The following is a 57,671-nucleotide window of genomic DNA, read 5'->3' as shown; positions in this document are numbered from 1 at the left end:
CCAGGCCGTTTTCGTCCAGCAGTTGCTCGATGCGCCGGACCAGATTGGGCTGGCGCAGCTGGGCGCCGGCGAGGTTGACCGACAATGGTCCGAATGGCTGGTGGCTCTTGCGCCACTCGCACATCTGGCGGCAGGCGCTTTCCAGGACCCAGTCGCCGATTTGCAGGATCATGCCGTTCTCTTCGGCCAGCGAGATGAAATGCTCCGGCGGCACTTCGCCGAAGATCGGATGGCTCCAACGGATCAAGGCTTCTGCGCCCACCATCTGGTGGTTGAGCAGGCTGATCTTGGGTTGGTACGACAGACTCAGCTCGTCGCGCTCCAGCGCCCGTCTGAGCTCCTGTTCAAGCGCAATTCGCTCGCTGGCCTGAGAGGTGAGGTCGCGGGTGTAGCTTTCTATGCGGTTACGGCCCTTGGCCTTGGAGCGATACATCGCGGCGTCGGCGTTCTTGACCAGCGTGGCAACATCGGTGCCGTCTGTGGGGAACAGGCTGCTGCCGATGCTGGCGCTCATGAAGAACTCGTGCTCGCCCGCCTGGAAAGGCGCGGTGAAGCTGGCCAACAGTTTGTTGGCGATGGTTTCTGCGTCGCTGGGTTGCAGCAGCCCAGGCAGCAGCACGATGAACTCGTCGCCGCCCAGGCGCGCCACCGTGTCGATGTCGCGCAGGTTTTCCTTGAGGCGCTGAGCGATCCCCTTGAGAAGCAGATCGCCGACCGGATGGCCCAGGCTGTCATTGATGTGCTTGAAGCGGTCCAGATCGAGAAACAGCACCGCGCCCAGGCTGCCGGATTCCTCGCTGTGGAGCAGGGCGGTTTGCAGGCGGCTCTCGAACAGCGTGCGGTTGGGCAGCCCGGTGAGGGGATCGTGATGGGCCTGATAGTCCAGGCGTGCCTGGGCGTGCTTGAGGCTGGATATGTCGGCGAACACCGCAACAAAGTGGGTGATGGACTGGTCCTTGCTGCGTACCGCGCTGATTGTCAGCCAGCTGGGGTACAGGTCACCGTTCTTTCGACGGTTGCAGATTTCACCTTGCCAGTGGCCTTCGGCCGTCAGCTGATACCACATGGCTGCGTAGAACGCGCTGTCGTGCTGGCCGGAAGCGAGCAGGCGTGGCGTATGACCGATGGCTTCCTGTTCGCTATAGCCGGTGATCTCGGTAAATGCCCGGTTCACGGCGTTGATGCGCTGGGAGGTGTCGGTGATCAATACGCCTTCGGCGGTGCTCTCGAAGACGGTTGCCGCCAGATGCAGCTTCTCCTGCATCTGCTGGCGTTCGGTGATGTCGCGGGTGATGGTGAGCAGGCAGTCTTCGCCTGCAATCACGACCGGATGCGCGGAGAGTTCACAGACCCGCAGGTTGGCATTCGCCCCCCTGATCTGCACACGGAAGTCGCGTACCGAGCCATCCCGTTTCAGCTGGTCAAGCAGCACCTGACGTTCGGTCTGATCGGCCCATAGCTTGAGTTCGAATGCCGAGTGATCCAGGCATTGCTGTTCGGTATAGCCGGTCAGCCGGGTGAAACCTTCGTTAACCTCCACGACCATGCCGTCATGTTCGCGGGTGATCGCCATGCCATCGGGCGAGGCGTGAAACGCCTTGGCGAATTTCTCTTCCGAAAGTTGCAGTTGTTGCTGCGCCTGCTTGAGCGGCGTGATGTCTCTGACGACCAGCAAAATCGCAGGCGTCGAGCTGAGGTCAAGTGGCTCGGCAGAGAGAAGGCCGGAGAATGTGCGGCCGTCCTTGCGCCTCATGGGCATTTCCAGGTTGCGGATGTTGCCTTTCTGCAAGCGCTCGATCAGGGTCTGCCCAATGCCGGGAACGCCCCACAGGTTGATCTGGCTGGTCGTCTTGCCTACCGCTTCTTCGGCGCTCAGGCCGATCTGTTCAGTGAAGGCACGGTTGGCGTCAAGGATGCACCCGTCTGACAAGCGCGCAATCATCATGATGTCCGGGCATCGGGCGAAGACAGATGCAAATTTGCCTTCGGAGAGCCGCAATGCTTCTTCTGCCTGCTTGCTGTCGCTGATGTCGATCATTAATCCGCGCATAAAGTGGCTCATGTCCGTGCTGTATCAGGCTGCCCGTCTCGCGGAGCGGCAACGTTGACTCAAGGCCCGACAGGGCCACGTCGACGAGGCGCTTGCGCGATGACTGTGTGGTTGTCGGAGACATCTTCACTTCTTCTGAATGCACGATGGTGTGCCAAGGCTCAGGCAGAGGTTTCCATTCAGGAACGACACATAGTTTTAGGTCAAGTTGCGAAGCTTTGCCTTCCTGGCGACGATTGACAGGATTTGAAATTGTCGGCAGCAATGCGCTCGATTTTTGTGCCCTGTGCGTGCCATTCACCGGCCGCGAAGGCCCCGCATCTGACATTAGTGTCACTTGGCCCGCATTCAATATAGACCGGGTACAGCAATTCACTGCCGATTTGGCTTTGGCGTAGGAAATATTTTTGTGTGCGTGGCCGGAGCCGCGTCTGGTCTGCGTCGCCCAGAAACGCAAAACCCCCGGAAGGCCGGGGGTTTTGGGGATCGCGTGCTCTGTTACTCGTCAAGGAACGAGCGCAGATGCTCGCTTCTTGTCGGGTGACGCAGCTTGCGCAACGCCTTGGCTTCGATCTGGCGAATACGCTCGCGGGTGACGTCGAATTGCTTGCCGACCTCTTCCAGCGTGTGGTCGGTATTCATGTCGATGCCGAAGCGCATGCGCAGAACCTTGGCTTCACGGGCGGTAAGGCCCGAGAGCACTTCGCGCGTCGCTTCCTTGAGGCTTTCAACCGTGGCGACATCGATAGGCGACTGCATGGTCGAGTCTTCGATGAAGTCACCCAGATGCGAATCTTCGTCGTCACCGATCGGGGTTTCCATGGAGATCGGCTCTTTGGCGATCTTCAGTACCTTGCGGATCTTGTCCTCAGGCATTTCCATGCGCTCGCCCAACTCCTCGGGAGTAGGCTCACGACCCATTTCCTGCAGCATCTGCCGGGAAATACGGTTCAGCTTGTTGATCGTCTCGATCATGTGCACCGGAATACGGATGGTGCGTGCCTGGTCGGCGATCGAGCGAGTGATCGCCTGACGAATCCACCAGGTGGCATAGGTCGAGAACTTGTAGCCGCGACGGTATTCGAACTTGTCCACCGCCTTCATCAGACCGATGTTGCCTTCCTGGATCAGATCGAGGAATTGCAAGCCACGGTTGGTGTACTTCTTGGCGATGGAGATCACCAGACGCAAGTTCGCTTCAACCATCTCTTTCTTCGCGCGGCGGGCCTTGGCCTCACCGATCGACATACGACGGTTGATGTCCTTGATTTCGGCGATTTTCAAGCCGGTTTCTTCTTCCAGCGCGGTCAGCTTCTGCTGGCAACGCTGGATATCAGGCTGCAGGCGGCCAATCGCTTCGGCGTACTTGGACTTGCCCTTGGCGAGTGCTTCGGTCCAGCTCTGGTCAACTTCGTGGCCAGGGAACTGGCGAAGGAAATCGGCACGTGGCATGCGGGCATCACGCACGCACAGCTGCATGATGGCGCGTTCCTGAGCACGGAGGCGATCCAGAGCACTGCGGACACGCTCGACCAGGCCTTCGAACTGCTTGGGCACCAGCTTGATCGGCATGAACAGCTCGGCCAGCGCGAGCAACTCGGCAATGGCGTGCTTGTCATCGCGACCAAACTTCTTGAGCGCCTTGCGAGTGATCTCCATCTGGTCGGAGACAGCACCGAAACGCTGCTGGGCAATGACCGGATCCGGACCGCTTTCAGTCTCTTCCTCGTCGTCCGAGTCGGATTCTTCTTCGTCGTCATCGCCGGCTTCAGCCTTGACTGCTTTCGGGTCGACGGGAGGAGGCACTTCCGCAGGCGGCGCGATGCCGTCATCAGGATCGATGTAGCCGCTCAGGACGTCGGACAGACGACCGCCTTCGCTGGTGACGCGCGTGTATTCGGAAAGAATATGGTCAACCGTGCCAGGGAAGTGCGCGATTGCGCTCATCACTTCACGGATGCCTTCTTCGATACGCTTGGCGATTTCGATTTCGCCTTCACGGGTCAGGAGCTCGACGGTACCCATTTCCCGCATGTACATGCGAACGGGATCGGTCGTGCGTCCGATGTCGGTTTCAACCGCTGCCAATGCTGCGGCCGCTTCTTCTGCGGCTGCCTCATCGGTATCGGCATCGGCCAGCATCAGGGCGTCTGCATCCGGAGCACTCTCGTGTACCGGGATCCCCATGTCATTAATCATGCGGATAATGTCTTCCACCTGCTCCGGATCTGAAATATCCTCAGGCAGGTGGTCGTTGACCTCTGCGTAAGTCAGATATTTCTGCTCACGGCCCAGAGTGATCAACTCTTTGATACGAGACTGCTGTTGCGCTTTTCCGGACATAACACCCTATCCACTGAAGGTCTTGGCGGGCAAAAAACAAGCCGAGGATTATACCCGAGCTAGGACCTCACGCGCCAGTTGAGGTCGGGTTTTGTGCAGAAACATCGCGATTGAGCAGTTTGAGCAGCAGAGCTTTCTCTTCTGCCGTCAAGCCCGTTTGACGTTCCTTGCTGATCAATTGATCGAGGCTCCGCTCGCGTTGGCTCGCCGATAACCTAGTTATAGTGTCGAAAAACTGTTGTTCAAGGTTGTCGGCCTCGATCAACCATTCCTTCTCTGCCAGTGCGCGCAGTAATCGGCCTTGTTCAGTGCCATGCCACCGCGCTATCAACTGTAACGACCGAAGGTTCGGATTCTTTTGCCGCGCTTCGATCAAGGCCACCAGCAATTGCGCCTGGGCATGGTCTTCTGCGGCGAAGTGGCTGGCATTCTCGACCTTTTCGGCCAATTCGGGGTGGTGCAGCAACGTTCTCAATGCCGCCTGCATGGGCGGTTCCACCGCTGTCGGGACGCGTGGCGCGCGCGGTTCGAAGTCTGCGCGCTTGCCTTTTTTGTCCCAGGGCTTCTTGTCCCATTTTTTCTGATTCGGACCACCGGCTTTCTTTGGCGTCCATTCCTGCTGGGCGTCGTACCCGCCTTGCGGCTGGTAATCGGCGAAGTCCGGCATGGCATCGTAATCGACATAGGGATCGTAGCTGGGCGGCGCCTCGCTGGGCGCGCTCTGTACCAGCTGGTTGACCGCCTCGCCGTTGAGGCCGGTAATCTCGGTCAGCCGTTGCCGCATCAGGATTCGCAGGTTGGCACCCGGCACCTTGTCGATCAGCGGCGCGGCCAGCGTCGCCAGGTGAGCCTTGCCTTCCAGGGAGCGCGGGTCGGCCTCTTTGGTCAGCTGTTCGAAGAAATAATCGGCCAGCGGCTGCGCATGCTGGTTGATGCGCGCCTTGAACGCATCGGTGCCTTCGGAGCGCACCAGCGTGTCCGGGTCCTCGCCTTCCGGCAAAAACAGGAATCGCGCGCGGCGCCCGTCCTGCAGGCTCGATAGCGTGGCTTCCAGTGCGCGCCATGCGGCATTGCGGCCCGCCTGGTCGCCGTCGAAGCAGAACAGGACGTTGGGCACGACCCGGAACAGGCGCTTTAAGTGTTCTTCACTGGTTGCGGTACCCAGCGTCGCGACAGCATTGCGCAGGCCTTGCTGAGCCAGCGCGATGACGTCCATGTAGCCTTCGACGACGATGATCTCGTCGAGGTTGCGGTTGTGCTTGCGCGCCTCGAACAGCCCGTACAGCTCCTGGCCCTTATGGAACACCGGCGTTTCCGGGGAGTTCAGGTACTTGGGCTTGTCGTCGCCCAGGACGCGGCCACCGAAGGCGATCACCCGCCCGCGTGAATCGCGGATAGGGAACATCACGCGATCACGGAAGCGATCGTAGCGCTTGCCGGTCTCGGCGTTCTCGATCAACAGCCCGGCGTCGATCATCACCTTCTGCTGCAACGTATCGCTGCTCAGGTGCTTGTACAGGTTGTCCCAGCCGGGCGGCGCAAACCCCAGGCCGAAGTCCCGGGCGATTTCTCCCGACAGTCCGCGACCCTTGAGGTAATCCACGGCGGCCTTGCGCGCAGGATGGTGTTTCAACGCCTGGCGGTAGAATTCCGCTGCCGCCGTCAGGAGCGGGTAGAGCGGCGAGTCGGTCGGTTGTCTGGGCTTTTGGCCCTTGACGCCTTGCTCGCGCGGCACTTCCATGCCGGCGGCCTTGGCCAGGTCCTCGACGGCCTGGGGAAAGTCAAGGTTGTCGTGGTCCATGATGAAGCCAAGGGCGTTACCGCCTGCGCCACAACCGAAGCAGTAGTAGAACTGCTTGTCGGGGCTGACGCTGAAGGACGGCGTTTTTTCCTTGTGGAACGGGCAGCAGGCAGTGTAGTTCTTGCCTGCTTTTTTCAGCTGCACGCGCGAGCTGACTACATCGACAATGTCGGTGCGGTTCAGAAGGTCGTCAATAAAGCTCTGGGGAATAAGCCCGGCCATTGCGTTCTCGTCGTCAGGCGTATCGCGAAAGTATCGTGGTGACTCTACGAGCCTCGCGCCAACCTGTCAGCCGTCTTTTGAGCTGAGGCAACAACGGGCAAGCATGCGCACGGACATAAAGGCGCGTCCGGCGATCTGGCGGTGGCTTCGAGAGGGGCAAGCGAAACGGTGTCATGCCAATTCACGCTCGGCATTCACCAGACTGTGTCGCGAGAGACGCTGCCTTGGCTGAGCTTCTTGCGAAGTCATCAAGGCATACTCGTCTTGCACATCGATCAAGATACTCGCCCGAGCGGACGTGATCGATGGCGCCTGAAGACAGGCCGGACGTGCTTTGACAGAGTCAGTCAGGGTCGCGTCTGCGGCTTTGACGGGTTCAGTCAATCAAGCGTGATGCTGAAACTGCAACTGCCGACAGCCCGGCTGTGGGCCGGGCAAGGCAGAAGCTTGCTACGTAAGTCTGTGAATCAGTACAGACGAACGGCGCGGCGCTGTTCGCGCTGGACTTTCTTGGCGTGACGCTTGACAGCAGCAGCTGCCTTACGCTTACGCTCGGAAGTCGGCTTCTCGTAAAATTCGCGGCTACGAACTTCAGCCAGAACACCGGCTTTTTCGCAGGAGCGCTTGAAACGACGCAGAGCTACGTCGAAGGGTTCGTTCTCTTTAACTTTGACGGCTGGCATCCAGAGCTACCTTCATTCATTACCGGGGTCGACGCTCTGTGCAAACACTGCACAAATGTACGTCGGTTTTTAAGGGTTGCGGATGTTAACCCCTCATTGAGAGGAATGCAAAGCCTCTGATCGAAAACCGCTGGTCGGCGCTCTGGACGACGACTATCATGCGCGCCTTCAAATCTGCCCCCTACAAGGCGCAAACCCATGCTAGTACTGGGATTAGAAACTTCCTGCGACGAAACCGGCGTCGCGCTCTACGACAGTGAACGCGGCTTGCTGGCGGACGCGTTGTTCAGCCAGATCGACCTGCATCGCGTCTACGGTGGCGTCGTGCCCGAGCTGGCATCGCGAGACCACGTCAAGCGCATGCTGCCGCTGATTCGCCAGACGCTGGCCGAGGCCGACTGCGTTGCTACCGACATCGATGCCATTGCCTATACCGCCGGCCCCGGCCTGGTAGGCGCCTTGCTGGTGGGGGCGTCCTGTGCCCAGGCGCTGGCCTTTGCCTGGGATATCCCGGCGTTGGGCGTCCATCATATGGAAGGCCACCTGCTGGCCCCGATGCTGGAAGAAAACCCGCCACAGTTTCCGTTCGTCGCCTTGCTGGTTTCCGGTGGCCACACCCAGCTGGTCCGGGTCGACGGTATCGGTCACTACGAGTTGCTCGGCGAAACGCTGGATGACGCCGCAGGCGAGGCGTTCGACAAGACCGCCAAGATGATGGGCCTGCCATATCCGGGTGGTCCGGAAATATCCCGCTTGGCGACCCAGGGCGTAGCGGGACGTTTTGTGTTTCCGCGTCCGATGACCGATCGTCCGGGGCTGACATTCAGTTTCAGCGGCCTGAAAACCTCTGCCCTCAACACTTGGCAGCAGTGCCAGAGTGCTGGAGACGACGGCGAGCAAACCCGTTGCGACATTGCGCTGGCCTTCCAGCAGGCAGTGGTGGAGACTTTGACCATCAAGTGCAAGCGCGCGCTCAAGCAGACCGGCCTCAAGAGCCTGGTCATCGCCGGTGGCGTCAGTGCCAACAAGGCATTGCGAGCGTCGCTGGAGAGCATGCTCGGCGACTTGCGCGGCAATGTTTACTACGCGCGTCCCGAGTTCTGCACCGACAACGGCGCGATGATCGCTTTTGCAGGCTGTCAGCGGCTGCAGGCAGGGCAGAAGGACGATTTGAGTATCAGCGTTCAGGCGCGCTGGCCGATGGAGCAACTGCCCGCGATCTGAGCGGTTTGCGCGCGTTTGGTATCGGGCGCCGAGCGATTTTCATGTCGCGCTTCAGAAATGCCGTTCGCGCCCGGCGAGCAGGTCGCGTAGATTGCCACGGTGGCGCCAGACGATCAGTAGCGTCAGGACGGTCATGGGCAGCAAGGCACGCGGTTCCTGCCAGGCCAGCAGCGGCAACGTCAGCGGCGTGGCGATCAGGGCGGCCAGTGAGCTGGTTCGGGTCAGGTAGAACGTCAGCCCCCAGGCCGCGATTGCCAGGGCTGCCGCAGGCGGGTAAAGGCCCATCAGCATGCCGGCGGCAGTGGCGACGCCCTTGCCGCCCTTGAAGCGAAAGTACAACGGAAACATGTGGCCCAGTACCGCGCAGACGCCGATCCAGGCTTGCTGCAGCGGGTCGAGGCCGGAGAAGCCGGCAAGCAGCACGGGCAGCAGGCCTTTGCACAGGTCGCCCAGCAAGGTCAGCACCGCCAGTCGCTTGCCTGCCAGACGCAGCATGTTGGTCGCGCCGGCGTTGCCCGAGCCGCTTGCGCGCGGGTCCGGGCTGCCGGTCAGGCGGCTGAGCAGGATGGCGAAGGAAACTGAGCCAAGCAGGTAGGCGAAAGCCGCCAGTGACCAAAACATGCTAACCATTCCGGGCGAGATTGCCCTGATTCTAACGGCGCAACGCGCCCTTGTCGTGCAGTGGAGAACAGGGCTTGGACAGAGTTTTCATCGACGGACTCGAGGTCGATACGGTGATCGGCGCTTATGACTGGGAGCGCGGGATTCGTCAGTGCCTGCGTCTGGACCTGGTCTTTGCATGGGACAACCGGCCTGCCGCAGCGGGTGACGATTTGACCAAGGCACTCGATTACGCCAGCGTCTCGACACGGGTCCAGGCGTTTGCCGAGCAAGCGCAGTTCCAGCTGGTCGAAACCTTTGCCGAGCGGTTGGCCGAGGCATTGATGAGCGAATTCCAGGTCACCTGGATGCGCCTGAAAGTGACCAAGCCCGGTGCGGTTGCCGCCGCTGCCGGCGTGGGTGTGGAGATCGAGCGCGGATGTCGCTGACCCGGATTTTCCTGGGGCTTGGGAGCAATATCGAACGCGAAAGGCACCTGCACGCAGGGCTGGATGCGCTGGATACGTTCCTGAGTGACCTGAGTTGTTCACCAGTGTTCGAAAGCCATCCGGTGGGCATCAAGAGCGGCCCGTTCTTCAACCTGGTGGTGTCGGCGCTGACCGACCTGCCGTTGATGGAACTGGATCGCCGCCTGAAATTCATCGAGGCCGACAACGGCCGCTACGCGCCTGACCGCAAAGGATTGCCGCTGGATATCGATGTGCTGCTGTATGGCGAGCAGGTGGGTAACTTCGACGGCTTGATCCTGCCCCGCGCCGAAATCCTGAAAAATGCCTTCGTATTGTGGCCACTGTCGCTGATTGCCCCGGATCGCCTGCATCCCGGCGTGAACGTGCCGTTCAGTGAGCTGTGGGCAGAGGCGCAGATCGATCAGCAGCTATGGCCGGTGAGTTTCGAATGGCGCGGGGTCCAGCTGACCCCCGCGCAGTTGCTCGCTTCACCCTAGGCGCACAGGTCTCTGAGATTATCCGGCATAGTGCGTAGCAGGGAGCTTGCTCGCAACAGGCTCCCTCTGGATATTCAGCTGTTCGAATTCGCGTTGTCGCAAGCAAGCTCCTTCCACAACCTGAGTTTCACCGTTGATCAGCGGTTGTATTCGGCCTTGTAGATTTTCAGCGCATCCAGCCTTTCGTTTTTCAGTGCGTCGCCCAGCGCCTGGCCCTTCAGACCTTTTTCCAGCAACGGCTGCACCGACACCGACCTGGCTGTCTGCGCCGCGCCGCGCAGGTATTCGGCCTGTGGATAATCGCGCTGTTCGAAGCCGTAGCGTCCTCTTGCGTCCATTTCGCAGGCTGCAATGAATTCCTCGAAGCGCTGCGGGCGACGGTAGACGTCAAAGCTTTGCAATAGCTCCAGTACGGTCGAAGGCTTGAGTTCCAGCGCTCGGTGTCCGTGGGTGTGGTACTGGCCCACCAGCAGCGCCAGTTCCTGACATTCCTTGGGGACACGGAAGCGTTCGCACACCGCCTTGATCGGACCTTTGCCGGTATGTTCATGAGCGATGTGCCGCGGCCATTCCGACTCCGGCGTCAGCCCTTTGCCCAGGTCATGCAGCAGGCACGCCCAGCGCACACTGAGCGGATGTTGGTGGATGGCGGACTGCTCCAGCACGCTGAGGACATGCAGCCCGGTGTCGACCTCCGGGTGATGAGTTTCCGGTTGCGGCACACCGAAAAGCGCCTCGACTTCCGGCAGCAACTCGCCGAGCGCTCCACATTCGTGGAGAACCCGAATGAACACCTGAGGTTGCGATTCCATCAGGGCGCGTGAGATCTCCTTCCAGCTACGCTCCGGGGTCAGCGCCTTGAGTTCGCCGGACTCGCTGAGCTGTCGCATCAGTTGCAGGGTTTCAGGTGCGATGCTGAAGCCCAGCGAAGCATAGCGCGCAGCGAAGCGTGCAACGCGCAAGACTCTGAGAGGATCTTCGGCGAACGAGGGAGAAACGTGACGCAGGATTTTTGCGTCCAGATCCTGCAGGCCGCCGTAAGGATCGGCCACGTTGCCGGCGATATCCTCGGCCATGGCGTTGATGGTGAGATCGCGGCGGATCAGATCCTGTTCAAGGGTCACCTCGGGGCTGGCGTGAAACACGAAGCCGCCGTACCCCACGCCGCTTTTACGCTCGGTCCGCGCCAGGGCATATTCCTCACCGGTCAGTGGATGCAGGAATACCGGGAAGTCAGTGCCAACCGGGCGATAGCCCTTTTTCAGCATTTCGTCGGTGGAAGCGCCGACCACGACCCAGTCGACGTCGGTAACGGGTTGCCCCAGCAGGCGATCACGCACGGCACCGCCAACTTTATAAATCTGCATAAAAAACCTCCGTAAGCACGACAGGATAAACCTTGTATCGTCCTTGCGGAGGTTAAAACCGAACCATGACCTCTGAACGAGCCGCGACGGCTAGAGGTGAACCACTGCTAGGTCGAGCCGCGGGTATTCACTGCCAGCATGCTCGCCTCGCGGAGGCACATGGTGCGTCTTCACGACCTGATCCCCTTGCAGGGTTTCCAGGTGGATATCGAAGCCCCATAAACGATGCAGGTGCTTGAGCACTTCATCGGTGGAGTCGCCCAAGGGTTTACGGTTGTGCTGTTGATGGCGCAGGGTCAGCGAGCGATCGCCGCGGCGGTCGATACTGTAGATCTGCACATTGGGTTCGCGATTGCCAAGGTTGTACTGGGCCGCCAGTGTCTCGCGAATGGTCCGGTAACCGGGCTCGTCGTGGATGGCGGGGACCAGCAAATCGTCTTTCTGATCGTCATCCAGAATGCTGAACAGCTTGAGGTCGCGGATGACCTTGGGCGACAGGTACTGCAGGATGAAACTCTCGTCCTTGAAGCTGGACATGGCGAATTTGAGGGTGGTCAGCCAGTCGGTCCCGGCAATGTCGGGGAACCAGCGCCGGTCTTCCTCGGTGGGGTGCTCGCAGATGCGCCGGATATCCTGATACATGGCAAAGCCCAGGGTGTATGGGTTGATACCGCTGTAGTAAGGGCTGTCGAAACCGGGCTGATAGATCACGCTGGTGTGCGATTGCAGGAATTCCAGCATGAAACCGTCGGTGACCAGGCCCTCGTCGTACAGGTCGTTCATCAAGGTGTAATGCCAGAAGGTGGCCCAGCCTTCGTTCATCACCTGGGTCTGGCGTTGCGGGTAGAAATACTGCGCGATCTTGCGCACGATCCTGACGATCTCGCGCTGCCATGGCTCCAGCAGCGGTGCATGTTTCTCGATGAAGTACAGGATGTTTTCCTGCGGCTCGGCGGGGAAACGCGCGTTGTCTTCCTTGTCGAGCTTGTCCGCGCTCTTGGGAATGGTGCGCCACAGGTCGTTGATCTGCCGTTGCAGGTGTTCTTCGCGGTCCTTCTGCCGGCGGCGTTCTTCTTCGGCCGAGATCGGATAGGGGCGTTTGTAGCGATCTACGCCGTAATTCATCAATGCGTGGCAGGAATCGAGCAAGTCTTCCACGGCATCGATACCGTGGCGTTCCTCGCATTGCATGATGTACTGCTTGGCGAAGACCAGGTAATCGATGATCGAGCTGGCGTCGGTCCAGGTGCGGAACAGGTAGTTGCCTTTGAAAAAGCTGTTGTGGCCGTAGCAGGCGTGCGCCACGACAAGGGCCTGCATGCAGATGGTGTTTTCTTCCATCAGATAGGCAATGCATGGGTCCGAGTTGATCACGATTTCGTAAGCCAGCCCCATCTGACCTCGGGTGTAGGACTTTTCAGTGCTAAGAAAGTGCTTGCCGTAGGACCAATGGTGATACCCCAGCGGCATGCCGACTGACGCGTAGGCGTCCATCATCTGTTCGGCCGTGATCACCTCGATCTGGTTGGGGTAGGTATCCAGGGCGTAGCGCTCGGCGATGCGACTGATTTCCCGATCGTAAGTCTGGATCAGTTCAAAGGTCCACTCTGACCCCGTGGATATGGGTTGGCGCTTCTGCTCTCGAGCGGTCATGACACTAACCTTCGCTGGAAGAGTTCACGGAATACCGGATAGATATCACCGGCAGAAACCAGCTGTTGCTGGGCGAACGTGTCGGCGAACTGTTCGCCTATACGCTCGTATTCGAACCAGAGTGCCTGATGTTCACGCGGGGTGATTTCTACGTAGGTGTAGTACTGCACGTAAGGCATGATCTGTTTGGTGAGAATTTCCCGACAGATCGGCGAGTCATCATTCCAGTTGTCGCCGTCCGAAGCCTGGGCCGCATAGATGTTCCACTCATTGGCCGGGTAGCGCTCGGCCATGATTTCCTGCATCAGTTTCAATGCGCTGGAAACGATGGTGCCGCCGGTCTCCCGGGAGTAGAAGAACTCTTCTTCATCCACTTCGCGGGCGCTGGTGTGGTGGCGGATGAACACCACCTCGATCTTGTCGTAGTTCCGTTTCAGGAACAGGTACAGCAGGATGAAGAAACGCTTGGCAACATCCTTGGTGGCCTGCGTCATGGAGCCGGACACGTCCATCAGGCAGAACATCACCGCCTTGGAGCTGGGATTGGGCTGTTTGACCAGCAGGTTGTATTTGAGGTCAAAGGTGTCCAGGTAAGGTACCCGGCGAATTCGCGCGCGCAGACGGTCGATCTCGACCTCCAGTTCCTGGATGTCGCCGAAGTTATCCGGCTCTTCGCGCTTGAGCCTTTCGAGTTCACTCAACGCCAGCTTGAGCTTGCCGCGACTGCTGCCGGACAGGGCAATCCGCCGTGCATGAGCCGAGCGCAGCGTACGAATGATGTTGATGCGTGACGGGTTGCCTTCATTACTGATCCCGGCGCGCACCGTCTTGAAGGTATCTGTGCCGGTCAGGTTGCGCTTGACCAGATTGGGCAGCTCAAGATCCTCGAACATGAACTCGAGAAACTCTTCCTGAGTGATCTGGAACACGAACTCATCCATGCCTTCGCCGGAATTGCTCGCCTTGCCAGGCCCTTTGCCTGCTCCGCCACCTTGAGGACGAGCGATATGCTCGCCAGTGGTAAATTCCTTGTTGCCGGGATGGACCACCGTCTGCTTGCCGCCGCGACCATGGTGCAACACTGGCTCGTCGATATCCCGGCCAGGAATACTGATCTGTTCGCCATGCTCCATATCGGTGATGGAGCGGCGACTGACGGCTTCTTCCACTGCCTTCTTGATGTGATCACGGTACCGGCGCAGAAACCTTTGCCGATTTACCGTGCTCTTGTTCTTGCCATTGAGACGTCGGTCGATCACATAGCTCATAGGCCCTCCGGGCAGCTGCAAGTAGAAAGCAGCTTCAAGCCGCAAGCTGCTGACGGTCGACCCTGAAGCTGACCGTTCCAGCTTGTGGCTTGAGGCTTGTAGCTTACCGCTGCATTACTGCGACTTGCGCACACGCAGATACCACTCGGAGAGTAGACGTACCTGCTTATCGGTGTAGCCCCGTTCGACCATTCGAGTGACGAAGTCGTTATGTTTCTGTTGATCCTCTTTGCTGGCTTTGGCGTTGAAGCTGATGACCGGCAACAGGTCTTCGGTGTTGGAGAACATTTTCTTCTCGATCACCACCCGCAGTTTCTCGTAGCTGAGCCAGGTCGGGTTTTTGCCGTTGTTGTTGGCGCGGGCGCGCAATACAAAGTTGACGATCTCGTTGCGGAAATCCTTCGGATTGCTGATTCCGGCCGGTTTCTCGATCTTCTCCAGCTCTTCGTTCAGCGCAACCCGATTGAGAATCTCGCCGGTTTCCGGATCACGGTACTCCTGATCCTGAATCCAGAAGTCCGCGTACAGCACGTACCGATCGAAGATGTTCTGCCCATACTCGCTGTAGGATTCCAGGTAGGCGGTCTGGATCTCCTTGCCGATGAACTCGATATAGCGCGGTGCCAGGTACTCCTTGATGAAGCGCAGATAACGCTCACGGGTTTCGGCCGGGAACTGCTCCTGCTCGATCTGCTGTTCCAGAACATACAGCAGATGCACCGGGTTGGCCGCGACTTCATGGGGATCGAAGTTGAAGACCTTGGACAGGATCTTGAACGCAAACCGCGTGGACAGGCCGTTCATGCCTTCATCGACACCCGCACTGTCGCGATACTCCTGGATCGACTTGGCCTTGGGGTCGGTATCCTTGAGGTTCTCGCCGTCGTAGACGCGCATCTTGGAATAGATGTTGGAGTTTTCCGGCTCCTTGAGGCGCGACAAGGTCGTGAACTGGGCAAGCATCTTCAACGTGTCAGGCGCGCAGTGCGCCTTGGCCAGCGAGCTGTTGAACAACAACTTGTCGTAGATCTTGATCTCGTCACTGACACGCAGGCAGTACGGCACCTTGACGATGTAGATCCGGTCGATGAACGCCTCGTTGTTCTTGTTGTTGCGGAAGCTGTGCCATTCCGACTCGTTGGAGTGGGCCAGCAGGATCCCGGTGAACGGAATGGCGCCCAGTCCTTCGGTACTGTTGTAATTGCCTTCCTGGGTTGCGGTCAGCAATGGGTGGAGGACCTTGATGGGCGCCTTGAACATCTCGACGAATTCCATCAGACCCTGGTTTGCCCGGCACAGCGCGCCCGAGTAGCTGTAGGCGTCCGCATCGTTCTGCGGATATTCCTCAAGCTTGCGGATATCGACCTTGCCCACCAGTGCGGAAATGTCCTGGTTGTTCTCGTCGCCCGGCTCGGTTTTCGCGACTGCGATCTGGTTGAGCACCGAAGGGTAGAGTTTCACCACTTTGAACTGGCTGATGTCGCCCCCGAACTCAGCCAGCCGCTTGGTCGCCCAGGGCGACATGATGGTACTCAGGTAACGCTTGGGAATACCGAAGTCTTCTTCGAGGATGGCGCCGTCTTCGTTCGCATTGAACAGGCCGAGCGGCGACTCGAAAACCGGCGATCCCTTGATTGCGTAGAAGGGCACCTTTTCGATCAGTTGCTTGAGTTTTTCAGCCAGCGACGACTTACCGCCGCCTACCGGGCCAAGCAGGTAGAGGATCTGTTTCTTTTCCTCCAGGCCTTGGGCCGCGTGGCGGAAATACGAAACGATCTGGTCGATGCATTCTTCCATCCCATGGAAGTCCGCGAACGCCGGATAGCGCCGAATCACCTTGTTGGAAAAGATGCGCGACAACCTGGAGTTGGTGGAGGTGTCCACCAGCTCGGGCTCGCCAATGGCCAGCAGAAGACGTTCTGCGGCAGAGGCATAAGCACTGCGATCCTGTTTGCAGAGCTCCAGGTACTCCTGTAACGAGAGCTCTTCCTGACGTGTGGTTTCGAAGCGTTGTTGGAAGTGGCTAAAAATACTCATGACGTCACCTCGCTCGATACGTAGAGCCGGCGGCGGATCGTCAGTCGATGCTGGCAGCAGCTGAATGAATCAGATGCCGTTTACCCCCCAGAACACCATAAAAGTAACTACCGATGACCCACGCGCCGGTGTACCGGCTCTCCCCTGATTACGGATGGCCTGAGGCTAAGGATAGTTCGGTTTCTGAAAGATAAAGGAGGGATGAGCGAGAAGAGACCTCGACCGTTCGTCACTTCGGGCGCAAGCCCGCGTACCACGCGGGATCGAACGCCCGAAAAAAATTTTGCTCAGCCTTGGGCGATTTCGCCGGGGTACGTGGCACGCCAGAGTTCGAAACCGCCGTCCATGCTGTACACGTCCGAGAAACCCTGGCCTGTGAGGTAGGCCGCGGCGCTCTGGCTGGAATTGCCGTGGTAGCAGACGACCACCAGTGGTTTGTCGAGATCGGCGCCGGCGATGAAATCGACCAGCGAGTGATTATCCAGATGCAACGAGTCAGTGATGTGACCGCTTTCGAAAGTCTGCGGATCGCGGATGTCGACCACCACGGCGCCCTGTTCACGCAAGGCGTGGACTTCCTGGGGAGGGATTCGTTTGAATTCGGTCATCAGAGGGACTCCTGAACTGAGACTATCGACCGGCCAGGCTGGCCGGGTTTCTTGGTATGGCACCCGAGGCGGCATTGCCCTGGGCGTCGCAAGTGCACCGGTGGCGTTCCAGGCTGTCCAGATCGAGCAGCGTCAACGCGCCACCCCACACGCAGCCGCTGTCCAGCGCGTAGACGCCGGGTTCTTCGCAGCGTCCCTCCAGGGCCGCCCAGTGTCCAAAGACGATTTTCACGGCTTTGGTCTTGCGGTGTTTGTGGCTGAACCAGGGGGCAAAGCCGGGCGGAGCGGTCTCGACCCCTTCCTTGGCCTTGAGGTCGAGTTTGCCATCACGGTTGCAGAAACGCATGCGCGTGAAATAGTTGGTGATGACCCGCAGTCGCGTCACGCCGCGCAGGTCACTGTTCCACTTGGCCGGTTCGTTGCCGTACATGTCGTTGAGGTACAGCTCGATCAAAGCGTCATCACGCAGCGTTTCTTCGACCTCCTGGGCGTGTTTCAGGGCTTTTTTCAGCGACCATTGAGGCGGAATGCCGGCGTGGACCATGGCCATGTTGCGTTCGGCATCGTAGTGCATGAGCTTTTGCCGACGTAACCAGTCCAGCAGTTGATCGCGGTCCGGCGCCTGGAGGATTTCGTCCAGGGTATCGCCTTTCTTGAGCCGGTCTATCTTGCGCGAGGCGGCAAGCAGGTGCAGATCGTGGTTGCCCAGGACGCACACCACCGAGTCCCGGATGCCGTACAGGTAGCGCAGGGTTTCCAGCGATTGCGGGCCGCGATTGACCAGATCGCCCACCAGCCACAGTTGATCCTTGAGCGGATCGAAGTGGACATGGTCGAGCAGACACTTCAGAGGTTCCAGGCAACCCTGCAGGTCGCCGACTGCATACGCTGCCATCAGTGAAGGGAACCGGGTACGGCCAGGCGGAAGGGCGCGATGACCGCATCGAAACGTTTGCCGTCTTCGGCGAGCATCTGATAGGTGCCCTGCATGTTGCCCACCCTGGTCGTCATCACGGTGCCGCTGCTGTAGGTATGGCTCTGGCCGGCCTGAATCAGTGGTTGCTGGCCTACCACGCCTTCGCCGCGAACTTCCTCGACATGGCCGTCGCCATCGGTGATCACCCAGTGACGAGACAGCAGTTTGGCTGGCAGCTCGCCATTGTTCTGCACGGTGATGGTGTAGGCGAAGGCGAAACGATTCTGCTCGGGCTGCGATTGTTCTGCGAGGAAGCGAGTGACGACGCTGACGTCGATCTGGTAACGGGAATCGGACATGCAGTAGGCCTTGAAAAGCTGTGGCGAAAACAACTGAGGTACGCCTCGGAAAGCTCAGTCTAGGACAAGTCGACGGGTAATGACTAATGGCAAGCCGCCGTCGACTCGTCCTGGGCGCTTATTCGGCGACGGTTTTCTCGCTCAGCGTGTCCGCCAGTCGCACGAATGCAGCCAGATCCAGCTGCTCGGGGCGCAGGCTGCCATCGACACCGGCGGCGGCGATTTCGTCAGCGGTAAGCAACAGCTTCAGAGTATTGCGCAGGGTCTTGCGTCGCTGGTTGAAGGCTTCGCGAACGACACGCTCCAGTACCCGGTGATCCTTGGCCGGGTGCGGCAGCGTTTCGTGCGGCACCAGCCGTACGATGGCTGAATCGACCTTGGGTGGCGGGTTGAAGGCACCTGGCCCTACGTTGAACAAATGCTCCACGCGGCAGTGGTACTGAACCATGATCGACAGGCGACCCCAGTCGCCACCGCCCGGACCTGCGGCAAGACGCTCGACCACTTCCTTTTGCAGCATGAAGTGCATGTCGCGGATCAGGCCGGAGTTCTGCAGCAGGTGGAAGATCAGCGGCGTGGAAATGTTGTAGGGCAGGTTACCGACCACGCGCAAGGTGTGCGGATCGGCACCCAGGGTATTGAAGTCGAATTTCAGCGCATCGCCCTGATGCAGGTTGAAGTTCGCCTTGGTGGCGAACTGGGCGTTGAGGATCGGAATCAGGTCTTTGTCGAGTTCGACCACGTCCAGCCGCGCGCCGCTGTTGAGCAGGCCCTCGGTCAGCGCACCCTGGCCCGGGCCGATTTCCAGCATGCGGTCCTCGGGCTTGGCGCGAATGGCGCGCAGGATCTTGTCGATTACGCCTGCATCGTGCAGGAAGTTTTGCCCGAAGCGCTTGCGCGCCTTGTGCTGGTATTGCTCGGTCATGAATGAGTCTCGGCCATCTGGTAGGCGGTTTGTAAAGCCACGCGCAGGCTGCCGGTGTCGATATTGCCGGTGCCCGCCAGATCCAGCGCAGTGCCGTGATCCACGGATGTGCGCACGATCGGCAGGCCCAGCGTGACGTTGACCGCCGCGCCGAAGCCCTTGTACTTCAGCACAGGTAAACCCTGATCGTGGTACATCGCCAGCACTGCGTCGCAGTGCTCCAGATATTTGGGGGTAAACAGAGTGTCTGCAGGCAGCGGGCCGCGCAGGTCCAGGCCTTCGCCGCGCAGACGCTCCAGGGTAGGTTCGATGATGTCGAGTTCTTCACGGCCCAGATGCCCGCTTTCACCGGCATGAGGGTTCAGGCCGCAGACCAGGATGCGAGGCCGGGCAATGCCGAACTTGTTCATCAGGTCCGCGTGCAGGATGCGTGTCACCCGTTCGAGGCGATCAGGGGTGATGGCATCGGCCACCTCGCGCAAGGGCAGGTGCGTGGTGACCAGCGCGACACGCAAGTCGCCGGTGGCCAGCATCATCACCACCTGTTCGGTGTGGGTCAGCTCGGCGAGAAACTCGGTGTGCCCCGAGAAAGCAATGCCGCCTTCGTTGATCACGCCCTTGTGCACGGGCGCGGTGATCATTCCGGCAAACGATCCGTCCAGACAGCCTTGGGCTGCGCGTGTCAGGGTTTGCAGGACGAAGGCCGCATTGGCCTTGTCCAGCTTGCCGGTCACGACAGGCGCAGCCAGCGGTGTGTCCCACACGTAAAGGCTACCGGCCGGCGCAGGCACGTCCGGAAAGGCATCGTCGGTCACGGTCAGCAGATTGACCGGCACACCCAGCTGCGCGGCCCGCTCAAGGAGCAGGTCGCGACTGGTGATGGCAATCAGGGGGTGTGGCTGAGGATGCTGGGCGAGCAGCAGGCAAAGGTCAGGACCAATGCCGGCCGGCTCGCCGGGTGTCACTGCAAAACGCCTGGACTTCACTGAGCGGCCTGGGCTGCGCCGGGAAGCTTGATCTCGACGTAGGCTTCGTCACGGATCTGACGCAGCCAGGTTTGCAGCTCTTCATCGTACTTGCGGTTGCGCAGCACGCTCAGGGCCTGCTGGTCACGGGCCTGGCTGGTAGCGTCCGTGGCGCGACGGCCCAGGACTTCCAGGACGTGCCAACCGTAAGCGGTCTTGAACGGCTTGGACAAGGCACCTTGAGGTGTCTCGTTCATGACTTCGCGGAACTCCGGTACCAGCGAGTTGGGATCGACCCAGTTCAGGTCGCCGCCGTTGAGTGCCGAACCCGGATCTTCCGAGAAACTCTTGGCCAGCTCGCTGAAGTCTTCGCCGTTCTCGATACGGTCGTAGAGTTTTTGCGCAAGGCGACGGGTTTCTTCTTCGCTGCGGATTTCGCTTGGCTTGATCAGGATGTGACGAACATGGACTTCGTCGCGCATCTGAGCCTGACCCTGGCCGCCGCGTTTTTCCAGCAACTTGAGGATGATGAACCCGCCAGGCGTGCGGGCAGGTGGCGTTACGTCACCCACCGGCATCGAACCAAGCATGTCGCCGAACGGAGGCGGCAACTGGGCCGCTTTACGCCAGCCCATGTCGCCGCCTTCCAGCGCGCTTTCGCTCGCCGATTTGGCAATCGCCATCTGGGCGAAGTCCGCGCCTTTCTTGAGTTGGGCGTAAATGTCCTGGGCCTGACGAGCCGCCGCCTGGATCGCATCCGAAGAAGCGCTGTCAGGCGTGGCGATCATGATACTGGCCAGGTGGAACTCTTCCGACAGCTGAGCCTTGCCCTGGTCGGAAGCCAGAAAGTTCTTCACTTCCTGCTCGGAGACCTGGATACGCTCGGCAACCCGGCGCTGACGCACACGGCTGATGACCATTTCGCGACGAACCTGCTCGCGGGCATCGTTGTACGACACGCCGTCGTGAGCCAGTGCGGCACGGAATTGCTCGACGCTCATGTTGTTGCGCTGGGCGATGGTGCCAATGGCCTGGTTCAGCTCTTCATCCGTGATACGGATGCCGGAGCGCTCGCCCATCTGCAATTGCAGGTTTTCCAGGATCAGGCGATCCAGGACCTGCGCTTGCAGTGCTTCGGCCGGCGGCGTGCCACCGCCACGCTTGGCGATGGTTTGCTGAACCTCACGGACGCGTTGGTCCATCTGGCTCTTCATGATCACGTCGTTATCGACGATGGCCACGACGCTGTCCAGGGGTTGCACCGCTGCATGCACGGCGCCGCTCAGGAGTAACGCGCCCAGCATCAGCGGGCGCAGACAATCAGAAAGCTTGGTCTTCACGTTCACGATAACCTTGGATGCCTTGGTCGAGGAAGCTCTCTACTTTGGCGCCGGTAACGCCGCCGAGTCCCTTCAACACAATTTGTAGGAATATGCCGCGGTCGCCTTTCTCGTTTTCAGGCGCGTCCTGGCTGAACTCGTCGTAGTCAATCCAGTAGCGGTTGATCAGACGCAGTTTCCAGCAGCAGTTGTCGTACTCGAAACCACCAAAGGCTTCGATGGTGCGGTCGCGGTTGTAGTCATACTGCCAGCGGCTGATGAGGCTCCACTGCGGCACGATTGGCCAGATGACCGAGAAATCGTGTTGCTGGATCTTGTAGTAATCCTTCACATAACCCGGCGTACCTGGGGTGCCGTAGTCACCGCCGCCAACGGTCCAGCGACCGGTAGTCTGGTCGTAACGGACCTGGTCGTTACGATAGCGATAGCCGGCGTTGATGATCTTGCCCGGGTTGTCCTCAGGCTGGTAATTGAACATCGCGCTGCCCGAACGGGTGCTGTGGCTGTCCGGATCCCAGTTGAAATCGGAGTTGAAGCGCCAGTCGCGGTTGAAGCGATATTCGTATTCCAGTGCGTATGGCGAGACGTTGGCTTGGGCGTCGTCACGGTCGGCAAACGTAATCCCTGGCAACTGCACCTTACGATCTGCGAAATAAATCGCCTGACCAATGCTGAAGCGTTGACGCTCGAAGCCATTTTCTTCGATCCAGCGATTAGTGATGCCGAGCGACAGTTTGTTCTCGTCGCCAATGCGGTCGGAACCGCTGAAACGGTTGTCGCGAAACAGCGACGAGTAGTTGAAGGTGGTCTCGCCAGTATCGAATGACGGAATGTCATCCTGATCCTTCTCGGGAACATAGAGATAGAACAGGCGCGGTTCCAGGGTCTGCCGATAGTTTTTGCCGAACAACTGCGTATTGCGGTCGAAGTACAGGCCGCTGTCGACGCTGAAGATCGGGATGCTGCGATTTACGCTGCTATCGAAGCGATCACCAGCTTCAGTCTTGCCTTTGCCATCAAGGTCAAGATCATATTGCGTGTACACATATTTCAGCTTGGGGGTGAGAAAGCCATAGCTCCAGTTCATCGGCAAGCTGACGGACGGTGCCAGGTTCAGACGGGTGCCGTTGGCACGGTCTAGCCCGGTAATATTCTCATCAAGCCTTCGCTCACCCACTGTTCCGTCGGCATTGATCGGGCCACCGTCTTCATTGAGGTATCTTCCAGATCTCAGATCACGCTCAAAGCGCACCAGCTCGGTCTGATAGTCGAACCGCAGGCCGCTTGGGTTGAATGGCAGCGTACCGTTGAGCGCAAGCTGCGGCATACGGTCGTACGGGGTGATCCGGGTGACGGTCGCCAGTTTGTATGACTGGGCATTCAGCAGGGCAGAGTAGCTGTCACCGCGATAGGTGAGAGACCCCTGCTGGTTGACGAAATCAGTACCGGTTACGCCGATCTGCTCGCTTTCCAGGTCCTGGAAGTAGTACGGGTCGCTGATGTCGGTGTAGTCGACCTGCGTCAGCCAACGCGAATCCAGACCGCCCTTGTGCTGCCAGTTGAGCATCCAACGGGTCTTTTCATAGTCGGACTGCTGCTTGCGCTCGTCTTCCTCGTCATTGAGGTACGCGCCACCCACCTGACCTTCACTGCTCTTGGTCAGATAGCGGAATTCGCCTTCCATCATCATGCCGCGCTTGGCCATGTAGCGCGGGTACAACGTGGCGTCATAGTTCGGCGCCAGGTTGAAGTAGTAAGGCGTGAGCAACGACAGGCCGGTGTCGGTACTGGTCGAGATGGACGGCGGCAGGAAACCGGACTGACGACGGTCGTCGATCGGGAAGTAGATATACGGCGTGTAGAACACCGGTATGTCCTTGACCCGAAGGGTGACGTTGGTCGCGGTACCGAAGCCGGTGGCCGGGTTCAGCGTGATGTTGTTGCCCTTCAGCGTCCAGGCGTTGCTGCCCGGTTCGCACGAGGTATACGTACCATCCTTGAGGCGGATGATCGCGTTCTCGGCACGCTTGGCGTACAGCGCGTTACCGCGGATGTTCGACTTGTGCAGGACGTATTCGGCGTTGTCGACCCGGGCTTCACCGGTATCGAGCTGCAGTTCGGCCTTGTCGCCGACGATCAGGGCGCCGTTGTCGCGCAGACGGACATCGCCGTTCAGCTCGCCACGGTTCTCGGCCTGATGCAGGGCGGCTTCCTGGGCCTGGACCTGCATGCTGCCCTGACGCAGGACCACGTCGCCGGCAAGGGTAGCCACCTGGGCTTCCTGCTCGTAACGCGAGGCTTTGGCGCCGACGAACAGCGGCGCCTCGTCCATCGGGGTCTTGTCGTCCATGCCGGGCCGGACGGGCTCGACATAGGCACCCGAGCAATAAGGACCGGTTTCGGCCAATTGCGCAGGCGTGAGGTTTTCACGAGGAACCCAGTCAAGGTGGCTGTAGTCAGCACTACGCGACTTCAGGCCTTTGCCTTTGGCTTCGGTGACCAGTTGGGTCGTGGCCACAGGTTCGCCGGCCGAAACGCCTTCCGAAACCACGGTGCCATTCGAACTGACCGACGTCGCGCTGTGCACGGGACGCGGTGGCAGCTCGGCAGCAGCGCTGGCCTTCGGTGCACAATTCCAGGCTCCCGAAGCAGAGACTGAGCAGTCATACTGTTCCGCAGCAACCGCGAACTGAGTGGCTAGAGGTTGCATCGCCAGCAAACTGCCGGTTACGAGCAACGGAAATTTTTTACGAAACGCGGGGGATTTCAATGCCATCTTATTAGTCCGGGCTTCCTGCGCGCCATAAGCCCGGTGGGGGCCGCACGCCTCTCGATGGGCTGAAAAGTCGGGTAGGGACAGACCATTGCTGGCCCATCCCCCCCTAAGAACCGTACGTGCGCCTTTCAGCGCATACGGCTCAAGTCTCTACAAAACCCCGATGTATTGGGGCCGGTTTGGTCACTGTTAATGCACGAGCATGGAGCTGCTGGTGACAAATGGGATGCAATAGTACCCGGTTGTCCAGAGAGTCTCTACCGCCTTGTGAACGATAAATGATGTGGTGGTCATGCCACCCGGTCTCTCTAGTAATGGGGTTTGCGCATAGTTGACACAGTCCTTTTTGGGAGGTGTACAGGTTCAAGACCTGCTTGCGGTACCTGAGCTTTTTCAGCATTCGGTCCGTTCGCAGCTTTTCACCTATAGCTTCCATTGAGGGATCATAGGGGTTGTAGCACCCGCTGATCTTCCTGTGCCGCTCAATCGGCGTCGCCTCAAGGGCATAAAGCCTGATCGTCCGTTTGTCCCCAACCTCGTCCATGATCGACGTGCAGAAAACCGAGTTTCGATTGTCGACGGGGCGGAAATATTTCATTCCTATCCAGTCGAGGCTCTTGTTCGGATGCCTGCGCCGTGCCCAACGCCATAAAGCTCGGTAGATCTGATCATCCATGCGGCTGTACGCCTTCTTGGCTACTACAGGTTGGTGATACAACGCCCAGCCCCGCAGTATCGGGTTAAGCACTCGGATCAGATCCTCCTGCTTCGCCGCTTTGTGTGTACTGATCACCTCCTTTACCTTGCGGTAGAACGTTTTCACGTTTTTCCCGCTCGGTTTGATCAGAAGCTTCCCTTTGTACTTGCGGAAGTTCCAGCCAAGGAAGTCGAAGCCTTCTTCGATGTGCACGATTTGTGTTTTCTCGGGTGACAACTGCAATCCCCGCGTTGCGAGGAACTGTTCTACCCAAGGCTTGACCAAGTTCATCAACACCTCTTGCGAGTCGCCGGTAATCACAAAGTCATCCGCATATCGCACCACATTGATTTTCAGCTTTTTGGCTTTCGCCACACCGAGATGTTACTTGAGGCGTGATTCCAGCCCGTCCAGCACCATATTTGCCAAGGTCGGCGAGATAATCCCGCCTTGTGGCGTACCGGCATTCGTTGCCGTTAGCTGGCCTCTATGAATCACGCCAGCTTTCAACCACTTCCTCAAGACTTCCTTGTCCGTCGGCACATTGGCAATAAGCCAATCGTGGTTGATATGGTCGAAGCACCCTTGTATGTCCGCCTCCAGAATCCATTGGGCCGAAGCCTTTTTGGACAAGGAAATGAACAACTGCCCCATCGCATCCGCCGTGGATCGTTCGATCCTGAAGCCGTAGCTGTTCGGATCGCCGGTGGACTCTGCGATGGGCGAAAGGGCCAGCAAATACAGCGCTTGCATGGCTCTGTCGGTCATGGTGGGGATGCCCAGAGGGCGTTCCTTGCCATTGGCCTTCGGGATAAACACACGCCGTAGAGGCCGTGGTCTATACCCGTGGCGCTTCAAACCGTTTGCCGCTTTCCATTTAGCGTTGGGTGTATCCCAGAGTTCACGATCGACTCCCGTCGTGCGTTTGCCCTGGTTTTCAGTAACTCTCCGCACAGCCAAAAATTTGGCCGAGGTGGAGCGGGTCAGCATCCGTTGCAAGGCTTTCACCCTGCGCCATTTGCCCTCCCGACAAGCCTTCGCAATTCGCACCTGCATTTCCCGAACGTTCCGCTGGACGCGACACCAATCGATGTCGTGCCATTGTTGCGGCCCGCTGGAAAGCGCAGACACAGCCTGATGGCAATGTTCTTCCATGCTGCTTTCCTCTCAAGTTGCCCCGAGCAGAAGACGCACGTCTCCCTGACGGGAGAGTGCGTTCCCGCCAAGGGTAGAAAAGATGAAATTCGAATCTCCGAATTTCGATGTTGAGACAGGTCGCTCAAGGTTCATGCGACGCGAGACCACGCAGAAGTCTGCCCGGTTTCCCGTGGGATGATGTTCCAATCCCTATCCACTCCATTACAGAGTGGCGTTCGCTTTTTCTGCGATCCCATACCCGCACTGCCAACAGTTCGCCTTACGGCTAACCTGCCACTAGGGCGGCAATACGGGCTTACCACGTTCCCTGACTGTCACACGGTTGGTTTAGGGCCTACCTTTTCACCGGGGGCTTGATGACGACGTATTCCCAAATCCCACAGGAATAACCCGCCCCATACCTTTTGGTTCATGCCTGACAGCAGTTTAGGCATGGTCATCCTTACGGTGTTTATCAGCAGTTCACTTTCGTTGCCCATGCCAGCCAGCCTAGCGCCTCAACCCGGTACTGCTCCGAGCATCTGTGGTCTGCCTCACGACAGAACCACACCCATTGAGGGGGCTACATTGTTGGAAGAGCTTCACACCTCACCGTTACCAGTGACGCATGTCTTCCTAGGCTACCGTTGGTCGTACAACGAGTCCGCTCCCGCCTTATTCAAGGTGGTTGGACAATGACAGACAGAGCTTTCGCTCGAGTCTCCAAGGTGATGTGAGGCAAGGACTGTCATGACAGCTTGCTCGATGAATATCCCTCCTGTTTTTGAAGCAGGAGGAACCCCTGCGGGGATTCTTCCCGCGTGGGTATGCCGGTTAGGGCTGAGATTAATGTGTACTCCTGAGTCTGGAGAACCAGACTTGAACCGCGCTGCCGAGTACTTCAGCGGTTTTGGGGGTACGCTATACGCCGCAGCGTACGAAGCCCTTGAAAGCGATAGGCTCCATGGGGACGCTTTGGTTCATGGGGTTGGCTACCCAAGCTCTTGGTCTCATTGAAGAAACCCTTCAAGATGGCGCTACACCTCGAAGTATGGAGACACGCCACGCGTGTCGCACAAGATTCCGGATGATAAAGCATGACCCGCTTGACGGCTAGCGCCGTCGGAGACCCTTGTAATGCCAGATCAAGATATACGCCTGCAATCCCTGAAAGTTTGGCTCGATGAGCAGTTGCCAGCACTGTTCGCGGCCAAGAATTGGGGCGCCGTTCCCCCGGCCACATTGACCGGGGCCAGTAGTGACGCGAGTTTCCGCCGGTATTTCCGCTGGGAGGGCGGCGGACGAACTTTTATTGTCATGGATGCACCGCCCCCCCAGGAAAACTGCAAGCCGTTCGTGGATATCGCTCATTTATTGAGCAAGTCGGGCGCCAATGTGCCGTTGATATATGCCCAGGACCTGGCGCAAGGTTTCCTGTTGCTCAACGATCTGGGACGCCAGACTTATCTGGATGTGATTGATGCCGATAACGCCGACAGGCTGTTTGGCGATGCAATCGACACCTTGTTGGCGATCCAGCAGTTGCCGATGGATGCGCCGCTGCCCAGCTACGATGTAGCGCTGCTGCGCCGCGAGCTGGAGCTGTTTCCCCAGTGGTACGTCAAGCGTCATCTGGGCGTTGAGCTGGACGCCGAACAGCTGGCTGTCTGGCAGCGGGTCAGCGATCTGTTGATCGAAAGCGCTTTGGCGCAGCCCAAGGTGCTGGTGCATCGCGACTATATGCCGCGCAACCTGATGCTCAGCGAGCCCAATCCCGGTGTGCTGGACTTTCAGGATGCTGTCTACGGTCCGGTCACCTATGACATCACCTGCCTGTTCAAGGACGCATTCCTCAGCTGGCCGCAAGAGCAGGTCAGCGAGTGGCTGAAGCTGTACTGGGACAAGGCACGCGGGTTGGGTATCGCGGTGCAGGAAGATTTCCCCAGCTTCGAGCGTGCCAGTGACCTGATGGGTGTGCAGCGCCACTTGAAGGTCATCGGGATCTTTGCCCGCATCTGCCACCGCGACGGCAAGCCGCGCTATCTGGAGGATGTACCGCGTTTCTTCTCCTATATAGAAGCGGTGCTGTCGCGTCGTCCCGAACTGGCTGAGCTGGGGCAGTTGCTGACCAGTCTGCAGCAGCCTGCGCAAGCCCCGGCTTGAATACGAGGGTCCGTCATGTTGCTGAACACGCGAATTGTCTGGAAGAGGCCTGAATGAAAGCGATGATTCTCGCCGCCGGTAAAGGCGAGCGGATGCGGCCGTTGACCCTGCACACACCGAAACCCTTGGTGCGTGCAGGCGGGGTGCCGTTGATCGAGTATCACCTGAGCGCACTACGTCGCGCCGGGTTCGAACAGGTGGTCATCAACCACGCCTGGCTAGGCCAGCAGATCGAGGACCACCTGGGCGACGGCCAGCGCTTTGGCCTGCAGATCCGCTACTCGCCTGAAGGTGAACCGCTGGAGACCGGAGGCGGCATCTACCGCGCCTTGCCGCTGTTGGGTGATGAGCCGTTCCTGGTGGTCAACGGCGATGTCTGGACCGATTACGACTTTGCTCAATTGCACAGACCCTTCGCCGGACTGGCCCATCTGGTGATGATCGATAACCCGGCGCATAACCCCGCCGGGGATTTCTCCCTGGTCGACGGGCAGGTGCGCGAGGCCGCTGCGGACGAACCACGCCTGACCTACAGCGGCATTGCACTCCTGAGTCCGCGGCTGTTCGCGGCCAGCGCAGACGGCGCTTTCAAGCTGGCGCCTCTGTTGCGTGAGGCGATGCAGCAAGGGCAGGTGAGCGGCGAGCACTTCAAGGGACGCTGGATCGATGTCGGCACCCATGAGCGGCTGGCGGAAGTCGAACGCACTCTGACGGAGATCAACTGATGCTCTGGCCTGGCACGCTGCTTGGCGCAGGGGTCGGTTATGCGATCGCCAGCATACCCGGTGCGCTGCTGGGTGCCTTGCTCGGGCAGGCCGTGGATCGTCGTCTGCAACTGCATAGCTGGGCGCATCTGCGGGAGCGGCTGGGAGGCAGGCCGGCGATCCATGAGGACGAACTGTTGTTCGTGCTGTTGGGGCGTCTGGCCAAGAGTGGCGGGCGAGTCGTAGCCAGTCACATCAATCAGGCGCGGGTGGAAATGCGCAGTCTGAACCTCGATGAAGCGGCGCAGCGGCGAGCGATCCTGGCGTTCTATCGCGGTCGGGACGGCAGCGACGGCCTGCGTGGCTACTTGCGCCGCCTGCGCGGCCAGCCTGCGGTGGCGGAAAGTCTGCTGCATGCCTGCTGGCGCATGGCGTGGGCCGACGGCAAGGCAAGCCGCCACGAGCGTGACCTGATTGGTGTGTGGGGCATGTGGCTGGGCTGGACGGACGTGCGCGTCGAGGCACTGGCGACCGAATATGATCCGATGAGGCGTCCGAAGGTCGTCACCAGTGGCGATGAATACAACGGCGCCCTGAAGCTGCTGGGTGTCCAGGCCGATTCAGACCCGGTGAGCATCAAGCGCGCCTATCGCCGGCTGCTCAGTCGGCATCATCCGGACAAGGTCGCCGGCGCCGGCGCCAACTCGCTTCAGGTACGTGCCGCCACCGAAAAAACCAGCCAGTTGCACAGCGCTTATCGCGTGATCAAGGCGCGGCGCGGGTTTTAGAGGAGGCCCAACCGGCCTCCACTCGCATCGGCTCATCCGTTACTTCGCTTCGACCCAGCCACGAACCCGGCGGAACAACTGCTCCTGTTCGGCCTCGGTGTTGCCGGCGATGTCCATCAAGCCGATCTGGGTGAATCCCGGTCCCTTGGCGCGTTTGCTGGCCTGCAAACGGTCGGTGGCCGCCCGCTGGGTCTGATTCTTGTAGATGAAGTCTGCGGTCTTCATCTTCAGGGTCGGGACCATATCCAGCAGCGAAGGCGTGGCATCGACAGGCTCGCGCGCGGCGATCATGGCGAACCTCTGCACCGCCGGCGGCTGGCGCTCGCTCAGGTAGCGGGCGGCCCAATACGCGCCACTGCTGTGTCCCAGCAGCACGATGCTGGACGCCTTGTTCTGCTGGGCGAAAGCAACGGCGCTGTCGATGCGGGCAAAGACACGCTCGGCTTCGGCCTTGGCGCGTTCCTCATCGGCAGCCGCCCTGGCGGTATCGGCGGCGGCCTGTGCATCGACGCTCGTGGCCGCTTCGCTGGCCGCCGCATCGGTCGGCTGCTCCTTGGCCGCTTCGGGTTTGACGTCGGCGGGAGTTGCGTCAGGCTCGCGAGGCATCAGGGCCGGGTCCTGCACGTCAGGCAACGAAAAGCTCAATGTGGCCCAGCCGACATCGGGAAACTTGCGCCGCAGAGGGCCGATGGTGTCGGGCCAGTCAGGTGATTCGCCGGCGCCAGGGAGCAAGATGACCGCCCCTTTGGGGTCGCCACTGTTGGCAGGTTTCCACAGCGCCAGAAAGCTTTCCTCCCCGGCCTGGAGTTGTTGCAGGTCCTGGCGGGGCAACTGCCGCTCAAGGGCTATGGCGTCTTCCTGAGCACGGGTCGGCAACGGCGCTCGCTCGACCGGTGCCTGTTCGGCGGCGGCCGGCTCCTTGGGGGCTGGGTCCGCTGCCATGGCCGGCAGCGCGCAAGGTACTATCAATGACAAAAGCAACGCAGGAAACGTTGCGCGAAGGGTAGGGGACATCGGATATTCCAGGCCAGAAACTATCCCGGCAGCGTAAAGCGTTGATCGGTATTTGTCAGGCCCGGGCAAGGGCTGTGCTCAACCTGCATTCACACGAGAGCGACACATTGATGACTCGTTTTATCGGCTGCGTGGCTGTGCTCTTGATGGTGCTGGCGGCAACCGTGCGCGCGGACGAACCCATGCCGGCTCCGTCGGCCGAGCTGAGCCAGGCGCAGCGCGGCTGGCTGGACGCCCACGGGCCATTGCGGGTCGGCCTGGTCATGCGCTCGCCCTATGCGCAGTTCGATCAACGCCTGCAACAACTGTCGGGTGCCAATGTCGACCTGATGAATGTCTTCGCCGCCACGCTCGGGGTCGAGCTGCTGTGGCGAAACTTTCCCGATCAGGCGGCACTGGAACAGGCGCTGGCCCGAGGGGAAGTAGACCTGGCGCCGGGCCTGATGCAGACCCCGGCCAGCCTGCGGCTCTGGCTGTTTTCCGATCCGTACTTGCGGGTGTCGCAACTGCTGGTCGGCGAACGTGGAGCGGGTGCCGCGGTGGATCTGGAAAGCCTCGACAGCCGTTCCCGCGTCGCAGTGCGCATGCCAGGCCCCACCGCCGATTATCTGCGCAGCAACTACCCGCAGCTGAACCTGCAAGGCGTGCCGCTGGAGCGACAGGCGCTGCAATTGTTGCTCAGCCAGCAGGCGCGTTATGCGGTGGTGGATGAAGCCCAGCTCAGCCGTCTGTTGCGCGAACCCGAATTCGCCGCACTGGCCGTGGTAGGTGATATCGGGCTGCCACAGTTACTGCGCATCGGCTCGCGACGCGATGCGCCCGAACTGGCGGGCATCGTCGCCGCGGCCTTGCGGGCCATTCCCGCCAGGGAGCTGGATCAGCTGCACACGCGCTGGATGCCTCTGCAGTCCACGCACCTCAGCGAGTCGCCGGGGCTGTGGCAAAACCTTTGTCTGTTGCTGCTGGTGATGTTACTCGGGTGCCTGGCCATCGTTATCTGGCAACGGCGTCAGCAACAGGCGCTTGAGCAGGAATTGCTCACGGCGCGGGAAGACATCACTCGACGCGTGGAGGGTGAGGAAGCCCTGCGGCTGGCGCAGTTTTCCATCGACCAGAGCACGGTGGGCATCCTGTGGGTCAACTGGGACAGCCGCGTGCGCTACGCCAACCGCGCTGCCGAAACCATGCTGGGTTATCCGCCGGGCAAGGTGGTCGACCGCCCGGTGATCGATTTCGAACCAGGGCTGCACATGGACCGTTGGTTGAATCTGTGGATGAACGCCCGCTCCAGCGAGGACACCCCGCAAGCATTCGAAACCCTGTGCTTGCGGGCCGATGGCAGCCTGTTACCGGTCGATGCATCTCTGAGCTTCCTGCGCTTTCGCGATGCGGAGTACCTGGTGGTGTTTCTCACCGACGTCAGTGATCGGCGGCGGGCGCATGATCAATTGCGCGAGCTGTCGGCTCACCTGGAAAGCGTTCGGGAAGAGGAAAAAGCGCGAATAGCGCGTGAGGTGCACGATGAACTCGGCCAGATGCTGACCGTACTGAAGATGGAAACGTCCATGTGTGAACTGGCCTATGCCGATCTGGACCCGGGCCTGGCGGATCGGCTGAACAGCATGAAACGCCTGATTGCGCAGCTGTTCCAGTTGGTCCGCGATGTGGCCACCGCGCTGCGCCCGCCGATTCTGGACGCCGGGATTGCGTCGGCCATTGAATGGCAGGCGCGGCGTTTCGAGGCGCGCACGCAGATTCCTTGCCTGGTGGATATTCCGGAAAACCTGCCGCTGCTCAGCGATGCCGGCGCCACCGGGTTGTTCCGGGTTCTTCAGGAAGCACTGACCAATGTCATCCGACACGCCCAGGCGCACACTGTGGAAGTCAGCCTTACGCTGGAGGATGGCGTGATGTGCATGACCGTTGTCGATGATGGCCTGGGTTTCGCCATGCAGCCGGGCAGGGCGGTGTCGTTCGGACTGGTCGGGATGCGCGAGCGCATGCTGATGCTGGGCGGGCGTCTGGAGCTGGACAGCGAGGTGGGTGAAGGCACAACCTTGCGCGCCTACATTCCGTTGGGCCGCGTCGCACAGGAGCGAGCAAAGTGATTCGTGTATTGGTAGCCGAAGATCACACCATCGTGCGGGAAGGGATCAAGCAACTGATCGGCCTGGCCAAGGACCTGCAAGTGGTCGGCGAGGCCGGTAACGGCGAGCAGCTGCTTGAAACCCTGCGCCAGGTTCCTTGTGAAGTGGTGCTGCTGGATATTTCCATGCCCGGCATGAACGGCCTCGAAGCGATCCCCAGGATTCGGGCAATGAGCAACCCGCCGGCGATTCTGGTGTTGTCGATGCATGACGAAGCGCAGATGGCGGCGCGTGCCCTGAAGGTCGGAGCGGCAGGCTACGCCACCAAAGACAGCGACCCTGCTCTGTTGCTGACCGCAATTCGTCGGGTCGCGGCGGGCGGACGCTACATCGACCCGGAACTGGCGGACCGAATGGTTTTCGAGGTCGGCCTGACCGACAACCGGCCGTTGCATGCATCGCTGTCCGAGCGGGAGTTTTCGGTGTTCGAACGTCTGGCCCAGGGCGCCAACGTCAACGACATCGCCCAGCAACTGGCGCTCAGCAGCAAGACCATCAGCACCCACAAAGCGCGTTTGATGCAGAAGCTCAACGTCACTTCGCTGGCGGACCTGGTGAAATATGCGATGGAGCACAAGCTGCTCTGAGCCTGAAAACGACATGTTCAGGTGTAGGCGGATGGGGCGGCGCTCCGCTCCTACAAGGCGCTCAGAATTCCACATGCCAAATCCCGCCACCTCTGTAGGGCAATCCCTACCCGCAGCCTTCCGCCACGCTGAGGTGAATCTCTCGCAGCCCCCGATTTGCGGGGCCTGCGGCTTGTTCTAGTCTTCAATCCACGCAGACATGACATAGGTGTGGGTAATGAGCGACGTCGATACAAGCGCTGGGGCGAGTGATGTTCTGGTCAGCTTTCGTGGTGTGCAAAAGAGCTACGACGGCGAAGTTCTGATCGTCAAAGACCTGAACCTGGATATCCGCAAAGGCGAGTTCCTGACCTTGCTCGGCCCGTCCGGCTCCGGCAAGACCACCAGCCTGATGATGCTGGCCGGCTTCGAAACGCCCACCGCCGGGGAAATCCTGCTCGGCGGCCGCGCCATCAACAATGTGCCGCCGCACAAGCGCGACATCGGCATGGTGTTCCAGAACTACGCTTTGTTTCCGCACATGACGGTCGCCGAGAACCTGGCGTTCCCGCTGTCGGTGCGCGGCATGAGCAAAACCGACGTCGGCGAGAAGGTCAAGCGCGCTTTGGGCATGGTCCAGCTGGACGCATTTGCCCATCGTTACCCGGCGCAGTTGTCCGGCGGCCAGCAGCAGCGGGTGGCACTGGCCCGCGCGTTGGTGTTCGAGCCGCAACTGGTGCTGATGGACGAACCTCTCGGCGCGCTGGACAAGCAATTGCGTGAGCATATGCAGATGGAGATCAAGCATCTGCATCAGCGCCTCGGCGTAACGGTGGTCTATGTGACCCATGACCAGGGCGAAGCCTTGACCATGTCCGATCGGGTGGCAGTATTCCATCAAGGCGAAATCCAGCAAATCGCCGACCCGCGCAGCCTGTATGAGGAACCGAAGAACACTTTTGTCGCCAACTTTATCGGCGAGAACAACCGGCTCAACGGCCGCCTGGTCAGCCATGACGGTGACCGTTGCGTCGTCGAGCTTGAGCGCGGCGAGAAAGTCCAGGCGCTGGCGGTCAACGTCGGCCAGACCGGCGGGCCGGTCACCCTGTCGATCCGGCCCGAGCGCATCAGCCTCAATGGTCGTAGCGAGACCTGCGCCAACCGCTTCTCGGGCCGTGTGGCTGAATTCATCTACCTGGGCGACCACGTTCGTGTGCGCCTGGAAGTGGCAGGCAAATCCGACTTTTTCGTCAAACAGCCCATTGCCGAACTCGACACTGCGCTGAGCGTTGGCGATGTCGTGCCCATCGGATGGCAAGTCGAGCACGTGCGCGCCCTCGACCCGTTGCAAGTGCATTGATCTACCGACAAAAGCAATAACAGAGGCGAGCGAATCGCCCATTCCAATCGCTTACCAACACTGCTCGTGGAGAAAAGAACAAATGCTGAAATCATTGAAGTTCACCGCCATCACGTTGGGCATGATCTGCGCCGGGCAAGCCATGGCTGCGGATCTGACGGTCATTTCCTTTGGCGGTGCCAACAAGGCGGCCCAGGAGAAAGCGTTCTACGCGCCGTGGGAAAAGGCGGGTAACGGCAAGATCATCGCCGGCGAATACAACGGTGAAATGGCCAAGGTCAAAACCATGGTCGACACCAAGAGCGTGTCGTGGGATCTGGTAGAAGTCGAATCCCCTGAACTGGCCCGTGGTTGCGACGAGGACATGTTCGAAGAACTGGACCCAGCCATTCTGGGCAATGCAGCCGACTACGTGCCGGGCGCAATCAGCACCTGCGGCGCGGGCTTCTTTGTGTGGTCCACCGTTCTGGCCTACAACGCCGACAAGGTGGCCAGCGCGCCGACAGGCTGGGTCGATTTCTGGGACACCAAGAAATTCCCCGGCAAGCGCGGCCTGCGCAAAGGCGCCAAATACACCCTGGAATTCGCGCTGATGGCCGACGGCGTTGCGCCGAAGGACGTCTACAAGGTGCTGGCCAGCAAAGACGGCCAGGACCGCGCGTTCAAGAAACTCGACGAACTCAAACCGAGCATTCAATGGTGGGAAGCCGGCGCTCAGCCGCCACAGTATCTGGCCTCCGGTGACGTGGTGATGAGTTCGGCCTACAACGGCCGCATTGCCGCGGTACAGAAAGAGAGCAACCTCAAGGTGGTGTGGACCGGCGGCGTCTACGACTTCGATGCATGGGCCATTCCAAAGGGCTCGAAAAACGCCGAAGCAGCCAAGAAGTTCATCGCCTACAGCCTCAGCCCCGAGCAGCAGAAGACCTATTCCCAGAACATCGCCTACGGTCCGGCCAATACCCAGGCGGTAAAACTGCTGGACAAGGAAACCCTGCAGAACATGCCGACCACGCCTGAAAACATCAAGGATCAGGTGCAGATGGACGTCGCCTTCTGGACCGATAACGGCGAGTCGCTGGAACAGCGCTTCACCTCTTGGGCGGCCAAGTAAGCGCATCGAGCCAAGTGACATACGGACGCGCTCGACGTTGTGCGGGTGCGTCCCTGATTAAAGATTCTGGAGTTCGCTATGGTCACCGCCGTGCCGCTTAATGAAGGCGCCAGCCCCAACCTCAAACAGCGTCTTGCCCGTGCCGAGCGGGTCAACCGCTGGAAGGCGCAGGCGTTGATCGCACCCTTGGTCATCTTCCTGCTGCTGGTTTTTCTGGTACCCATCGCGGCCTTGCTCTACAAGAGCGTCGATAGTCCTGAAGTGGTCGCGGCACTGCCGAACACGGTGACTGAAGTCCAGAAGTGGGACGGAAAAGGCCTGCCGCCGGAGTCGGTGTATAAGAGCCTGACCCTGGAGTTGGCCGAGACTCGCAAGAATTCCACGCTGGGAGAACTCTCCAAGCGCCTGAACATGGAGCTGGCCGGTTACCGCAGCCTGCTGAGCAAAACGGCGCGAGCGCTGCCGTTCAAAACCGAACCTGCTTCCTACAAGGACGCACTGGAAACCCTGGACGAGCGTTGGGGCGACCCGGCGTATTGGCAGGTGATCCGTCGCAATACCAGTAGCGTCACCCCGTATTACCTGCTGGCCGCCCTCGACCATCGCATCGATGACCTCGGTGAGCTGGCGCCCGCGACGGCCGATCAGGCCATCTATCTGGACATTTTCGCCCGCACGTTCTGGATGGGGCTGGTGATCACCGCCATCTGTCTGGTGCTGGCGTATCCGCTGGCGTACTTACTGGCGAGCCTGCCGACGCGGCAGAGCAACCTGTTGATGATTCTAGTGCTGCTGCCGTTCTGGACCTCGATTCTGGTACGGGTTGCGGCCTGGATCGTGTTGCTGCAATCGAGCGGGCTGATCAATAGCGCGCTGCTGGCCATCGGCATCATCGACAAGCCGCTGGAACTGGTCTTCAACCGGGTCGGCGTCTATATCTCGATGGTGCACATCATGCTGCCGTTCATGATTCTGCCGATCTACAGCGTGATGAAGAACATTTCGCCCACCTACATGCGGGCCGCCATTTCCCTGGGCTGCCATCCGTTCGCCAGTTTCTGGCGGGTGTACTTCCCGCAGACCTACGCGGGGATCGGCGCCGGGTGCCTGTTGGTGTTCATTCTGTCCATCGGCTACTACATCACGCCGGCATTACTCGGCAGCCCGAACGATCAGATGGTCAGCTATTTTGTGGCCTTCTATACCAATACCAGCATCAACTGGGGCATGGCGACAGCGTTGGGCGGCTTGTTGTTGCTGGCAACCGTCGTGCTGTATCTGATCTATAGCTGGCTGGTCGGCGCCAGCCGCCTGCGTCTGAGCTGAGGAATTGCCATGTTGAGTCCCTACACGTCGCCCATCGAACGCATCTGGTATTACAGCCTGCGGACCCTTTGCGCGCTGGTGCTGCTGTTTCTGGTCCTGCCGGTGCTGGTCATCGTTCCGCTGTCGTTCAACTCCGGCAGTTTTCTGGTGTACCCGTTGCAAGGGTTTTCTTTGCAGTGGTATCAGGATTTCTTTGGCTCGGCAGAGTGGATGCGCGCGCTGAAGAACAGCCTGATCGTGGCTCCGGCGTCGACCGTGCTGGCGATGGTCTTCGGTACGCTTGCCGCCATCGGCCTGACCCGTGGCAACTTTCCGGGCAAGGCACTGGTGATGGCGCTGGTGATCTCGCCGATGGTGGTGCCAGTGGTGATCATCGGCGTGGCGAGCTATCTGTTCTTCGCGCCGCTTGGATTGGGTAACAGCTACACCGCGCTGATTCTGGTGCACGCGGTGTTGGGTGTGCCGTTCGTGATCATCACCGTGTCGGCCACGCTTCAAGGCTTCAACCACAACCTGGTGCGTGCTGCTGCCAGCCTCGGCGCTTCGCCGCTGACCACGTTCCGCCGCGTGACCTTGCCGTTGATCGCGCCGGGGGTTATTTCCGGGGCGCTGTTCGCGTTCGCGACCAGCTTCGATGAAGTGGTAGTGACGCTGTTTCTGGCAGGCCCGGAACAAGCGACTCTGCCGCGCCAGATGTTCAGCGGCATCCGCGAAAACCTCAGCCCGACCATCGCCGCAGCCGCGACCCTGCTGATCGCCTTCTCGGTGGTTCTGTTGCTGGTGCTGGAATGGTTACGCGGGCGTAGTGAGAAGCTGAGAACCCAGGCGGCTTGAACCACCTCTTCATAAAGGAGCAGACTTGTCCGCGAAGACGTATTTACAGACTGCAGATATTCTGCGGCCGTACCGGCCTCTTCGCGGACAATTGCGCTCCCAACCGATACAATGCGCGCCACCGTGATTCTGCTCAAACAGGTGCGCCATGCAGCCCTTCGTTATTGCCCCATCGATTCTTTCCGCTGACTTCGCCCGCCTGGGCGAGGAAGTCGACAATGTCCTGGCCGCTGGCGCCGACTTCGTCCACTTCGATGTCATGGACAATCACTACGTCCCGAACCTGACCATTGGTCCGATGGTGTGCAGTGCGCTGCGCAAGTACGGCGTGACGGCGCCGGTCGATGTGCACCTGATGGTCAGCCCGGTCGATCGCATCATTGGCGATTTCGTCGAAGCCGGCGCGACCTACATCACCTTCCACCCGGAAGCGACCCAGCATGTCGACCGCTCCCTGCAACTGATCCGCGAAGCGGGCTGCAAGTCCGGTCTGGTGTTCAACCCGGCTACGCCGCTGAACCTGCTGGAGTACGTGATGGACAAGGTCGACATGATCCTGCTCATGAGCGTCAACCCAGGCTTCGGCGGTCAGAAATTCATCCCCGGCACCCTCAACAAGCTGCGTGAAGCCCGCGCGCTGATCGACGCATCGGGTCGTGACATTCGCCTGGAAATCGACGGCGGCGTCAACGTCGCCAATATCCGCGAAATTGCAGCGGCGGGTGCCGATACCTTCGTTGCCGGTTCGGCCATCTTCAACGCCCCGAATTACCAGGAAGTGATCGAGAAAATGCGCAGCGAACTGGCGTCCGCCCGCGCATGAGTGGCTTCGAGCAGCTTTTTTCGGGCAGTCTGCCCAGGCTGATCATGTTCGACCTGGACGGAACCCTCGTGGACTCGGTGCCCGATCTGGCGGTGGCCGTGGACAAGATGCTGGTCCAGCTCGGCCGACCGAAAGCCGGGCTTGAAGCCGTCCGCCAGTGGGTGGGCAACGGCGCACCGATACTGGTGCGTCGGGCGTTGGCCAATTCCATTGACCATTGCGGTGTGGACGAAGCCCTTTCCGAGCAGGCGCTGGAGCTGTTCATGCAGGCCTATGCCGAGAAGCATGAGTTCACCGTGGTCTATCCCGGTGTGCGGGAAACCCTGAAGTGGCTGCAGAAGAAGGGCGTCGAGATGGCCCTCATCACCAACAAGCCGGAGCGCTTCGTCGCGCCGCTGCTGGATGAGATGAAACTGGGCCGGTTCTTCCGCTGGATCATCGGCGGCGACACCATGCCTCAGAAAAAGCCCGACCCTGCTGCGTTGTTGTTCGTCATGAAAATGGCGGGCGTTCCGGCCTCCCAGTCGCTGTTCGTAGGCGACTCGCGATCCGACGTGCAGGCCGCCAAGGCCGCCGGTGTGGCCTGTGTGGCGTTGAGTTATGGCTACAACCATGGCCGGCCTATCGAAGAAGAGTCGCCCGCGCTGGTGATCGACGACCTGCGCAAGCTGATTCCCGGTTGCCTGGAACATGACGCTGGGATACTGTTGCCCGAAACCGAACGTCCCTCCTGTAGAGATTCCATCGTGGTGGTCACCCGCAAACTCTGGATGAAAGTCATCAAGGCCCTGGCCCGCTGGCGTTGGCGCGCCTGACTCGACTCCGGCCGGATTTCCGGCACTGTTTGCCTACCTGACCGTATTACCTCACACCACGAGGCTGATGATGAATCGCGAAGAATTCCTGCGTTTGGCTGCTGCCGGCTACAACCGCATCCCGCTTGCCTACGAAACCCTGGCCGACTTCGACACGCCGCTGTCGATCTATCTAAAACTGGCCGATCAACCCAATTCCTACCTGCTCGAGTCCGTTCAGGGCGGCGAGAAGTGGGGGCGTTATTCGATCATCGGCTTGCCGTGCCGCACCGTCCTGCGAGTGCACGGTCATCATGTCAGCGTGACGAAAGACGGCATCGAGATCGAAAGCCTCGACGTGGAAGACCCGTTGGCGTTCGTCGAGCAGTTCAAGGCGCGTTACAACGTGCCGACCGTTGCCGGCCTGCCGCGCTTCAACGGCGGCCTTGTGGGTTATTTCGGCTACGACTGTGTGCGTTACGTCGAAAAACGCTTGGCCAACTGCCCGAATCCCGATCCGCTGGGCGTGCCGGATATCCTGCTGATGGTGTCCGACGCCGTGGTGGTGTTCGACAACCTGGCGGGCAAGATGCACGCCATCGTGCTGATCGACCCGGCGCAGACCGATGCCTTTGAAGGTGGTCTGGCGCAGCTGGATGAGCTGATGAACAAGTTGCGTCAGCCGATCACGCCACGCCGTGGCCTGGATCTGACGCGCCCACCGGCAGCCGACCCGGTGTTCCGCTCCAGTTTTACCCAAGGCGATTACGAAGCGGCAGTCGATACCGTCAAGCAGTACATTCTGGCGGGTGACGTGATGCAGGTGGTGCCTTCGCAACGGATGTCCATCGACTTCAAGGCCGCGCCTATCGATCTGTACCGGGCGCTGCGTTGCTTCAACCCGACGCCGTACATGTACTTCTTCAACTTTGGTGACTTCCACGTCGTGGGCAGCTCGCCCGAAGTGCTGGTTCGGGTCGAGGACAATCTGGTCACGGTTCGCCCGATCGCCGGTACGCGTCCACGGGGTGCCAATGAAGAAGCTGATCTGGCCCTGGAGCAGGATCTGCTGTCGGACGACAAGGAAATCGCCGAACACCTGATGCTGATCGACCTGGGCCGCAACGATACCGGCCGGGTGTCGGAGATCGGTACCGTCAAGCTGACCGAGAAAATGGTCATCGAGCGTTATTCCAACGTGATGCACATCGTCTCCAACGTCACCGGCCAGCTGAAAAGCGGCTTGAGCGCGATGGATGCGCTGCGGGCGATTCTGCCGGCGGGCACGTTGTCCGGCGCGCCGAAGATTCGGGCAATGGAAATCATCGACGAACTGGAGCCGGTCAAGCGCGGCGTTTACGGCGGCGCGGTGGGCTATCTAGCGTGGAACGGCAATATGGACACCGCTATCGCGATCCGTACCGCTGTGATCAAGAACGGTGAGCTGCATGTCCAGGCCGGTGGCGGCATCGTTGCTGACTCCGTGCCAGCGCTGGAATGGGAAGAAACCCTCAACAAACGCCGCGCAATGTTCCGTGCTGTGGCGCTGGCGGAGCAGACCTCCGAAGGTTGATCCGCCTTCGTCCGCGAGGCTGCTTTCGCCAGCAAGCTGGCTCCCACATAAAATCCCGGTACGCCGCGACCCGGTGGGAGCCAGCTTGCTGGCGAAGACATCACTGCTGCCTATGCCTCGTAGGAACTCGCTTGCCCGTGACCACGTGATCTCGACACCACATCTGGACTGTCACGCCGCATTCGCCAGCAAGACGGATCGCCGCCCGCTGGCTCCTACATGCCCTGGTCTTGTAGGAGCGGACTTGCCCGCGAAGACATAGTTACTGACGACGGTCTTGTAGCGCCTGTACCGACCGCTTCGCGGCTAAAGCCGCTGCTGCAGATTCAGCGGCCCTCGTTAGAAATCCAGGCTCAACGCCACGGTCGCTCCCTGATGGGTCATATCATCGTTCTTGCGCCAGTTGTAATTGGCGCGCAGGCTCAGGTCGCGGGTCAGTTGTTGTTTGAACCCCACGGTGGCGCGGTTGAGGTTGCGTTGCGGCTCGTACCCTTCCAGCGTGAAGTCGATACTCGGCACGCTGTTGAGCGCCAGCGTCACATCCTGCCGGTCGGTTTCATATTCACGTTCGTGGGCGAATTCGCCGAATATCTGGGTGGAAGAGGTCAAGTCGAACTTGCCCTGTAAGCCCACGCCCGCCCGACGCGACTTGCGAGTCTGGTCGCTGAAACTCAGCGCGGTAGACCGGTTGCCTTCTTCCGAATAAGCATCGACGTCGATGTGAGCATAATCGGCGCTGATGAACGGCGAGAGGTGCCAGCGGCTGCCGACACCGGCAAAATCAAACCCCACCCGCGCGCTGGCGGCCCAGACTTCACCGTAGGTATCGCCCTTTTCCTGACCTTCACCTGCGCCTAGCGCGAACTTGCGCTCGGCGTTTTCATAGTCGAGCTTGCCGCCGGAGGCCGACAGATCGCCCCACCAATGATTGGCCTGATACTGCAGAAAGACCGTGCCGATGTAGGCGTTGAGTCTGTAGTCCGAATCCTTGGGACCGGCTTCAAGATCCTGACGATACGCACCCGCCACCAGTCCGGTGCGCCAATGCTCGGCGAAGCGCCAGCTGCCGCCGAGCGTCAGGTTATAGCCACGGCCTTCGGCGTCGGCGGAGGTGTCTTGGGCGTCGAAATCCGCCCGTTGTCCACCCACCGCCAGAATGCTGCGCCACTGCCCGACCGCCTGCCAGTTGCCCCAGTCGCTGAGCCATTGGGCACGCAACTCGTCCTGTTGCCCACGCAACGCGGTATTGGCCATTTCCGGCAGCAGCGTCACCTCCCATGGCGCCGACAGTATCGAATAGGTGTAATCAGCCAACAGGCGTTGCCCGCCTGCCGTCGGGTGCACGCGGTCATTGAAGAACAGTCGGTTCGGATCGGGTGTCGCGCTGTTGATGCCGTAGGCTTCATTCTCGTCGCAATTGTCGCCGCTGAAACAGGTACCCACCAGATCCTGATCGGCAGCGAAGCCGAAGCGTGCGGGATCGGCCAGGGTCTCGGAAATCAGCAACGGGATATTCAAGGGGATGATCTGGGCATCTATTCCTTCCAGACGGCTTATCAGCTGTTCGTTGAATTCCTCGCTGAGCCTGGAGGTGATGGACTCCAGCGGCGTGCCGTCCAGCGCCGGCGTGCGGCCGATGTCCGGCAGCATCCACACGGCGATGTAGCGAGCACCGGCCTGCTGTAAGGCTTGCACACCATCGGCCAACTGATCGGCGGCATCTTCTGCATCGCCGCCGCTGAGCACTCGACCTTGCAGGAAGTCATTGCCACCGCCGGTCAGGTAATAAAGGGCGTTGGGGTCGGCGCGAAAGTTGTTGGCGGGCAGATAGCCGGTTCGGGTGCGCAGCACGGTGCCGGAACCACTGGTGTCCGGGGTGACGACCTGGGATTCGGAGGTGATGGCGTCGTAGATCTGATCCGTGCGATCGCCGCCCACTGCCCAGTTGTTACCGTCCGGCAGGCCAAGTGCGGCGTTGACCGGCGATGTGGAGGCATTGAGATCATTGGGTGCGATGTTGAGCAAGCGGCCCAGCAGCGTGGACGAATTCGGGCCGATGATTTCACCACTTCCGTCCCGATAGGTCGGCCCGACGCGGTTGGTGAAGCGCAACGTCGCACCGGCCGGGCCATCCTCGTCCGGGAACTGCCCGGCGTCCGCCAGACTGTCGCCGAATACCACCATGGTTGAGTAAGGAGATGGCGCTGCCTGCACGCCGGCGCACGCCAGGGTCAGCAAGCAGGCCGTGAACGGCGCCCGCAGTGATGAATGAATCATGAGAGTGGTCCTTGCTGTTTTTATTCTCTCAAGGAACCGTAGCAAGCCTGATCATCACCGCCAGTGCTAATCGCCGTGACGGGAAAAGTTACCGCCCAGTGGTGCGTCGCTCATCGATTGAGGCCGCAAGCGCAGGGTAATGAAGCGCGCGAGGTTTTTTTCTACGATATTCGCGCAAGGCCCGGCTTCCGGGCGCGTTGCGATATTGCGCGCTCCCCTTCGGTACGCTACTGTGCCGAAACGTATGAACGAGACCCTCCCCGTGACGATTGTCAGCAAACTCTTGATGCGCGTTATCAAGGCCCACGCCCGTTGGCGTTGGCGCGCCTGACTCTTTCCTTGCCGGCTTTGCCGGACCAGTACCTGTATGCCTTCGATTCGCTTGAACACCGCCCGGTCCAGCCCTGCGCCGAGACTCCATGAGGCGGATGTACAAACGGGTATAAAATCCGGAAGGCCTGAATGAATGTCAGTGAATTCAAAAGGTTAATAGCAAATGCTGCTGATGATCGATAACTACGACTCCTTTACCTATAACGTCGTGCAGTATCTGGGCGAACTGGGTGCCGACGTCAAAGTGATCCGCAACGACGAACTGACCATTGCCGAGATCGAAGCCCTCAATCCCGAGCGGATTGTGGTTTCTCCCGGCCCGTGCACGCCCAACGAAGCAGGCGTCTCGCTCGAAGTCATTTCCCACTTTGCCGGCAAGCTGCCGATCCTGGGCGTGTGTCTGGGCCATCAGTCCATCGGCCAGGCGTTTGGCGGCGAGGTGGTCCGCGCACGCCAGGTGATGCACGGCAAGACCAGCCCGGTCATCCACGAAGACCAAGGGGTGTTCGACGGCCTGAACCATCCGCTGGTCGTGACCCGCTATCACTCGCTGGTGGTCAAGCTGGACACGTTGCCGCAATGCCTGGAAGTGACTGCCTGGACCGCTCTGGAAGACGGCTCTGTCGACGAAATCATGGGCTTGCGTCACAAGACCCTGAATGTCGAGGGCGTACAGTTTCACCCCGAGTCGATCCTGACCGAGCAAGGCCACGAGCTGTTCGCCAACTTTCTCAAACAGACCGGCGGCAGTCGTCAGGCTTAAGGACTTTCATGAATACGCCTATGAACATCAAGGCCGCGCTTAATCGCGTGGTCAACCAGCTGGACCTGACCACTGCCGAAATGCAGGACGTCATGCGTGAAGTCATGACCGGGCAATGCACCGAAGCGCAGATCGGCGCGTTCCTGATGGGCATGCGCATGAAGAGCGAAACCATCGACGAGATCGTCGGCGCGGTGTCGGTCATGCGTGAGCTGGCCGATCAGGTCGAGCTGAAAACCCTGGACGGCGTGGTCGATATCGTCGGCACGGGTGGCGATGGCGCCAATATCTTCAACGTTTCCACCGCTTCGGCATTTGTCATTGCCGCTGCCGGGTGCACGGTCGCCAAGCACGGTAACCGCGCGGTGTCGGGCAAGAGCGGCAGCGCTGACCTGCTGGAAGCGGCCGGCGTTTATCTGAATCTCAGTTCCGTGCAGGTTGCCCGTTGCATCGACAGCGTCGGCATCGGTTTCATGTTCGCCCAATCCCACCACAGCGCGATGAAGTACGCTGCCGGTCCACGTCGTGAACTGGGCTTGCGCACGCTGTTCAACATGCTCGGTCCGCTGACCAATCCGGCCGGTGTGCGCCACCAGGTGGTGGGCGTGTTCAACCAGGCGCTGTGCCGTCCGTTGGCCGAAGTGCTGCAGCGCCTGGGCAGCAAACATGTGCTGGTCGTGCATTCACAGGATGGTCTGGACGAATTCAGCCTGGCGGCACCGACGTATGTCGCCGAGCTGAAAAAGGGTGAGATCACCGAATACTGGGTCCAACCGGAAGACTTCGGCATCAAGAGCCAGAGCCTGTACGGGCTCGCGGTGGAAAGCCCGGCGGCATCGCTGGAGTTGATCCGCGACGCGCTGGGCCGGCGCAAGACCGAGAATGGTCAGAAGGCCGCCGAGATGATCGTACTCAATGCGGGCGCCGCGCTGTATGCCGCCGATCACGCTTCCAGCCTCACGGAAGGTGTGGAACGCGCGCACGATTCACTGCACACCGGGCTGGCCCGGGAAAAACTGGATGAGCTGGGCGCCTTCACCGCGGTGTTCAGGCAGGAGAACGAAGGATGAACGTGCCAACCGTACTGGAAAAGATCCTGGCCCGTAAGGCCGAGGAAGTCGCGGCCCGTCGTGCGACGGTCAGCCTGGCGGAACTGGAGCAACGCGCTGCGGGCGCCGATGCGCCGCGTGGCTTCGCCCGCGCGCTGATCGAACAGGCCAGGCTCAAGCAGCCTGCGGTGATCGCCGAGATCAAGAAAGCGTCGCCGAGCAAGGGCGTGATTCGCGAGAATTTCCTGCCCGCCGAAATCGCCAGGAGTTATCAGGCCGGCGGCGCCACGTGTCTGTCCGTGCTGACCGACATCGACTTCTTCCAGGGTGCCGACCAATACCTGCAACAGGCGCGAGCCGCCTGCACGCTGCCGGTGATCCGCAAGGACTTCATGATCGACCCTTATCAGGTGGTCGAAGCCCGGGCACTGGGCGCCGATTGCATTCTGCTGATCGTGGCCGCGCTGGATGACGTGAAGATGGCTGAACTTGCCGCCGTCGCCAAGGGCGTGGGCCTGGACGTGCTGGTGGAAGTCCATGACGGCGATGAGCTGGAACGCGCGCTGAAGACCCTCGACACACCGCTGGTGGGGATCAACAATCGCAATTTGCACACCTTCGACGTGAGCCTCGAAACCACCCTGGATCTGCTGCCGCGCATTCCGCGTGATCGGCTGGTCATCACCGAAAGCGGGATTCTCAATCGCGCCGATGTCGAGCTGATGGAAATCAGCGACGTGTACTCGTTTCTGGTCGGCGAGGCGTTCATGCGTGCCGAGCAGCCGGGCGCCGAACTGCAACGCCTGTTCTTCCCGGAACGCGGGCCTGCGGTCAACCCCTCGCCGCTGGATTGAGATGAACCTGCCATGTCCGAGCTGATCGTCGACCTGTGTGTGGAGAAGGGCCTGCAGGCTGAGCAGGATCTGCTGGCCTCGGTCTGCGCGGGCGAGGCTGATCATCGGCTGCTGTTCTGGCGGCCCAGCGACCGGGCCTTGGTGATGCCGCGAAGGATGAGTCGTCTGCCGGGGTTTACCCAGGCCGGTGAAACCCTGGCGGACAGCGGCTGGCCGATCCTGTTGCGGGAAACCGGAGGCGAGCCGGTGCCGCAATCGTCGGCCACAGTGAACATCGCCCTGATCTACGCGCAACCTTCCAGCGACCTGGATCGCGACCGGATCGAAACCGCCTATCGTCGTCTGTGCCAGCCGATTCTGGATGTGCTGGGTGCGCTGGGCGGCGACGCTTCACTGGGGGAAGTGGAGGGCGCGTTCTGCGACGGACGTTTCAACGTCAACCTCGGCGGCCGCAAGATGGTCGGCACGGCCCAGCGCTGGCGGGCCAGCCAGGGTGGCTTGCGTCCGGTGGTGCTGGCTCATGGCGCACTGCTGCTGGATGACGAGCGTGAGCAGATGGTGGCGGCGGTCAATCTTTTCAATCAACTGTGCGAGCTGGACTCACGCGTGCGGGCTGAAAGCCACGTCGCTTTGCGTGAAGCCTACCCTGAGGCTGACGTTTTCCGACATCTCGCAAGCGCCTACCACCAGATGCTGGCTCGACTCTGACAGGCAAATCAGCGCGTTCCGAACACCACCATCGTCTTGCCTTTCACATCGACCAGATTCTGCTCTTCCAGGGCTTTGAGCACGCGACCGACCATCTCCCGTGAACAACCGACGATACGGCCGATTTCCTGGCGGGTGATCTTGATCTGCATGCCGTCGGGGTGCGTCATTGCGTCGGGCTGTTTGCACAGGTCCAGAAGCGTGCGTGCCACCCGGCCGGTTACGTCGAGGAACGCCAGGTCGCCGACCTTGCGGGTCGTGTTGCGCAGGCGATCAGCCATCTGGCTGCACAGCGAGTACAGGATCTCGGGGTGCAGCTGGGCCAGCTCACGGAATCTGGCGTAAGAGATCTCCGCGATTTCGCACTCGGTCTTGGCCCGTACCCAGGCGCTGCGCGTGGATTCACTGCCGGGTTGCTCGAACAGACCCAATTCGCCGAAGTAGTCCCCGCTGTTGAGGTACGCGACGATCATTTCCCGGCCTTCGTTATCCTCGATCAGGATCGTGACCGACCCTTTGAGAATCAGAAACAGCGAATCGGAACGATCACCGGCGCAGATGATGTCGCTCTTGGCGGCACACCGACGCCGCTGCGCGTGGGCAAGAAGCTTGTCCAGACTTTTTATTTTTGATGGTGGAGTGATTGCGACCATGCGTGAATTCCAAAAAAGGTCCTTCGTCAAACTGCGTATCGGCTGCGCCGCGATTATCGGGAGCACTTTGACATCAGTTTGCAGGCATTTGGGAAACTTCCTACGTTTTATCTGCCAGTTGCGTGCTTTTATGACGCTGCGGTTGACGACGCACCCTGTGTGCTAAGCTGGCGACCCTTTTTTATCAGTGGAGACCGGGCCATGAAGGCACGCATTCAATGGGCTGGCGAAGCCATGTTTCTCGGCGAGTCCGGTAGTGGCCACGTAGTGGTCATGGATGGCCCGCCCGAAAGCGGCGGTCGCAACCTGGGTGTCAGGCCCATGGAAATGGTACTGATCGGCCTGGGCGGTTGCAGCAACTTTGACGTCGTAAGCATTCTCAAGAAATCGCGGCAGCCGGTGGAAAGCTGCGAAGCATTTCTTGAGGCCGAGCGTGCGGATGAAGATCCCAAGGTGTTCACCAAGATCCATCTGCATTTCGTGGTGAAGGGCCGAGGCCTGAAGGAAGCTCAGGTCAAGCGGGCCATCGAGCTGTCTGCGGAGAAATACTGCTCGGCGTCGATCATGCTCGGCAATGCCGGCGTAGAGATCACTCACGATTACGAGATCGTCGAGCTGGGTTGAGGATTCCAGCCCTGCGTAGTCACGGTTCACCGTGATCCTTGCAGGAGCCGGCTTGCTGGCGGAAAAGCCGCAACAAGCCAGCATTCGCATCGGCTGAAAAAACGCCTTCGCGATCAAGCTCGCTCCTGCACGACAAGCGTGAGGGTCCGGGTTTTCTCAGATCCGGTAAGTACTCTTGGTCATGACCTTGGCCAGGATACTCATGCCGAACTTGATCGGGGCTGGGAAGCGCAAGCCACCGGCCTCCAATGCCGATTCAGAGTGATGCTCCTCGTCGACCAGCATTTGCTCCAGGATTGCCCGGGACTTGCTGTCTTCGGCAGGAATCTGCTCCAGGTGTTCACTCAGGTGCTTGCAAACCTGATCTTCGGTGGCTGCCACAAACCCCAGGCTTACCCTGTCACTGATCAGCCCGGCGGCTGCGCCGATGCCGAAGGACAGTCCGTAAAACACCGGGTTGAGCACGCTGGTATGGCTGCCCAGCTGATTGATACGCTGTTCACACCAGACCAGGTGATCGATTTCTTCTTCGGCCGCGTGCTCCATCGCTTTGCGAACCTTGGGCAGCCTCGCGGTCAGTGCCTGCCCTTGATAGAGCGCTTGGGCACAGACTTCACCGGTATGGTTGATGCGCATCAAGCCTGCGACGTGCCGGGTGTCGCTCTCGCTCATCTTGTGTTCGGGCTTGATGATGGCGGGCGAAGGGCGTTGAGAGTGACCGCTCGAAGGCAGCAAGGTGCGCATCGCGCTATCAGCTTGCAGCAGCAAACGGTCCAAGGGGGAGTAGTGACGTTCGGTAGCCATGGGCACCTCCGGAATGATCCACAGCCGGCAGTCTACCCCAATCGAGGCGTTCCGGCTTGAGCGGAATCACCCTGCAGGCTCTGGAACGGGCCTGGGCAGGGTGTCTGCCGCTGAACGATCAGCCCGGTGGCCAGGTCATCTGGCGCTGACCAAGCACGTGCATGTGAATGTGATAGACGGTCTGGCCGCCGAGTTCGTTGCAGTTCATCACCACACGGAAACCGTCCTCACAGCCCAACTCTTTGGCCAGCCGCTGTGCGGTGAACAGAATGTGGCCGGCAAGACCCTTGTCGTCCTCGGTGAGGTCGTTAAGAGTGCGGATGGGCTTTTTCGGGATGACCAGAAAATGTACCGGTGCCTGTGGGGCGATGTCGTGGAAGGCCAGGACCTGATCATCTTCGTAGATGATCCTGGCCGGGATTTCCCGGTTGATGATCTTGGTAAACAACGTATCCATTACCCTGTGCTCCTTGTCGGTGGGGTGAGGTCAGAACCTTTGGGATGCCCGGCCATTGTGTCACTAGCGAGGGCAGCACGCTTTATTGATGTAGCCGCTGATTTGCCGGGCAAGCCAGCGCGAGACCAGGCGTGGACTGAAGGTCCATAGTTTGTTGCGCCAGCCCGGAATGATCACGGCCCGGTTCTTGGCCAATGCCCGCACGGTATACAGTGCGACCTCTTCGGGAGAGATCATGCGTTCTTCCTTGACCTGAAGCAGGGCGGTGCGGAAGAACGCAGTACGGGTCGGGCCGGGGCAGAGCACCGAAACCTTCACGCCGCTCTTTTTGGCTTCCTCGCGCAGACCTTCGGAGAAGTGCAGCACGTAAGCCTTGCTGGCGTAGTAGGTACTCATCCACGGCCCGGGCTGGAAGGCGGCGACCGAGGCTACGTTGAGAATCTGCCCGCCACCTTGCAGTGCCATCAGGTTGCCAACCGTGTGGCACAGTCGGGTCAGCGCCAGGATGTTCAGGTCGATCAGGTCCTGCTCGGTGCTCCAGTCCTGGGCCAGGAATGGGCCGCTGGTACCGATACCGGCGGCGTTGACCAGCAGGTCGATCTGGTGGGCGCCGTCTTCCAGCTCCAGCAGAAACCCGGAAAGCCGCAGCGGTTCGCCCAGGTCGCAAGCGCGGATCAGCACTTCCACGCCGAACCGCTGGGTTAGCTCCAGGGCAATGGTTTCCAGCAGATCACGCCGACGTGCGACCAGCAGCAGGTTGCGACCACGACGCGCCAGTGCTTCAGCCATCGCCAGGCCGATGCCGCTGGATGCTCCGGTAATGAGGGCGTAACGGGTCATGCAGTTCTCCAATCGACGTATCGCAGGTCCGGCGATAAGACCTGCAACGGGGCGTCAACGTCACGTTTCATGCCGTTGCTCCTCGCTTTCCAGGGACGAGTCCGGTTCTGCGGAATCGCTTTGCGGGTCATCGTCGGCAGGTAACGACTGCTCGTACTCGATGGTGGAGGCTTCTATCTGCTCCTGAAACGCTGTCAGACCACCGGCCACGCTGCCGAAAATGATCAGCGCAATCAGCATCACCCACATCCACGCCAGGACGTTCACGGCCCGAGTGTTGGGTGGCGCGGGGGCGCCATAACGGTTCGGACCCGTATTGCCCGGCATCGCGACCAGCACGATGGGAAAGATGCTGCTGACGAAGGGCACCAGATTGAGCAATAACACCCAGCCCGACCAACCGGCATCATGGGCACGTTGCACACCCATCTGAACGTTGACGCAAATGAACGCGGCAGCCAGCAACGCCGCGAGCAGCCCGCCGATGGTGAGATCAACGCTCATGATCAACAGGCACACGAACCCTGCCATTATCAGCGCCACGCTCATGACCAGAGTCCAGGCCAGGTAGCGCGCCCGACCGATGCGGCCTTGCACGCTGAACACCTTGAGGGTGGAGTAGCGGGGCGACTGGGCGCTGACCTCTGCGCGCGGCGGTGCATAGGGGGACGCGGCCGCCGCTGTGTAGGGTGACGAGGGTTGCTGCATGTGGACTTCGTCCAGGCTGAAGCTGATCTCGTGATCCTCTTCAATGTGCGCCTCGATGCCGATTTCATTGAGCGCCTTGAGATAGCGCTCGGCCTCGGGACGCGAGACTCCGCGTTTCAAGGCCACCGGCTGGCCGTTGAACAGCTTTTCAACGGCGGCCGTCTCGCTTTTGAACAGATTGGCCAGATTCAGCCTGGCGGTTTCCAGCGAGACGCCCTCGCGGACCTTGCCTTCGAACATGATCTTGTAATGGGTGTCAGTCATGACGGCTTCCTTGGTCCGGACGTCTCGAAACAGAGCGTTGCCTTCATCAGAACGGTTTGACGACTACCAGAATGACGATGGCCAGCAGGATCAGAACCGGCACTTCATTGAACCAGCGATAAAACACATGGCTGCGGCCTTTCTCGCCGCGGGCAAAGCGTTTGACCTGCGCGCCGCACATATGGTGATAGCCGATCAGCAGGACGACCAGAGTGAGCTTGGCGTGCATCCATCCGCCCTGACCGAAATACCCGCCAGGATTGAAGCTGATCAACCAGCCGCCGAAGATCAGGGTGGCGATCATCGCCGGACCCATGATGCCGCGATAGAGCTTGCGCTGCATCACGTTGAAGCGGTCACGGCTGACGGTGTCTTCGCTCATCGAGTGGTAGACGAACAGCCTTGGCAGGTAGAACAGGCCGGCAAACCAGCAGACCATTGATACGATATGCAGCGCTTTGATCCATAAAAAGAGCATTTTCTCGATTTCCCAGGTTCACGGTGCCCGAATAGTAGTGGCTTGAGCGGCCATACGTCACGTTGTCGGTTGTCGCATCGGCCCAAGGCCCATATCATCGACGGCTTTCCAGTTGTTTCGTTGAGGGCAGGTTATGGTCAAGGTCGGAATCGTCGGCGGCACGGGTTATACCGGAGTCGAGCTGCTGCGTCTGTTGGCACAGCATCCGCAAGCAGAAGTGGTAGTGATTACCTCCCGCTCGGAGGCCGGCCTGCCAGTCGCCGATATGTACCCTAATCTGCGAGGTCACTATGACGGCCTGGCCTTCAGCGTTCCTGACATCGCTACCCTCGGCGCGTGCGACGTGGTGTTCTTTGCTACACCGCACGGGGTTGCCCATGCTCTGGCCGGCGAACTGCTGGCGGCCGGAACCAAGGTCATCGATCTGTCCGCAGATTTCCGCCTGCAGGACCCGGTCGAGTGGGCCAAGTGGTACGGCCAGCCCCATGGCGCGCCGGAACTGCTCAAGGACGCGGTCTACGGTTTGCCGGAAGTGAATCGCGAACAGATCAGAACTGCTCGCCTCATCGCCGTTCCCGGTTGCTACCCGACCGCCACTCAACTGGGGTTCCTGCCGTTGCTCGAAGCAGGCATTGCCGATAACTCGCGCCTGATCGCCGACTGCAAATCCGGCGTCAGCGGCGCCGGGCGTGGCTTGAGCCTGGGCTCGCTGTACTCCGAGGCCAATGAAAGCTTCAAGGCGTACGCGGTGAAAGGACATCGGCATCTGCCGGAAATCACTCAAGGCCTGCGTCGCGCGGCGGGCGGGGACGTCGGTCTGACTTTCGTGCCACACCTGACACCGATGATCCGCGGTATCCATTCCACGCTATATGCGACCGTCGTCGACACGTCGGTGGATCTGCAAGCGCTGTTCGAGAAGCGTTACGCCGACGAGCCTTTTGTGGATGTGATGCCGGCGGGCAGTCACCCGGAGACCCGCAGTGTGCGCGGCGCCAATGTGTGCCGGATTGCCGTGCATCGTCCACAAGGCGGCGATCTGGTGGTGGTCTTGTCGGTCATCGATAACCTGGTCAAGGGCGCTTCGGGTCAGGCAGTGCAGAACATGAATATTCTGTTTGGTCTTGACGAGCGTCTGGGTCTGTCCCATGCGGGCATGATGCCTTGAGGCTATATCGGGCTACGAGCGAGTCGTCGTCGCGCTTGCAGCCCGGTGTTTACCGCTGCTCTGCAAATAGTTGACCAAAATTCTGGGACAAGCGGATAATGCCCGCCATTACGCATTACGACGGCTAACGCCGGGAGATATCTGACATGAGCGTTGAATCCTTCACTCCTACGGCTCTGGAATTCACCCCTGGTGCGGCGCACAAGGTGAAAACCCTGGTCGACGAAGAAGGCAATGATCGTCTGAAGCTGCGCGTTTTCGTGACCGGGGGCGGTTGCTCGGGTTTCCAGTACGGCTTCACCTTCGATGAAGACGTAGCGGACGACGACACCATCGTCGAGCGCGAAGGGGTCAGCCTGGTTGTAGACCCAATGAGTTTTCAATATCTGGCTGGCGCGGAAGTGGATTACCAGGAAGGTCTGGAAGGTTCGCGTTTCGTGATCAAGAATCCAAACGCCACGACTACGTGCGGTTGCGGTTCGTCTTTCTCGATCTGATCGATTGCCGTACAGCAAAACGCCGCGCATCTGCGCGGCGTTTTGCATTCCGGGCAGGTTCAGGCCGGATAAATGGCGCCCAGCACCCGCAACCCTTTCGCACCCGTCACGGTGGGGCGATTCGCCGGCACGCCTTCCAGGCAGCAATGGGCAAGCCAGGCGAAGGCCATTGCCTCAACCCAGTCCGGATCCACCCCAAACGCCGCCGTGCTGTTGACGGAGGTTTCAGGCAGCAGCGCTGCCAGGCGATTCATCAATGCAACGTTGTGGGCGCCGCCGCCGCAGACCAACAGTTCCTTGGTGCTCGACTGCGCGGAGGTCAGAGACTCGGTGATAGTCAGCGCAGTCAGCTCGAGCAGAGTGGCTTGTACGTTTTCCGGCGCCAGAGTCGGCAACTGGAACAGGTGATGATGCAGCCAGCCGAGGTTGAAGACTTCACGGCCTGTGCTCTTCGGACCCTTGGTCAGGAAGAACTGGTCGCTGAGCAGCTTGCTCAACAGGGCAGGATCGACCTGGCCGCTTGCTGCCCACGCGCCGTCACGGTCAAAGCTCAGATTGCGTTGCGACTGAATCCAGGCATCGAGCAACACATTGCCAGGTCCACAGTCGAAACCGGACACCGGGCGATCCAGCTCGATGAGGCTCAGGTTGCTGAAACCACCGATATTCAAGACGGCTCGGCGGTCCTTGTTGTCGTCGAACAACGCCTCGTGGAACGCTGGAACCAGCGGCGCACCCTGGCCACCGGCAGCGATATCGCGACGACGGAAATCACTGACTACGGTAATTTCCGTCAGCTCTGCCAGCAGGGCGGGGTTACCGATCTGGATGCTGAAACCGCGTCCCGGCTCGTGGCGGATGGTCTGGCCATGACTGCCAATGGCCCGGACCTGCCCGGCAACCATGTTCTGCTCTTGCAGCAGGGTCAGCACGCCTTGCGCGACCAGCCGGACCCATTGCTGTTCAGCGACGGCGGCGCGGGTCAGCTCATCGTGACCCGTGGAGCACAGCCCTAGCAACTCGGCATGCAAGTCTTCAGGCATTGGAATGTAATGGGTCGCCAGCAGGCGCGGACGTTCATCCTGCTCCAATAGGGCGATATCGATCCCATCGAGGCTACTGCCGGACATCACACCTATATAGAAGAAGGCCATGGATTACCTTTTATTGGAGGCCAGCGTGGTGGCCTTTTCCTGATCCATGCGCGCCATCAATGGCTGGCTCTGCTGCATGAACCGCTGTTTCTCGGATTTGGCAATTGGATCTGCCATCGGAAGCTTCTGCCCAAGCGGGTCGACGTGAACACCGTTGACCTGGAATTCATAGTGCAGGTGCGGGCCGGTCGACAGGCCGGTCGTTCCAATATAGCCGATCACTTGGCCCTGCTTGACGCTGCCACCGGTTTTCACACCTTTGGCGAAGCCTTGCATGTGACCATAGAGGGTCCGATAAGTGTCACCGTGCTGGATGATGACCGTGTTGCCGTATCCGCCACGGCGGCCGGCCAGCAACACTTTGCCGTCGCCGGTAGCCTTGATCGGCGTACCGCGCGGCGCTGCGTAGTCCACGCCTTTGTGGGCGCGGATCTTGTTCAGGATCGGGTGCTTGCGGCCCATGGAAAACATCGAGCTGATGCGCGCGAAATCCACCGGTGTGCGGATGAAGGCCTTGCGCATGCTGTTGCCTTCGGCCGTGTAGTAATTGGTGTTGCCTTGCTTGTTGGTGTAACGGACCGCGGTATAGGTCTTGCCCCGGTTGGTGAATCGGGCCGAAAGAATGTTGCCCGTGCCGACGGCCTTGCCGTTGACGACTTTCTGTTCATACACGACGTCGAATTCGTCGCCCTTGCGGATGTCCTGGGCGAAGTCCACGTCATAGCCGAAGATATTGGCCATATCCATGGTCAGGCTGTGGGACAGGCCGGCGCGCTGGGCTGAGGATGAAAGCGAGCTGTTGATCACGCCGTGTGCATACGCATTGCGTACGTTGGGCTTGCTGACTTCGCGGCTGAAACTGAAGCCGTCAGCCGTCCTGGCCAGGCTGATGGTTTCCAGATCGCTGAGTTTGCTGTGGATGCGGTTGAGCTGGCCATCCGGCGAGAGCTCGAATTGCAGGATCTGGCCGTTCTGCAGTTTGCTGAACTGGCGGGCCTGTTTGTCGCTGGCCATGACTTCATGCACGGCCGTGGCGGGCAGGCCGACTTTTTCAAATAAAGTCGAGAGGGTGTCACCCTTGGCAACTATGATTTCCCGGTGGTTGGGATTGGTCGCCGGGGCAGGTTTTGCCTGCGCCTGAGCAGTCTCCTCGGTTTGCGCCTGGCCTTCGTCGATCTGGGCGAATGGAGAAACGCTGGTCTCGGGTGTGGCTTGGGCGGCTTGCGGAGCGTCTTGTTGTACGTCCTGATCTGTGGGCATTTCCAGATCGAGTGCCAGATTCGTTCGTTTCGCTTCAACTTCGCTGGATGGGAAGACCAAAAGAGCCAGGCTCAGCAAGGCGGCGATGCCGCTTGCAGCGAGCAGGTGGGTCTTCGGATAAAGCGGGGGCGCTTTAGGCGGTGTGTCTATCATAGGTAATTTGACTTTGAAAAAGGTGAAATGGAAAAGATGAATGACATGATGAAGATGAAATAACTGTATAAAATATAACCAAAACCTGCTCGAAGCAACCCTCTCAAGTATCAGCGCCTGATTCAAGGGCGGGGGCTGGGCAAAAACTTGTAATCGGGTGCTGATCTTGTATGGTTGGTGCCCTTTGATATGGGGGCTTGTATGAAGTCGGTTGAGGAGCAGCTGGCGCTGATCAAGCGCGGCGCGGATGAACTGCTGGTCGAGGCCGAGCTGGTCGCAAAAATCAAACGTGGCCAACCGCTGCGTATCAAGGCAGGGTTCGACCCTACGGCGCCCGACCTGCATCTGGGTCACACCGTCCTTATCAATAAGCTGCGGCAGTTCCAGGATCTGGGGCATCACGTCATCTTCCTGATAGGTGACTTCACCGGCATGATCGGTGACCCGAGCGGCAAGAGCGCAACCCGCCCGCCGCTGACGCGCGAACAGGTGCTCGATTATGCCGAGACCTACAAATCCCAGGTGTTCAAGATCCTCGATCCCGAGAAGACCGAAGTCGCGTTCAACTCGACCTGGATGGACAAGCTCACGCCTGCCGATTTCATCCGTCTTTCTTCCCAGTACACCGTGGCGCGGATGCTGGAGCGCGATGACTTCGACAAGCGCTACAAGAGCAATCAGTCGATCGCCATTCACGAGTTCCTGTACCCGTTGGTACAAGGCTATGACTCGGTGGCGTTGAAGGCGGATGTCGAGTTGGGCGGTACCGATCAGAAATTCAACCTGTTGATGGGGCGTGAGCTGCAGCGCGCCTATGGGCAGGAGCCGCAATGCATTCTTACCATGCCTTTGCTGGAAGGGCTGGATGGCGTGAAGAAGATGTCCAAGTCGCTGGGCAACTACGTTGGCATCCAGGAAGCGCCGGGCATCATGTACAGCAAGCTGGTCTCGATTCCTGATGCATTGATGTGGCGTTACTTCGAGCTGCTGAGCTTCCGCTCCATGGAAGAGATCGAAGGCTTGAAGGCTGAATGCGAGGCAGGTGCCAACCCGCGGGATATCAAGATCAAGCTCGCCGAGGAATTGGTCGCGCGTTTCCATGGGGAAGAGGCCGCTGCTACAGCGCATCGTTCTGCCGGCAATCGCATGAAAGAAGGCGAGCTGCCAGATGACCTTCCGGAGATCTCGATCACCGGACTTGAAGATATGCCTGTGTCGGCCGTCCTTAATAAGGCAGGCCTGGTGAAAAACGCTGCAGTAGCTCGTGATCTGCTGGCATCCGGTGGCGTGCGTATAGATGGTGAAGTGGTTGATCGCAGCTTTGTGTTCAAGCTCGGCGCCACGCATGTTTGCCAGGCTGGAAAGAAGGCTTTCGGGCGTGTAACGCTGGAACTGGAAGAAAGTTCAAATTAACGGTTGACGGGCGATTTAGTTTCTCTATAATTCGCCCCACTTCCGGCGCAGACGGAAACGAAAAAGCCTT

General features: G+C 60.0%; 49 protein-coding genes and 1 pseudogene (1 of these 50 running past the window's edge). 23 read left to right on the top strand and 27 right to left on the bottom strand.

Going from position 1 to position 57,671, the window contains the following annotated elements; translation table 11 throughout:
* The 4 genes from EGJ27_RS20055 to rpsU all read right to left on the bottom strand — a co-directional run.
* Window positions 1–2,038: the 5' portion of a bifunctional diguanylate cyclase/phosphodiesterase gene (locus EGJ27_RS20055; protein WP_177523071.1), read on the bottom strand. The gene continues 452 nt to the left of window position 1, outside the view; only the first 2,038 of its 2,490 coding nucleotides appear in the window; the start codon lies at window positions 2,036–2,038; the stop codon falls past the left edge of the window.
* A 510-nt stretch (window positions 2,039–2,548) separates the two neighbouring features.
* Entirely contained in the window at window positions 2,549–4,393 is a 1,845-nt protein-coding gene (rpoD, locus tag EGJ27_RS20050) for an RNA polymerase sigma factor RpoD (protein WP_125832488.1), read from the bottom strand.
* Window positions 4,394–4,460: 67 nt separating this feature from the next.
* Entirely contained in the window at window positions 4,461–6,416 is a 1,956-nt protein-coding gene (gene dnaG / locus EGJ27_RS20045) for a DNA primase (RefSeq protein ID WP_125832487.1), read from the bottom strand.
* A gap of 467 nt (window positions 6,417–6,883) precedes the next feature.
* Complete coding sequence (rpsU, locus tag EGJ27_RS20040) at window positions 6,884–7,099, bottom strand: 30S ribosomal protein S21 (RefSeq protein WP_002551877.1); 216 nt, start codon at window positions 7,097–7,099, stop codon at window positions 6,884–6,886.
* Window positions 7,100–7,297: 198 nt separating this feature from the next.
* Here rpsU and tsaD point away from each other — a divergent pair, with 198 nt between their 5' ends.
* The gene (gene tsaD, locus EGJ27_RS20035) at window positions 7,298–8,323 is read left to right on the top strand and encodes a tRNA (adenosine(37)-N6)-threonylcarbamoyltransferase complex transferase subunit TsaD (RefSeq protein ID WP_125832486.1); all 1,026 of its coding nucleotides are present in this window, start codon (window positions 7,298–7,300) and stop codon (window positions 8,321–8,323) included.
* 51 nt (window positions 8,324–8,374) lie between these two features.
* On the opposite strand, the gene plsY is transcribed toward tsaD, so the two are convergent.
* Window positions 8,375–8,944, bottom strand: coding sequence for a glycerol-3-phosphate 1-O-acyltransferase PlsY (gene plsY, locus EGJ27_RS20030; protein WP_177523066.1), 570 nt, complete (start codon window positions 8,942–8,944; stop codon window positions 8,375–8,377).
* 74 nt (window positions 8,945–9,018) lie between these two features.
* Here plsY and folB point away from each other — a divergent pair, with 74 nt between their 5' ends.
* Both folB and folK read left to right on the top strand, forming a co-directional pair.
* Window positions 9,019–9,372 carry a dihydroneopterin aldolase gene (folB, locus tag EGJ27_RS20025; protein ID WP_125832484.1) on the top strand — a complete coding sequence of 118 codons (354 nt, stop codon included), beginning with the start codon at window positions 9,019–9,021 and terminating at the stop codon, window positions 9,370–9,372.
* The gene (gene folK, locus EGJ27_RS20020) at window positions 9,363–9,890 is read left to right on the top strand and encodes a 2-amino-4-hydroxy-6-hydroxymethyldihydropteridine diphosphokinase (RefSeq protein WP_125832483.1); all 528 of its coding nucleotides are present in this window, start codon (window positions 9,363–9,365) and stop codon (window positions 9,888–9,890) included. Before folB ends, folK begins: the two co-directional genes overlap by 10 nt.
* 137 nt (window positions 9,891–10,027) lie before the next feature.
* Here the strand turns inward: folK and EGJ27_RS20015 are convergent, their stop codons facing one another.
* From EGJ27_RS20015 to ltrA, 12 genes and pseudogenes are all read right to left on the bottom strand, one after another.
* Window positions 10,028–11,257, bottom strand: a complete 1,230-nt coding sequence (locus EGJ27_RS20015; protein WP_125832482.1) for a multifunctional CCA addition/repair protein — start codon at window positions 11,255–11,257, stop codon at window positions 10,028–10,030.
* Window positions 11,258–11,347: 90 nt separating this feature from the next.
* Complete coding sequence (locus EGJ27_RS20010) at window positions 11,348–12,910, bottom strand: SpoVR family protein (RefSeq protein WP_125832481.1); 1,563 nt, start codon at window positions 12,908–12,910, stop codon at window positions 11,348–11,350.
* Window positions 12,907–14,178, bottom strand: coding sequence for a YeaH/YhbH family protein (locus tag EGJ27_RS20005; RefSeq protein WP_125832480.1), 1,272 nt, complete (start codon window positions 14,176–14,178; stop codon window positions 12,907–12,909). Before EGJ27_RS20005 ends, EGJ27_RS20010 begins: the two co-directional genes overlap by 4 nt.
* A 114-nt stretch (window positions 14,179–14,292) precedes the next feature.
* Window positions 14,293–16,215 carry a PrkA family serine protein kinase gene (locus EGJ27_RS20000; RefSeq protein ID WP_125832479.1) on the bottom strand — a complete coding sequence of 641 codons (1,923 nt, stop codon included), beginning with the start codon at window positions 16,213–16,215 and terminating at the stop codon, window positions 14,293–14,295.
* Window positions 16,216–16,502: 287 nt separating this feature from the next.
* Window positions 16,503–16,823, bottom strand: a complete 321-nt coding sequence (gene glpE / locus EGJ27_RS19995; protein WP_125832478.1) for a thiosulfate sulfurtransferase GlpE — start codon at window positions 16,821–16,823, stop codon at window positions 16,503–16,505.
* A gap of 22 nt (window positions 16,824–16,845) precedes the next feature.
* Window positions 16,846–17,718, bottom strand: a complete 873-nt coding sequence (locus tag EGJ27_RS19990) for a symmetrical bis(5'-nucleosyl)-tetraphosphatase (RefSeq protein WP_125832477.1) — start codon at window positions 17,716–17,718, stop codon at window positions 16,846–16,848.
* A complete protein-coding gene (gene apaG, locus EGJ27_RS19985; RefSeq protein ID WP_125832476.1) occupies window positions 17,718–18,098 on the bottom strand; it encodes a Co2+/Mg2+ efflux protein ApaG in 381 nt (126 codons plus the stop codon). Before apaG ends, EGJ27_RS19990 begins: the two co-directional genes overlap by 1 nt.
* Window positions 18,099–18,216: 118 nt before the next feature.
* The gene (gene rsmA / locus EGJ27_RS19980; RefSeq protein ID WP_125832475.1) at window positions 18,217–19,023 is read right to left on the bottom strand and encodes a 16S rRNA (adenine(1518)-N(6)/adenine(1519)-N(6))-dimethyltransferase RsmA; all 807 of its coding nucleotides are present in this window, start codon (window positions 19,021–19,023) and stop codon (window positions 18,217–18,219) included.
* Window positions 19,020–20,009 carry a 4-hydroxythreonine-4-phosphate dehydrogenase PdxA gene (pdxA, locus tag EGJ27_RS19975; protein ID WP_125832474.1) on the bottom strand — a complete coding sequence of 330 codons (990 nt, stop codon included), beginning with the start codon at window positions 20,007–20,009 and terminating at the stop codon, window positions 19,020–19,022. Before pdxA ends, rsmA begins: the two co-directional genes overlap by 4 nt.
* A complete protein-coding gene (locus EGJ27_RS19970) occupies window positions 20,006–21,328 on the bottom strand; it encodes a peptidylprolyl isomerase (protein ID WP_177523065.1) in 1,323 nt (440 codons plus the stop codon). The genes pdxA and EGJ27_RS19970 overlap by 4 nt, the downstream gene beginning before the upstream one ends.
* Complete coding sequence (locus tag EGJ27_RS19965) at window positions 21,309–24,104, bottom strand: LPS-assembly protein LptD (protein ID WP_125832473.1); 2,796 nt, start codon at window positions 24,102–24,104, stop codon at window positions 21,309–21,311. The genes EGJ27_RS19970 and EGJ27_RS19965 overlap by 20 nt, the downstream gene beginning before the upstream one ends.
* A gap of 142 nt (window positions 24,105–24,246) precedes the next feature.
* A pseudogene (gene ltrA / locus EGJ27_RS19960) lies at window positions 24,247–25,956 on the bottom strand (group II intron reverse transcriptase/maturase).
* Window positions 25,957–27,075: 1,119 nt separating this feature from the next.
* Here ltrA and EGJ27_RS19955 point away from each other — a divergent pair.
* The 3 genes from EGJ27_RS19955 to EGJ27_RS19945 are packed head-to-tail and all read left to right on the top strand — an operon-like array spanning window position 27,076 to window position 29,593.
* Window positions 27,076–28,101 carry an aminoglycoside phosphotransferase family protein gene (locus tag EGJ27_RS19955; protein ID WP_125832472.1) on the top strand — a complete coding sequence of 342 codons (1,026 nt, stop codon included), beginning with the start codon at window positions 27,076–27,078 and terminating at the stop codon, window positions 28,099–28,101.
* A gap of 53 nt (window positions 28,102–28,154) precedes the next feature.
* Window positions 28,155–28,826: an N-acetylmuramate alpha-1-phosphate uridylyltransferase MurU gene (murU, locus tag EGJ27_RS19950; protein WP_125832471.1), complete on the top strand. Its 672-nt coding sequence runs from the start codon at window positions 28,155–28,157 to the stop codon at window positions 28,824–28,826.
* Window positions 28,826–29,593, top strand: coding sequence for a TerB family tellurite resistance protein (locus EGJ27_RS19945; RefSeq protein WP_125832470.1), 768 nt, complete (start codon window positions 28,826–28,828; stop codon window positions 29,591–29,593). Before murU ends, EGJ27_RS19945 begins: the two co-directional genes overlap by 1 nt.
* Window positions 29,594–29,632: 39 nt before the next feature.
* On the opposite strand, the gene EGJ27_RS19940 is transcribed toward EGJ27_RS19945, so the two are convergent.
* Window positions 29,633–30,607 carry an alpha/beta hydrolase family protein gene (locus tag EGJ27_RS19940; RefSeq protein WP_125832469.1) on the bottom strand — a complete coding sequence of 325 codons (975 nt, stop codon included), beginning with the start codon at window positions 30,605–30,607 and terminating at the stop codon, window positions 29,633–29,635.
* Between the two features lie 110 nt (window positions 30,608–30,717).
* Here EGJ27_RS19940 and EGJ27_RS19935 point away from each other — a divergent pair, with 110 nt between their 5' ends.
* The 9 genes from EGJ27_RS19935 to trpE all read left to right on the top strand — a co-directional run bounded on the left by EGJ27_RS19935 (window position 30,718) and on the right by trpE (window position 41,144).
* Window positions 30,718–32,715 carry a histidine kinase gene (locus tag EGJ27_RS19935; RefSeq protein WP_125832468.1) on the top strand — a complete coding sequence of 666 codons (1,998 nt, stop codon included), beginning with the start codon at window positions 30,718–30,720 and terminating at the stop codon, window positions 32,713–32,715.
* Complete coding sequence (locus tag EGJ27_RS19930) at window positions 32,712–33,341, top strand: response regulator transcription factor (RefSeq protein ID WP_125832467.1); 630 nt, start codon at window positions 32,712–32,714, stop codon at window positions 33,339–33,341. The genes EGJ27_RS19935 and EGJ27_RS19930 overlap by 4 nt, the downstream gene beginning before the upstream one ends.
* 217 nt (window positions 33,342–33,558) lie before the next feature.
* Complete coding sequence (locus tag EGJ27_RS19925; RefSeq protein ID WP_125832466.1) at window positions 33,559–34,680, top strand: ABC transporter ATP-binding protein; 1,122 nt, start codon at window positions 33,559–33,561, stop codon at window positions 34,678–34,680.
* Window positions 34,681–34,762: 82 nt separating this feature from the next.
* Complete coding sequence (locus EGJ27_RS19920; RefSeq protein ID WP_125832465.1) at window positions 34,763–35,794, top strand: polyamine ABC transporter substrate-binding protein; 1,032 nt, start codon at window positions 34,763–34,765, stop codon at window positions 35,792–35,794.
* Between the two features lie 78 nt (window positions 35,795–35,872).
* Complete coding sequence (locus EGJ27_RS19915; RefSeq protein ID WP_125832464.1) at window positions 35,873–37,120, top strand: ABC transporter permease; 1,248 nt, start codon at window positions 35,873–35,875, stop codon at window positions 37,118–37,120.
* Between the two features lie 9 nt (window positions 37,121–37,129).
* The gene (locus EGJ27_RS19910; RefSeq protein WP_125832463.1) at window positions 37,130–37,954 is read left to right on the top strand and encodes an ABC transporter permease; all 825 of its coding nucleotides are present in this window, start codon (window positions 37,130–37,132) and stop codon (window positions 37,952–37,954) included.
* Between the two features lie 148 nt (window positions 37,955–38,102).
* Window positions 38,103–38,777, top strand: a complete 675-nt coding sequence (gene rpe, locus EGJ27_RS19905; RefSeq protein ID WP_125832462.1) for a ribulose-phosphate 3-epimerase — start codon at window positions 38,103–38,105, stop codon at window positions 38,775–38,777.
* A complete protein-coding gene (locus tag EGJ27_RS19900; RefSeq protein ID WP_125832461.1) occupies window positions 38,774–39,592 on the top strand; it encodes a phosphoglycolate phosphatase in 819 nt (272 codons plus the stop codon). The genes rpe and EGJ27_RS19900 overlap by 4 nt, the downstream gene beginning before the upstream one ends.
* A 70-nt stretch (window positions 39,593–39,662) precedes the next feature.
* Window positions 39,663–41,144: an anthranilate synthase component I gene (gene trpE / locus EGJ27_RS19895; RefSeq protein WP_125832460.1), complete on the top strand. Its 1,482-nt coding sequence runs from the start codon at window positions 39,663–39,665 to the stop codon at window positions 41,142–41,144.
* A gap of 339 nt (window positions 41,145–41,483) precedes the next feature.
* Here the strand turns inward: trpE and estP are convergent, their stop codons facing one another.
* Complete coding sequence (gene estP / locus EGJ27_RS19890; RefSeq protein ID WP_125832459.1) at window positions 41,484–43,421, bottom strand: esterase EstP; 1,938 nt, start codon at window positions 43,419–43,421, stop codon at window positions 41,484–41,486.
* A gap of 496 nt (window positions 43,422–43,917) precedes the next feature.
* Here estP and EGJ27_RS19885 point away from each other — a divergent pair, with 496 nt between their 5' ends.
* The 4 genes from EGJ27_RS19885 to EGJ27_RS19870 are packed head-to-tail and all read left to right on the top strand — an operon-like array spanning window position 43,918 to window position 47,128.
* Entirely contained in the window at window positions 43,918–44,517 is a 600-nt protein-coding gene (locus EGJ27_RS19885; protein ID WP_125832458.1) for an aminodeoxychorismate/anthranilate synthase component II, read from the top strand.
* A gap of 20 nt (window positions 44,518–44,537) precedes the next feature.
* Entirely contained in the window at window positions 44,538–45,587 is a 1,050-nt protein-coding gene (gene trpD, locus EGJ27_RS19880) for an anthranilate phosphoribosyltransferase (RefSeq protein WP_125832703.1), read from the top strand.
* Window positions 45,584–46,420, top strand: a complete 837-nt coding sequence (gene trpC / locus EGJ27_RS19875; protein WP_125832457.1) for an indole-3-glycerol phosphate synthase TrpC — start codon at window positions 45,584–45,586, stop codon at window positions 46,418–46,420. The genes trpD and trpC overlap by 4 nt, the downstream gene beginning before the upstream one ends.
* 12 nt (window positions 46,421–46,432) lie before the next feature.
* A complete protein-coding gene (locus tag EGJ27_RS19870; protein WP_125832456.1) occupies window positions 46,433–47,128 on the top strand; it encodes a lipoate--protein ligase family protein in 696 nt (231 codons plus the stop codon).
* 8 nt (window positions 47,129–47,136) lie between these two features.
* Here the strand turns inward: EGJ27_RS19870 and crp are convergent, their stop codons facing one another.
* Window positions 47,137–47,781, bottom strand: coding sequence for a cAMP-activated global transcriptional regulator CRP (gene crp / locus EGJ27_RS19865; protein ID WP_125832455.1), 645 nt, complete (start codon window positions 47,779–47,781; stop codon window positions 47,137–47,139).
* Window positions 47,782–47,982: 201 nt separating this feature from the next.
* Here crp and EGJ27_RS19860 point away from each other — a divergent pair, with 201 nt between their 5' ends.
* Entirely contained in the window at window positions 47,983–48,405 is a 423-nt protein-coding gene (locus tag EGJ27_RS19860; RefSeq protein WP_125832454.1) for an OsmC family protein, read from the top strand.
* Between the two features lie 156 nt (window positions 48,406–48,561).
* Here the strand turns inward: EGJ27_RS19860 and coq7 are convergent, their stop codons facing one another.
* From coq7 to hemJ, 5 genes are all read right to left on the bottom strand, one after another.
* The gene (gene coq7, locus EGJ27_RS19855; RefSeq protein ID WP_125832453.1) at window positions 48,562–49,209 is read right to left on the bottom strand and encodes a 2-polyprenyl-3-methyl-6-methoxy-1,4-benzoquinone monooxygenase; all 648 of its coding nucleotides are present in this window, start codon (window positions 49,207–49,209) and stop codon (window positions 48,562–48,564) included.
* A gap of 118 nt (window positions 49,210–49,327) precedes the next feature.
* Window positions 49,328–49,666 (bottom strand): histidine triad nucleotide-binding protein, encoded by a 339-nt coding sequence (locus EGJ27_RS19850; protein WP_125832452.1) that lies wholly within the window; start codon window positions 49,664–49,666, stop codon window positions 49,328–49,330.
* Window positions 49,667–49,729: 63 nt separating this feature from the next.
* Window positions 49,730–50,506: an SDR family oxidoreductase gene (locus tag EGJ27_RS19845; RefSeq protein WP_125832451.1), complete on the bottom strand. Its 777-nt coding sequence runs from the start codon at window positions 50,504–50,506 to the stop codon at window positions 49,730–49,732.
* Between the two features lie 60 nt (window positions 50,507–50,566).
* Complete coding sequence (locus tag EGJ27_RS19840; protein WP_125832450.1) at window positions 50,567–51,478, bottom strand: DUF805 domain-containing protein; 912 nt, start codon at window positions 51,476–51,478, stop codon at window positions 50,567–50,569.
* 46 nt (window positions 51,479–51,524) lie between these two features.
* Entirely contained in the window at window positions 51,525–51,956 is a 432-nt protein-coding gene (gene hemJ, locus EGJ27_RS19835; RefSeq protein WP_125832449.1) for a protoporphyrinogen oxidase HemJ, read from the bottom strand.
* Between the two features lie 133 nt (window positions 51,957–52,089).
* On the opposite strand from hemJ, the gene argC reads away from it, so the two are divergent.
* Together argC and erpA are read left to right on the top strand one after the other, a co-directional pair.
* Complete coding sequence (gene argC / locus EGJ27_RS19830) at window positions 52,090–53,124, top strand: N-acetyl-gamma-glutamyl-phosphate reductase (protein WP_125832448.1); 1,035 nt, start codon at window positions 52,090–52,092, stop codon at window positions 53,122–53,124.
* 146 nt (window positions 53,125–53,270) lie between these two features.
* Entirely contained in the window at window positions 53,271–53,621 is a 351-nt protein-coding gene (gene erpA, locus EGJ27_RS19825; RefSeq protein ID WP_125832447.1) for an iron-sulfur cluster insertion protein ErpA, read from the top strand.
* A 59-nt stretch (window positions 53,622–53,680) separates the two neighbouring features.
* Here erpA and EGJ27_RS19820 read toward each other — a convergent pair whose 3' ends face one another.
* Window positions 53,681–54,775 carry an anhydro-N-acetylmuramic acid kinase gene (locus EGJ27_RS19820; RefSeq protein WP_125832446.1) on the bottom strand — a complete coding sequence of 365 codons (1,095 nt, stop codon included), beginning with the start codon at window positions 54,773–54,775 and terminating at the stop codon, window positions 53,681–53,683.
* 3 nt (window positions 54,776–54,778) lie between these two features.
* Window positions 54,779–56,188, bottom strand: coding sequence for a peptidoglycan DD-metalloendopeptidase family protein (locus tag EGJ27_RS19815; RefSeq protein ID WP_125832445.1), 1,410 nt, complete (start codon window positions 56,186–56,188; stop codon window positions 54,779–54,781).
* A gap of 201 nt (window positions 56,189–56,389) precedes the next feature.
* Between EGJ27_RS19815 and tyrS the strand changes: the two genes are divergently transcribed.
* Window positions 56,390–57,601: a tyrosine--tRNA ligase gene (gene tyrS, locus EGJ27_RS19805; protein ID WP_125832444.1), complete on the top strand. Its 1,212-nt coding sequence runs from the start codon at window positions 56,390–56,392 to the stop codon at window positions 57,599–57,601.
* Window positions 57,602–57,671 lie beyond the last annotated feature (70 nt).

It is taken from the genome of Pseudomonas sp. v388, assembly GCF_003935425.1.
Lineage (GTDB): Bacteria > Pseudomonadota > Gammaproteobacteria > Pseudomonadales > Pseudomonadaceae > Aquipseudomonas.
The sequence above is the reverse complement of the archived record's forward strand: the minus strand, read 5'-3'. Positions and strand labels throughout refer to the sequence as shown.

Coding starts and splice junctions, on each gene's coding strand:
- crp (WP_125832455.1), bottom strand. CDS start 47,781: ATGGTCGCAATCACTCCACCATCAAAAATAAAAAGTCTGGACAAGCTT.
- EGJ27_RS19840 (WP_125832450.1), bottom strand. CDS start 51,478: ATGACTGACACCCATTACAAGATCATGTTCGAAGGCAAGGTCCGCGAG.
- trpD (WP_125832703.1), top strand. CDS start 44,538: ATGAACATCAAGGCCGCGCTTAATCGCGTGGTCAACCAGCTGGACCTG.
- EGJ27_RS20010 (WP_125832481.1), bottom strand. CDS start 12,910: ATGACCGCTCGAGAGCAGAAGCGCCAACCCATATCCACGGGGTCAGAG.
- tsaD (WP_125832486.1), top strand. CDS start 7,298: ATGCTAGTACTGGGATTAGAAACTTCCTGCGACGAAACCGGCGTCGCG.
- EGJ27_RS19820 (WP_125832446.1), bottom strand. CDS start 54,775: ATGGCCTTCTTCTATATAGGTGTGATGTCCGGCAGTAGCCTCGATGGG.
- EGJ27_RS19815 (WP_125832445.1), bottom strand. CDS start 56,188: ATGATAGACACACCGCCTAAAGCGCCCCCGCTTTATCCGAAGACCCAC.
- rpsU (WP_002551877.1), bottom strand. CDS start 7,099: ATGCCAGCCGTCAAAGTTAAAGAGAACGAACCCTTCGACGTAGCTCTG.
- tyrS (WP_125832444.1), top strand. CDS start 56,390: ATGAAGTCGGTTGAGGAGCAGCTGGCGCTGATCAAGCGCGGCGCGGAT.
- EGJ27_RS19990 (WP_125832477.1), bottom strand. CDS start 17,718: ATGGCAGCGTATGCAGTCGGCGACCTGCAGGGTTGCCTGGAACCTCTG.
- EGJ27_RS19920 (WP_125832465.1), top strand. CDS start 34,763: ATGCTGAAATCATTGAAGTTCACCGCCATCACGTTGGGCATGATCTGC.
- EGJ27_RS19845 (WP_125832451.1), bottom strand. CDS start 50,506: ATGACCCGTTACGCCCTCATTACCGGAGCATCCAGCGGCATCGGCCTG.
- estP (WP_125832459.1), bottom strand. CDS start 43,421: ATGATTCATTCATCACTGCGGGCGCCGTTCACGGCCTGCTTGCTGACC.
- EGJ27_RS19915 (WP_125832464.1), top strand. CDS start 35,873: ATGGTCACCGCCGTGCCGCTTAATGAAGGCGCCAGCCCCAACCTCAAA.
- EGJ27_RS19860 (WP_125832454.1), top strand. CDS start 47,983: ATGAAGGCACGCATTCAATGGGCTGGCGAAGCCATGTTTCTCGGCGAG.
- EGJ27_RS19850 (WP_125832452.1), bottom strand. CDS start 49,666: ATGGATACGTTGTTTACCAAGATCATCAACCGGGAAATCCCGGCCAGG.
- trpE (WP_125832460.1), top strand. CDS start 39,663: ATGAATCGCGAAGAATTCCTGCGTTTGGCTGCTGCCGGCTACAACCGC.
- glpE (WP_125832478.1), bottom strand. CDS start 16,823: ATGACCGAATTCAAACGAATCCCTCCCCAGGAAGTCCACGCCTTGCGT.
- EGJ27_RS19935 (WP_125832468.1), top strand. CDS start 30,718: ATGACTCGTTTTATCGGCTGCGTGGCTGTGCTCTTGATGGTGCTGGCG.
- rpoD (WP_125832488.1), bottom strand. CDS start 4,393: ATGTCCGGAAAAGCGCAACAGCAGTCTCGTATCAAAGAGTTGATCACT.
- hemJ (WP_125832449.1), bottom strand. CDS start 51,956: ATGCTCTTTTTATGGATCAAAGCGCTGCATATCGTATCAATGGTCTGC.
- EGJ27_RS20015 (WP_125832482.1), bottom strand. CDS start 11,257: ATGCAGATTTATAAAGTTGGCGGTGCCGTGCGTGATCGCCTGCTGGGG.
- coq7 (WP_125832453.1), bottom strand. CDS start 49,209: ATGGCTACCGAACGTCACTACTCCCCCTTGGACCGTTTGCTGCTGCAA.
- argC (WP_125832448.1), top strand. CDS start 52,090: ATGGTCAAGGTCGGAATCGTCGGCGGCACGGGTTATACCGGAGTCGAG.
- EGJ27_RS20005 (WP_125832480.1), bottom strand. CDS start 14,178: ATGAGCTATGTGATCGACCGACGTCTCAATGGCAAGAACAAGAGCACG.
- plsY (WP_177523066.1), bottom strand. CDS start 8,944: ATGTTTTGGTCACTGGCGGCTTTCGCCTACCTGCTTGGCTCAGTTTCC.
- EGJ27_RS19885 (WP_125832458.1), top strand. CDS start 43,918: ATGCTGCTGATGATCGATAACTACGACTCCTTTACCTATAACGTCGTG.
- EGJ27_RS20000 (WP_125832479.1), bottom strand. CDS start 16,215: ATGAGTATTTTTAGCCACTTCCAACAACGCTTCGAAACCACACGTCAG.
- EGJ27_RS19870 (WP_125832456.1), top strand. CDS start 46,433: ATGTCCGAGCTGATCGTCGACCTGTGTGTGGAGAAGGGCCTGCAGGCT.
- EGJ27_RS19925 (WP_125832466.1), top strand. CDS start 33,559: ATGAGCGACGTCGATACAAGCGCTGGGGCGAGTGATGTTCTGGTCAGC.
- trpC (WP_125832457.1), top strand. CDS start 45,584: ATGAACGTGCCAACCGTACTGGAAAAGATCCTGGCCCGTAAGGCCGAG.
- dnaG (WP_125832487.1), bottom strand. CDS start 6,416: ATGGCCGGGCTTATTCCCCAGAGCTTTATTGACGACCTTCTGAACCGC.
- rsmA (WP_125832475.1), bottom strand. CDS start 19,023: ATGACCGAGCAATACCAGCACAAGGCGCGCAAGCGCTTCGGGCAAAAC.
- folK (WP_125832483.1), top strand. CDS start 9,363: ATGTCGCTGACCCGGATTTTCCTGGGGCTTGGGAGCAATATCGAACGC.
- EGJ27_RS19910 (WP_125832463.1), top strand. CDS start 37,130: ATGTTGAGTCCCTACACGTCGCCCATCGAACGCATCTGGTATTACAGC.
- EGJ27_RS19955 (WP_125832472.1), top strand. CDS start 27,076: ATGCCAGATCAAGATATACGCCTGCAATCCCTGAAAGTTTGGCTCGAT.
- apaG (WP_125832476.1), bottom strand. CDS start 18,098: ATGTCCGATTCCCGTTACCAGATCGACGTCAGCGTCGTCACTCGCTTC.
- rpe (WP_125832462.1), top strand. CDS start 38,103: ATGCAGCCCTTCGTTATTGCCCCATCGATTCTTTCCGCTGACTTCGCC.
- murU (WP_125832471.1), top strand. CDS start 28,155: ATGAAAGCGATGATTCTCGCCGCCGGTAAAGGCGAGCGGATGCGGCCG.
- EGJ27_RS19965 (WP_125832473.1), bottom strand. CDS start 24,104: ATGGCATTGAAATCCCCCGCGTTTCGTAAAAAATTTCCGTTGCTCGTA.
- EGJ27_RS19945 (WP_125832470.1), top strand. CDS start 28,826: ATGCTCTGGCCTGGCACGCTGCTTGGCGCAGGGGTCGGTTATGCGATC.
- EGJ27_RS19940 (WP_125832469.1), bottom strand. CDS start 30,607: ATGTCCCCTACCCTTCGCGCAACGTTTCCTGCGTTGCTTTTGTCATTG.
- erpA (WP_125832447.1), top strand. CDS start 53,271: ATGAGCGTTGAATCCTTCACTCCTACGGCTCTGGAATTCACCCCTGGT.
- EGJ27_RS19900 (WP_125832461.1), top strand. CDS start 38,774: ATGAGTGGCTTCGAGCAGCTTTTTTCGGGCAGTCTGCCCAGGCTGATC.